At 67.3% G+C, this 56842-nt stretch carries 50 protein-coding genes (1 of these 50 cut by a window edge); 29 read left to right on the forward strand and 21 right to left on the reverse strand.

Features of this window, described 5'->3' with window-relative positions; translation table 11 throughout:
- Positions 1-24 precede the first annotated feature (24 nt).
- The 11 genes from AC07YH_RS04440 to AC07YH_RS04490 all read left to right on the forward strand — a co-directional run bounded on the left by AC07YH_RS04440 (position 25) and on the right by AC07YH_RS04490 (position 10400).
- Positions 25-1218: an MFS transporter gene (locus AC07YH_RS04440; RefSeq protein WP_494745793.1), complete on the forward strand. Its 1194-nt coding sequence runs from the start codon at positions 25-27 to the stop codon at positions 1216-1218.
- 130 nt (positions 1219-1348) lie between these two features.
- A complete protein-coding gene (gene rpmI, locus AC07YH_RS04445) occupies positions 1349-1549 on the forward strand; it encodes a 50S ribosomal protein L35 (RefSeq protein ID WP_018061454.1) in 201 nt (66 codons plus the stop codon).
- 15 nt (positions 1550-1564) lie between these two features.
- On the forward strand, positions 1565-1924 hold the full coding sequence (rplT, locus tag AC07YH_RS04450; RefSeq protein WP_494745794.1) for a 50S ribosomal protein L20: 360 nt from the start codon (positions 1565-1567) through the stop codon (positions 1922-1924).
- Positions 1925-2068: 144 nt separating this feature from the next.
- Positions 2069-3142 (forward strand): phenylalanine--tRNA ligase subunit alpha, encoded by a 1074-nt coding sequence (gene pheS / locus AC07YH_RS04455; RefSeq protein ID WP_494745795.1) that lies wholly within the window; start codon positions 2069-2071, stop codon positions 3140-3142.
- A 10-nt stretch (positions 3143-3152) separates the two neighbouring features.
- Entirely contained in the window at positions 3153-5591 is a 2439-nt protein-coding gene (gene pheT / locus AC07YH_RS04460; RefSeq protein WP_494745796.1) for a phenylalanine--tRNA ligase subunit beta, read from the forward strand.
- A gap of 270 nt (positions 5592-5861) precedes the next feature.
- Entirely contained in the window at positions 5862-6014 is a 153-nt protein-coding gene (locus AC07YH_RS04465) for a hypothetical protein (protein WP_494745842.1), read from the forward strand.
- A gap of 123 nt (positions 6015-6137) precedes the next feature.
- A complete protein-coding gene (locus AC07YH_RS04470) occupies positions 6138-6434 on the forward strand; it encodes a hypothetical protein (protein ID WP_494745797.1) in 297 nt (98 codons plus the stop codon).
- Positions 6431-6694 carry an ACT-like domain-containing protein gene (locus tag AC07YH_RS04475; protein WP_494745798.1) on the forward strand — a complete coding sequence of 88 codons (264 nt, stop codon included), beginning with the start codon at positions 6431-6433 and terminating at the stop codon, positions 6692-6694. Before AC07YH_RS04470 ends, AC07YH_RS04475 begins: the two co-directional genes overlap by 4 nt.
- Before the next feature lie 55 nt (positions 6695-6749).
- Positions 6750-7340: a peptide-methionine (S)-S-oxide reductase MsrA gene (msrA, locus tag AC07YH_RS04480; RefSeq protein WP_494745799.1), complete on the forward strand. Its 591-nt coding sequence runs from the start codon at positions 6750-6752 to the stop codon at positions 7338-7340.
- Positions 7341-7416: 76 nt separating this feature from the next.
- Positions 7417-8814: a DUF4139 domain-containing protein gene (locus AC07YH_RS04485; RefSeq protein ID WP_494745800.1), complete on the forward strand. Its 1398-nt coding sequence runs from the start codon at positions 7417-7419 to the stop codon at positions 8812-8814.
- Positions 8815-8816: 2 nt separating this feature from the next.
- Positions 8817-10400, forward strand: coding sequence for a DUF4139 domain-containing protein (locus AC07YH_RS04490; protein ID WP_494745801.1), 1584 nt, complete (start codon positions 8817-8819; stop codon positions 10398-10400).
- A 119-nt stretch (positions 10401-10519) separates the two neighbouring features.
- Here AC07YH_RS04490 and AC07YH_RS04495 read toward each other — a convergent pair whose 3' ends face one another.
- On the reverse strand, positions 10520-11248 hold the full coding sequence (locus tag AC07YH_RS04495; protein ID WP_494745802.1) for a DUF1134 domain-containing protein: 729 nt from the start codon (positions 11246-11248) through the stop codon (positions 10520-10522).
- A 162-nt stretch (positions 11249-11410) separates the two neighbouring features.
- Between AC07YH_RS04495 and lepA the strand changes: the two genes are divergently transcribed.
- Together lepA and AC07YH_RS04505 are read left to right on the forward strand one after the other, a co-directional pair.
- Positions 11411-13219: a translation elongation factor 4 gene (gene lepA / locus AC07YH_RS04500; RefSeq protein ID WP_494745803.1), complete on the forward strand. Its 1809-nt coding sequence runs from the start codon at positions 11411-11413 to the stop codon at positions 13217-13219.
- A gap of 101 nt (positions 13220-13320) precedes the next feature.
- Positions 13321-13881: a hypothetical protein gene (locus AC07YH_RS04505; RefSeq protein WP_494745804.1), complete on the forward strand. Its 561-nt coding sequence runs from the start codon at positions 13321-13323 to the stop codon at positions 13879-13881.
- A 4-nt stretch (positions 13882-13885) separates the two neighbouring features.
- On the opposite strand, the gene AC07YH_RS04510 is transcribed toward AC07YH_RS04505, so the two are convergent.
- Positions 13886-14659 (reverse strand): protein NO VEIN domain-containing protein, encoded by a 774-nt coding sequence (locus AC07YH_RS04510; protein WP_494745805.1) that lies wholly within the window; start codon positions 14657-14659, stop codon positions 13886-13888.
- A 39-nt stretch (positions 14660-14698) separates the two neighbouring features.
- Positions 14699-15268 carry a hypothetical protein gene (locus AC07YH_RS04515; RefSeq protein WP_494745806.1) on the reverse strand — a complete coding sequence of 190 codons (570 nt, stop codon included), beginning with the start codon at positions 15266-15268 and terminating at the stop codon, positions 14699-14701.
- A 63-nt stretch (positions 15269-15331) separates the two neighbouring features.
- On the opposite strand from AC07YH_RS04515, the gene AC07YH_RS04520 reads away from it, so the two are divergent.
- On the forward strand, positions 15332-15508 hold the full coding sequence (locus AC07YH_RS04520; protein ID WP_494745843.1) for a hypothetical protein: 177 nt from the start codon (positions 15332-15334) through the stop codon (positions 15506-15508).
- Entirely contained in the window at positions 15505-16125 is a 621-nt protein-coding gene (locus AC07YH_RS04525; protein WP_494745807.1) for a glutathione S-transferase family protein, read from the forward strand. Before AC07YH_RS04520 ends, AC07YH_RS04525 begins: the two co-directional genes overlap by 4 nt.
- Here AC07YH_RS04525 and AC07YH_RS04530 read toward each other — a convergent pair.
- On the reverse strand, positions 16055-17131 hold the full coding sequence (locus AC07YH_RS04530; RefSeq protein WP_494745844.1) for a M15 family metallopeptidase: 1077 nt from the start codon (positions 17129-17131) through the stop codon (positions 16055-16057). The genes AC07YH_RS04525 and AC07YH_RS04530 overlap by 71 nt on opposite strands.
- Before the next feature lie 81 nt (positions 17132-17212).
- On the opposite strand from AC07YH_RS04530, the gene AC07YH_RS04535 reads away from it, so the two are divergent.
- Positions 17213-18283, forward strand: a complete 1071-nt coding sequence (locus AC07YH_RS04535; RefSeq protein ID WP_494745808.1) for a L,D-transpeptidase family protein — start codon at positions 17213-17215, stop codon at positions 18281-18283.
- 116 nt (positions 18284-18399) lie between these two features.
- On the opposite strand, the gene AC07YH_RS04540 is transcribed toward AC07YH_RS04535, so the two are convergent.
- Complete coding sequence (locus tag AC07YH_RS04540) at positions 18400-19149, reverse strand: class I SAM-dependent methyltransferase (protein ID WP_494745809.1); 750 nt, start codon at positions 19147-19149, stop codon at positions 18400-18402.
- A gap of 166 nt (positions 19150-19315) precedes the next feature.
- Between AC07YH_RS04540 and AC07YH_RS04545 the strand changes: the two genes are divergently transcribed.
- From AC07YH_RS04545 to AC07YH_RS04560, 4 genes are all read left to right on the forward strand, one after another.
- Entirely contained in the window at positions 19316-21418 is a 2103-nt protein-coding gene (locus tag AC07YH_RS04545; protein ID WP_494745810.1) for an acylase, read from the forward strand.
- A gap of 85 nt (positions 21419-21503) precedes the next feature.
- On the forward strand, positions 21504-22172 hold the full coding sequence (locus AC07YH_RS04550) for a beta/gamma-crystallin (RefSeq protein WP_494745811.1): 669 nt from the start codon (positions 21504-21506) through the stop codon (positions 22170-22172).
- A 12-nt stretch (positions 22173-22184) separates the two neighbouring features.
- Positions 22185-22607, forward strand: a complete 423-nt coding sequence (locus AC07YH_RS04555; RefSeq protein ID WP_494745812.1) for a beta/gamma-crystallin — start codon at positions 22185-22187, stop codon at positions 22605-22607.
- A 170-nt stretch (positions 22608-22777) separates the two neighbouring features.
- On the forward strand, positions 22778-22915 hold the full coding sequence (locus AC07YH_RS04560) for an entericidin A/B family lipoprotein (protein WP_494640935.1): 138 nt from the start codon (positions 22778-22780) through the stop codon (positions 22913-22915).
- Between the two features lie 9 nt (positions 22916-22924).
- Here the strand turns inward: AC07YH_RS04560 and AC07YH_RS04565 are convergent, their stop codons facing one another.
- A complete protein-coding gene (locus AC07YH_RS04565; RefSeq protein ID WP_494745813.1) occupies positions 22925-23095 on the reverse strand; it encodes a hypothetical protein in 171 nt (56 codons plus the stop codon).
- Positions 23096-23386: 291 nt separating this feature from the next.
- Between AC07YH_RS04565 and AC07YH_RS04570 the strand changes: the two genes are divergently transcribed.
- From AC07YH_RS04570 to AC07YH_RS04585, 4 genes are all read left to right on the forward strand, one after another.
- Positions 23387-23782 (forward strand): DUF983 domain-containing protein, encoded by a 396-nt coding sequence (locus AC07YH_RS04570; protein ID WP_494745814.1) that lies wholly within the window; start codon positions 23387-23389, stop codon positions 23780-23782.
- Positions 23783-23907: 125 nt separating this feature from the next.
- Positions 23908-24063: a DUF3309 family protein gene (locus tag AC07YH_RS04575; protein WP_165185512.1), complete on the forward strand. Its 156-nt coding sequence runs from the start codon at positions 23908-23910 to the stop codon at positions 24061-24063.
- A gap of 61 nt (positions 24064-24124) precedes the next feature.
- Positions 24125-25579, forward strand: a complete 1455-nt coding sequence (locus AC07YH_RS04580; protein ID WP_494745815.1) for an MFS transporter — start codon at positions 24125-24127, stop codon at positions 25577-25579.
- Between the two features lie 41 nt (positions 25580-25620).
- Positions 25621-26379, forward strand: a complete 759-nt coding sequence (locus tag AC07YH_RS04585; protein ID WP_494745816.1) for a DUF599 domain-containing protein — start codon at positions 25621-25623, stop codon at positions 26377-26379.
- Between the two features lie 554 nt (positions 26380-26933).
- Here AC07YH_RS04585 and AC07YH_RS04590 read toward each other — a convergent pair.
- Entirely contained in the window at positions 26934-28469 is a 1536-nt protein-coding gene (locus AC07YH_RS04590) for a methyltransferase regulatory domain-containing protein (RefSeq protein WP_494745817.1), read from the reverse strand.
- 349 nt (positions 28470-28818) lie between these two features.
- Between AC07YH_RS04590 and AC07YH_RS04595 the strand changes: the two genes are divergently transcribed.
- A complete protein-coding gene (locus AC07YH_RS04595; protein WP_494745818.1) occupies positions 28819-29895 on the forward strand; it encodes a glycosyltransferase family protein in 1077 nt (358 codons plus the stop codon).
- A gap of 10 nt (positions 29896-29905) precedes the next feature.
- Here AC07YH_RS04595 and AC07YH_RS04600 read toward each other — a convergent pair whose 3' ends face one another.
- The 9 genes from AC07YH_RS04600 to AC07YH_RS04640 form a co-directional block, all read right to left on the reverse strand.
- Positions 29906-31429 (reverse strand): TolC family outer membrane protein, encoded by a 1524-nt coding sequence (locus AC07YH_RS04600; protein ID WP_494745845.1) that lies wholly within the window; start codon positions 31427-31429, stop codon positions 29906-29908.
- 116 nt (positions 31430-31545) lie between these two features.
- Positions 31546-32583: a glycosyltransferase family 4 protein gene (locus AC07YH_RS04605; protein WP_494745819.1), complete on the reverse strand. Its 1038-nt coding sequence runs from the start codon at positions 32581-32583 to the stop codon at positions 31546-31548.
- 10 nt (positions 32584-32593) lie between these two features.
- On the reverse strand, positions 32594-33631 hold the full coding sequence (locus tag AC07YH_RS04610; RefSeq protein WP_494745820.1) for a glycosyltransferase family 4 protein: 1038 nt from the start codon (positions 33629-33631) through the stop codon (positions 32594-32596).
- A gap of 3 nt (positions 33632-33634) precedes the next feature.
- Positions 33635-34750, reverse strand: a complete 1116-nt coding sequence (locus AC07YH_RS04615) for a DegT/DnrJ/EryC1/StrS family aminotransferase (RefSeq protein WP_494745821.1) — start codon at positions 34748-34750, stop codon at positions 33635-33637.
- A complete protein-coding gene (locus AC07YH_RS04620) occupies positions 34747-35379 on the reverse strand; it encodes an acetyltransferase (protein WP_494745822.1) in 633 nt (210 codons plus the stop codon). The genes AC07YH_RS04615 and AC07YH_RS04620 overlap by 4 nt, the downstream gene beginning before the upstream one ends.
- The gene (gene gmd, locus AC07YH_RS04625; RefSeq protein ID WP_494745823.1) at positions 35379-36356 is read right to left on the reverse strand and encodes a GDP-mannose 4,6-dehydratase; all 978 of its coding nucleotides are present in this window, start codon (positions 36354-36356) and stop codon (positions 35379-35381) included. The genes AC07YH_RS04620 and gmd overlap by 1 nt, the downstream gene beginning before the upstream one ends.
- 111 nt (positions 36357-36467) lie before the next feature.
- Positions 36468-37778 carry an HlyD family type I secretion periplasmic adaptor subunit gene (locus AC07YH_RS04630; RefSeq protein ID WP_494745824.1) on the reverse strand — a complete coding sequence of 437 codons (1311 nt, stop codon included), beginning with the start codon at positions 37776-37778 and terminating at the stop codon, positions 36468-36470.
- A gap of 64 nt (positions 37779-37842) precedes the next feature.
- Positions 37843-39573 carry a type I secretion system permease/ATPase gene (locus AC07YH_RS04635; RefSeq protein WP_494745846.1) on the reverse strand — a complete coding sequence of 577 codons (1731 nt, stop codon included), beginning with the start codon at positions 39571-39573 and terminating at the stop codon, positions 37843-37845.
- A 265-nt stretch (positions 39574-39838) separates the two neighbouring features.
- Positions 39839-43024, reverse strand: coding sequence for a beta strand repeat-containing protein (locus AC07YH_RS04640; protein ID WP_494745825.1), 3186 nt, complete (start codon positions 43022-43024; stop codon positions 39839-39841).
- Between the two features lie 264 nt (positions 43025-43288).
- Here AC07YH_RS04640 and AC07YH_RS04645 point away from each other — a divergent pair, with 264 nt between their 5' ends.
- The 4 genes from AC07YH_RS04645 (at position 43289) to AC07YH_RS04660 (ending at position 47800) form a co-directional block, all read left to right on the forward strand.
- Positions 43289-43597 carry a helix-turn-helix domain-containing protein gene (locus AC07YH_RS04645; RefSeq protein WP_494745826.1) on the forward strand — a complete coding sequence of 103 codons (309 nt, stop codon included), beginning with the start codon at positions 43289-43291 and terminating at the stop codon, positions 43595-43597.
- A 58-nt stretch (positions 43598-43655) separates the two neighbouring features.
- The gene (locus tag AC07YH_RS04650) at positions 43656-45155 is read left to right on the forward strand and encodes a hypothetical protein (RefSeq protein ID WP_494745827.1); all 1500 of its coding nucleotides are present in this window, start codon (positions 43656-43658) and stop codon (positions 45153-45155) included.
- Positions 45156-45280: 125 nt separating this feature from the next.
- Entirely contained in the window at positions 45281-46486 is a 1206-nt protein-coding gene (locus AC07YH_RS04655) for an FkbM family methyltransferase (RefSeq protein WP_494745828.1), read from the forward strand.
- A 12-nt stretch (positions 46487-46498) separates the two neighbouring features.
- A complete protein-coding gene (locus AC07YH_RS04660) occupies positions 46499-47800 on the forward strand; it encodes a glycosyltransferase family 4 protein (RefSeq protein ID WP_494745829.1) in 1302 nt (433 codons plus the stop codon).
- A gap of 112 nt (positions 47801-47912) precedes the next feature.
- Here the strand turns inward: AC07YH_RS04660 and AC07YH_RS04665 are convergent, their stop codons facing one another.
- The 5 genes from AC07YH_RS04665 to AC07YH_RS04685 form a co-directional block, all read right to left on the reverse strand.
- Positions 47913-49412, reverse strand: coding sequence for a tryptophan halogenase family protein (locus tag AC07YH_RS04665; protein WP_494745830.1), 1500 nt, complete (start codon positions 49410-49412; stop codon positions 47913-47915).
- 35 nt (positions 49413-49447) lie between these two features.
- Positions 49448-50572 (reverse strand): cupin-like domain-containing protein, encoded by a 1125-nt coding sequence (locus tag AC07YH_RS04670; RefSeq protein ID WP_494745847.1) that lies wholly within the window; start codon positions 50570-50572, stop codon positions 49448-49450.
- Positions 50479-51216: a SapC family protein gene (locus AC07YH_RS04675; protein ID WP_494745831.1), complete on the reverse strand. Its 738-nt coding sequence runs from the start codon at positions 51214-51216 to the stop codon at positions 50479-50481. Before AC07YH_RS04675 ends, AC07YH_RS04670 begins: the two co-directional genes overlap by 94 nt.
- Before the next feature lie 97 nt (positions 51217-51313).
- Positions 51314-54409 carry a TonB-dependent receptor gene (locus AC07YH_RS04680; protein WP_494745832.1) on the reverse strand — a complete coding sequence of 1032 codons (3096 nt, stop codon included), beginning with the start codon at positions 54407-54409 and terminating at the stop codon, positions 51314-51316.
- Between the two features lie 239 nt (positions 54410-54648).
- Positions 54649-56842: the 3' portion of a TonB-dependent receptor gene (locus AC07YH_RS04685; RefSeq protein WP_494745833.1), read on the reverse strand. 788 nt of this gene lie beyond the right edge of the window; 2194 of the gene's 2982 nt are visible here — the last part of the coding sequence; the start codon falls outside the window, past its right edge; the stop codon is at positions 54649-54651.

The following is a 56842-nucleotide window of genomic DNA, read 5'->3' on the forward strand; positions in this document are numbered from 1 at the left end:
TTCGGGCGTAAACCCCGCGTCCTGATGTCCGAACCCGCCAACAGTCCCCGCGCCCTGGCCGTCCTGCTCCTGGTTGTCTTCATCAACCTGGTGGGCTTCGGCGTGGTCATTCCGCTGCTGCCCTTCTACGCCAAGGCCATGCACGCCGCCCCGTGGCAGGTGACGACCATGTTCGCCGCCTACAGCCTGGGCCAGTTCTTCGGCGAGCCGTTCTGGGGGCGGATGTCCGACCGCATCGGCCGGCGGCCGGTGCTGATGGTCACCATCATCGCCAACGCCATCGCCTATCTGGCCCTGGCCTTCGCGCCGAACATCTGGATCGCCATGGCCATCCGCCTGGTCGGCGGCTTCGGCAGCGGCAACATCTCGACGATCCAGGGCTACATGGCCGACGTCACCCCGCCCGAGAAGCGCGCCGGGCGCATGGGCCTGCTGGGCTCGGCCTTCGGGGCCGGCTTCGTGATCGGCCCGTCGCTGGGCGGCCTGCTGGCCCATCCCAGCGCCGGCCAGTTGGGCTTCCAGATCCCGCTGTTCGTCGCCGCCGGCATGGCCGCCCTCGCCGCCGTCGGAATCTTGCTGTTCGTGGCCGAGAGCCGCGCGCGCGCCGCGCCCGGCGTCAAGCAACCCGGCCGGCGCGAGGCCCTCAGCGCGGCCTCGGCCCACCCGATCCTGTCGCGCGTGCTGCTGGTCACCCTGGTCTCGACCGGGGCCTTCGCGGGCATGGAATCGATCTTCGGCCTGTGGGCCAACGCCCGCTTCGACTGGGGCCCGCGCGAAGTGGGCCTATGCTTCGCGGTGATCGGCGTCATCGCCTCGCTGGGCCAGGGCCTGCTGACCGGCCGCCTGGCCCGCCGCTTCGGCGAAGGCCGCGTGCTGACCACCGGTCTGTCGATCATCGGCCTGAGCCTGTTCATCTCGCCGTTCGTGACTCATCCCGGCCTGGCCATCGTCGCGGTCGGCTGCACCGCCTTTGGCCAGTCGCTGGTCTTCCCCTGCGTGGCGGCCCTGATCTCTCGGGCCAGCCCGCCGGACCGCCAGGGGCAGATGCTGGGCCTGAACATGGCTGCAGGCTCCCTTGCCCGCATCGGCGGCCCGCTGCTGGCCGGTCCGCTGTTCGGCATCGCCATCGGCGGTCCCTACTGGTTCGGCGCGGCCTTGATGGTTCCGGCCATCTTCTTCGCCGTGACCATCGTTCACCGGACGAAAGCGGCGGCGTGAGGCCTAAGTGCTTGCCATCGGCGAGTCTTTCGCTTAGGAACGCCCCCTTTCCGGAACCGCCTGGCCAATTGGCATGCCATGGCGGTTCGTCTTGCTATCCCAGAGGACGGGGCGAAAGCTCCGACGCGAAATGCCTAAGTTGAAGACGAAGTCGGGCGCTAAGAAGCGCTTCAAGATCACGGCCACGGGTAAGCTGAAAGCCGGCGTCGCCGGCAAGCGCCACCGTCTGATCGGCCACAACGGCAAGTACATCCGCCAAAACCGCGGAACGAAGGTGATGAGCGAGGCTGACGCCAAGACCATCCGTTCGTACCTGCCCTACGGCCTTTAAGAGGAGCGCTGACACATGGCTCGCGTTAAACGTGGCGTCGTTGCTCACGCCAAGCACAAGAAGGTTCTTGAACAGGCGAAGGGCTTCTACGGCCGCCGCAAGAACACCATCCGCACCGCCAAGGCCGCCGTCGACAAGGCCGGTCAATACGCGTACCGCGACCGCAAGGTGCGCAAGCGCGCCTTCCGTTCGCTGTGGATCCAACGCATCAACGCCGGTGCGCGCATCGAAGGCTTCACCTACTCGCAGTTTATCCACGGCCTGGACGTGGCGGGTGTGGTGATCGACCGTAAGGTCCTCGCCGACATCGCGGGTAACGACCCGGCTGCGTTCAAGGCTATCGCTGACAAGGTCCGCGCCGCCCTGGCCGCTTAAGGTCTTTTTCGGGTCCTACGATCCGAGTTCGATCTGAAAAGCCCTCCGGTGCGAACCGGAGGGCTTTTTGCTGCGCGTTTCCTGGGCGTGGCGGGCGCTTCCCGGTTCCACCCATCATCAAAACCGCCTAGACGGATGCCCGTCATGACCGATCTCAACACCCTCGAATCCGACGTCCTGGCCCAGGTGGCCAGCGCTGCGGACCTCCAAGCGCTCGACGCCGTCCGCGTGGCCGCCGTCGGCAAGACCGGCTCCGTCTCGGGCCTGCTCAAGACCCTGGGCGCGATGAGCCCCGAGGAGCGCAAGGACCGCGGCGCGGCCATCAACGCCCTGCGCGACAAGGTCACCACCGCCATCGCCGAGAAGAAGGCCGGCCTGGAAGCCGCCGAGCTCGACGCGCGCCTGGCCAGCGAGACGCTGGACCTGTCCCTGCCCGCCCCGCACCGCCGCAAGGGCAGCGTCCACCCGACCATGCAGACCATGGACGAGATGGTCGCCATCTTCGCCGAGATGGGCTTCGCCGTGGCCGAAGGTCCGGACATCGAGGACGACTTCCACAACTTCACGGCCCTGAACTTCCCGCCGAAGCACCCGGCCCGCGAGATGCACGACACCTTCTTCTTCAACACGAAGGAGACGGGCGAACGCATGCTGCTGCGCACCCACACCAGCCCGGTCCAAGTCCGGACGATGGTGTCGCAGAAGCCGCCAATCCGCATCATCGCGCCGGGCCGCACCTATCGCGTGGACAACGACGCCACCCACACCCCGGTGTTCCACCAGGTCGAGGGCCTGGTGATCGACAAGGGCATCCACATGGGCCACCTGAAGTGGACCCTGGAGACCTTCCTGGCCCGGTTCTTCGAGACCGACGCGGTCACCACCCAGTTCCGCCCGCACCACTTCCCGTTCACCGAGCCGTCGGCCGAGATGGACGTGCAGTGCGACCGCTCGGGCGGCGAGATCAAGATCGGCCAGGGCACGTCGTGGCTCGAGATCCTGGGCTGCGGCATGGTTCACCCGAACGTCCTGCGCGCCTGTGGCATCGATCCGGACGAGTACCAGGGCTTCGCCTTCGGCATGGGCGTCGATCGCCTGGGCATGCTGAAATACGGCATGCCGGACCTGCGCGACATGTGGTCGTCGGACGTCCGCTGGCTGTCGCACTACGGCTTCAGCGCCTTCGCCGCGCCGAACGCCGCCTCGGGCCTGAGCTGAGACCAGAACGATGAAATTCACCCTCTCCTGGCTCAAGGATCACCTTGAGACCACCGCCACCGTCCCCGAGATCGTCGCGGCCATGACCATGGCCGGGCTCGAGGTCGAGCACGTCATCGATCCGGCGACCAAGCTGGCCCCGTTCACGGTCTGCAAGATCGTCGAGGCCGCCCGCCACCCCAACGCCGACCGTCTCCAGGTCTGCCAGGTCGACACCGTCGACGGCCGCAAGGAGATCGTCTGCGGCGCGCCGAACGCCCGTCCGGGCCTGACGACCATCTACGCCCCGATCGGGGCCTATGTGCCCGGCCTGGACGTGACTCTGGTCGAGAAGCCCGTGCGCGGCGTCGTTTCGAACGGCATGCTCTGCTCGGCCGCCGAGCTGGAATACGCCACCGAGAGCGACGGCATCATGGAGCTGCCCGACGCCCTGCCGGTCGGGACCTCAGCCGTCGACGCCCTGGGCCTGGAAGCCGTCATCGACTTCGAAGTGACCCCCAACCGTCCCGACTGGCTGGGCGTCGTGGGCATCGCCCGCGACCTGGCCGCCGCCGGCGTGGGCAAGCTGAAGGACGTCTCGATCGCGTCCATCCCCGGCACATTCACCTCGCCGATCACCGTCAAGGTCGATGGCGAGGCCTGCCCGGTGTTCGCCGGTCGCTACATCCGCGGCGTCAGGAACGGTCCCTCGCCCAAGTGGCTGGCCGACCGCCTGACCGCCATCGGCCTGCGCCCGATCAACGCCCTGGTCGACGTCACTAACCTGATCTCCTACGACCGCGCCCGCCCGCTGCACGTCTATGACGCGGCCAAGCTGTCGGGGACCGAGATCTCGACGCGCCTGGGCCGCCATGGCGTGAACGGCGACGAGCACCTGATCGCGCTGGACGGCAAGACCTACGAGCTGACCTCGGAGATGTCGGTCATCGCCGACGCCTCGGGCGAACGCCCGATCGGCCTGGGCGGCGTGATGGGCGGCGAGAGCACCGGCTGCTCGGACGAGACCACCGACGTCTTCGTCGAGAGCGCCTGGTTCGACCCGATCCGCACGGCCCAGACCGGCCGCGCCACCGGCATCGCCAGCGACGCCCAGTACCGCTTCGCTCGCACGGTCGACACCGGTTCGCTGGTCCCCGGCATCGAGCTGGCCACCAAGCTGATCCTGGAACTCTGCGGCGGCGAGCCGTCGGAAGTGCTGCTGGTCGGCGAGGCCCTGCCCGCCCCGGCCCCGGTGCTGTTCGACCCGGCCTATGTCGGCCAGCTGTCGGGCCTGGAGATCGCGCCCGAGCGGTCCCTGCAGATCCTGCGCGACCTGGGCTTCACGGTCGAGCCGCCCAAGGACGTCTCGGCCGCGGCCTTCGTCACCCATGCCGAGAGCCTGGTCTGCGTCACCCCGCCGACCTTCCGCCGCGACGTGGAAGGCAAGGCCGACCTGGTGGAAGAAGTCGCCCGCATCGCCGGCTATGGCGCCCTGCCCTCGACGCCGCTGCCGGAAACGGCGCGCGCGGTCGGCGGCGTGCTGACCGCCAAGCAGGCCCGTGGTCGCACCGCCCGTCGCGCCCTCGCGGCCGCCGGCTATTCGGAAGCGGTGACCTTCAGCTTCACCAGCCACAAGATCGCGACGCTGTTCGGCGGCGGTCAGCCGGAAATGCTGCTGGCCAATCCGATCGCCTCGGAGCTGGACTGCATGCGCCCGTCGCTGCTGCCCAACCTGATCGAGGCGGCCGGCCGCAATGCGCGCCAGGGCTTCCCTGACGCGGCCCTGTTCGAGATCGGCCCGACCTTCCACGGCGAGCGCCCGAACGACCAGCGCACCGTGGTCTCGGCGATCCTGGTCCCCAAGGCCCCGCGTGGTTGGGACAAGGCCGCGCAAGGCGACGTCTTCACCGTGAAGGCCGACCTGCTGGCCCTGCTGGAAGAACTGGGCGCGCCGGTGGCGTCGCTGCAGACGGCGCAAGGCTCGGCTTCGGCCTGGTGGCATCCGGGCCGCTCGGCCCGCCTGCAGCTGGGCCCCAAGGCGGTGATGGCCGAGTTCGGCGAAATCCACCCGGCGGTGCTGAAGGCCCTGGACGTGACCGGGCCGGTCTACGGCTTCGAGATCACCCTGGAGGCGATCCCCGAGCCGAAGAAGAAGGCGATCAAGACCAAGCCGGCCTTCTCGCCCTCGGCCCTGATGCCCCTGACCCGCGACTTCGCCTTCGTCGTCGAAAAGGCCAAGCCGGCCGGCGACCTGGTGAAGGCCGCCGTCGGCGCCGACAAGGCGCTGATCACCGCCGCGCGCGTGTTCGACGTCTATGAAGGCCCCGGCGTGCCGGACGGCTTCAAGTCGGTGGCCATCGAGGTGGTCGTGCAGCCGCGTGAGGCGACGCTGACCGACGCCGAAATCGCGGCGCTGTCGGCGAAGGTCGTCGCGGCGGCCGAGAAGGCCGGCGGGAAGCTGCGGAGCTGAGTTTAAAGGGGGACGGCCTGCGCTGTCCCCCCCACCGCCGTTCGGCGGTCCTCCTCCCCCAAGAGGGGGAGGAGAGAGCTCTCCGCCCCGCTTGGGGGCGGACAGACCTGCGTGAGCAGGTCAGGTGGGGGCCAGTGCTGAGTTTCCAGGCGCCCACCGCCAATTCCTGCCCTAGGCCGCGACCGATCGCCCATCTCACAGGCAAGACCTTGCGCGATGCTCACCGTCACGCTACCTGTATCAAGCGCTAACTGGATTCATCGCTTCCACATGCAATCGACCTTCGCCTTCGCCGCCTTCGTGACCACCGGCCTCGCCGCCGTGGCTGCGATGTCGTGCGCCGTGGCGATGTGGAACATGATTAACAACCAGATTAAAACCGTTCCCATTCGGACGGGGCAAAATCGGCGCAAGCAGCGGTAGGAAACCTACCAAAACCAAAGCCGAAGGATCGCAAGATCTCCAAAAGCCCCGCTCCCACGAGCGGGGTTTTTTGTTGCGCGCTCCATCGGTCCTCCAAGCCTCTCATGCACAGGACCAACGCCAATGAGCTACCTGCCCTCCCCACCAGCCTTCCATAGCGACCAGGAAGGCGTCACCGTCCACCAGCTGCTGCTGGCCGCCACCGACGCGCCCAGCGCGCTGGAAGCCGTGCGCCAAGGCCTCGCCGACAGCGGCGCCGAACTGTGCGGCCTGACGATGAAGCCGGTCGGCCAGATCGTCGAAGCCTCCTTGCGCGTCCGTCACCTGGGCGACCAGGCCGCCCGCCTGCTGGCCCGTGACCTGGCCGCCTGGCCCGGCGTCAATTCGGCTTCGGTAGAGCACCAATGGTTCCGGCCGTGAACGCGCTCAAACCGGAAGAAGAGAAACGTCGCCTCTTCCTCGTAACCGCCGAAGACACGCCGGACGCCCTCATGCGCGTCCTCGGCGTGGCTTCGGTCCAGCAGGCCCGCCTGCGCGCCCTGTCCGCCGCTCCCGAGGGTCAGCACATGACCATCAGGCTCGAGATCGACGACCAGGGCGACGACCGGGCGCAGGTGCTGGCCTCGCGCCTTGCCGCCTGTCCCAGCGTGCGCGGCGTCGGTTTCGGCTGGCGGGCGTAACCTTTCGGCGCTCTCCTACGTATCTAGGTCTGAGTCCGTTTCTGGAGAGACTTCGATGCGTCGCCTGCTCGCCCTTCTGGCCACCCTTTTCGCCCTGACCGGCGTCAGCGCGTCCGCCGCCGCGACGCTGAAAACCGAGACCGCCGTCTTCGCCGGCGGCTGCTTCTGGTGCATGGAGCACGACATGGGCGGCATCCCTGGCGTGCTGAAGGTCGAGAGCGGCTACACCGGCGGCCACGTCAAGAACCCGACCTACCGCGACGTCACCAGCGAACGCAGCGGCCACTACGAGTCGGTGCGCGTCACCTACGACCCGGCCAAGCTGGACTATGGTTTCCTGCTGTATCGCTACTGGAAGCTGGTCGATCCCACAGACGACGGCGGCCAGTTCTGCGACCGCGGCCCGTCCTATCGCCCAGCGGTCTTCGTCACCCCCGCCCAGCGTCCGATCGCCGAGAAGTCGCAGGGCGAAGCCGCCAAGCGCCTGAAGTCCGGGACCATGAAGGCCGAAATCCTGCCGCTGCAGACCTTCTACCCGGCCGAGGAATACCACCGCGACTACGCCAAGCGGCACGCGCTGGACTACAGCCTGTATCGCACGGGCTGCGGGCGGGACGCGCGCCTGAAGCAGGTGTGGGGCGGCTGAGATCGCGCTCAACCTAGCCTAGACTTCGCCGTAATCCCGTGTTGTTTTACCTTTGTAAACACACGGGAGGACGTCCATGCACCGTCGCGCTCTGCTGGCCTCGGCTGGCCTGCTGCTGGTTCCTCTCGGCGCGGCGCACGCCCAAGATCGTGGTGTGGGGGGACGGGAAGTCTCCGTCACCATCTATAATTCCGACCTGGCGCTGGTCGAGGACAGCCGCCCGCTGGACCTGAAGGCCGGTCGCCAGAAGCTGGAGTTCAAGGACGTCTCGGCCCAGATCAGGCCCGAGACGGTCAGCCTGGCGGCCCCGGGCGTCAGCATCCTGGAGCAGAACTTCGATTACGACCTGCTGACCCCCGACAAGCTGATGGAGAAGGCGGTCGGCCAGCAGGTGAAGATCGTCCGCACCAATCCCGGCGACGGCAAGGAGACCACCGAGGTCGCCACCGTCCTGGCGGCCAATGGCGGCGTGGTGCTGAAGATCGGCGACCGCATCGAGGTGCTGCGCGACGACGGCGTCCCCACCCGGGTGATCTTCGACAAGGTGCCCGAGACCCTGCGCGCCCGCCCGACCCTGTCGGTCAGCGTCGAGGCCGCCAGCGCCGGCCCGCGCCAGGCCAAGCTCAGCTACCTGACCTCGGGCCTGTCGTGGAAAGCCGACTATGTCGCCCTGTTCGACGAGGCCAAGGGCGCGCTGGACCTGCAAGGCTGGATCACCCTGTCCAACACCTCGGGCACGCCGTTCGAGAACGCCAAGACCCAACTGGTGGCCGGCGACGTCAACCAGCTGACCTCGACCAATCCCTATCGTCCGGTCCGTCGCGGAACAGCCGGCGTCATCCGCGCCGGGACCGAGAGCGGCACGGGCGAGCGGGTCGCCGACTACCACGTCTATCCCCTGCCCGAACGGACCACGATCGCCTCGAACCAGAACAAGCAGGTCGGCTTCCTGTCGGCCCAGGGCGTGGCGGCCAAGAAGGTCTATGAGGTGCGCGAAGGCTGGTTCTCCAGCCAGGCCGAGCCGGTCAAGGCCGTCGTCGCCATCCAGTTCAGCAACAGCAAGTTGACGGGCCTGGCCAGCCAGCTGCCGGCCGGGGTCATGCGCGTCTACATGCGCGACATGGCCGGCGATCCCAAGTTCGTCGGCGAGAACGCCATCGGCCACACGCCGGCCGGCTCGGAGCTGTCGATCAAGACCGGCGACGCCTTCGACGTCTCCAGCCAGCAGACCCTGGTGGCCGAGACGCGGGTCTCCAAGCGGGTCACCCGCTACGAGATGAAGTACCTGCTGCGCAACGCCAAGGACGAGGCGGTGACCGTCGAGCTGCGCCAGGGCGGCCTGTGGCGCGACGGCGTGGTCAAGGCCGAGAGCCTCAAGAGCCGCCGCATCGACGCCTCCACCCTGGGCTGGAGCGTGCCGGTGCCGGCCAATGGCGAGACGGTGCTGACCTTCACGGTCGAGACGGGGTGGTGACCATGCGCGCCTTCGTGGGCGCGCTCGCTCTCGCCGCCACGCTCCCCGCCACCGCCGCCACCCTCGCCTCATCCGCGCCCGAGAAGGTGGCGGTGACGCTCTATCGTGATGGCGACGGACCATTCCAGGCGCTCCCGCCCTGGCAGCGCGCCCAGGCGGCCGAGAAGGGCTTGATCCTGGTCACCGAAACCCGCGTGATCGACCTGCCCGCCGGCCGCCACACGATCCGCTTCGACGGCGTCGCCGAGGGCCTGATCCCGCAGAGCGCGGCGGTCGAGGGCCTGCCCGGCAAGGCGATCGAGCGCAATTACGACTACGCCCTGCTCAGCCCCGGGACCCTGGTGGAGCGCTCTCTGGGCCAGCCGATCCAGGTGGTGCGCACCAACCGCAAGACCGGTCGCCAGCAGACGATCGACGCCACCCTGCTGCAGGGTCCGTCCGGCCTGATGGTCCAGACAGCGGAAGGCGTCGAGGCCCTGGGCTGCTCCGGCGGTCCCGAGCGCCTGGTGCTGGCCTCGGTCCCCGACGGCCTGACCGACAAGCCCAGCCTCTCGACCATCGTCGACGTCCCCGCGCCGACGCGCGCCAAGCTAACCCTGTCCTACCTGGCGCTGGGCGTGAATTGGCAGGCCGACTACGTCGCGCGCATCCATCCGGACGGCAAGCGGCTGGACCTGACCGGCTGGCTGACCCTGGTCAACAGCGGCGGCAGCCAGTTCGCCAATGCCAAGACCCAGGCCGTCGCCGGCAAGCTGTCTCGCCAGTATGTCCGCGTCGACAAGGGCCGCGCCACGCCGATCCGCCGCGCCTGCTGGCCGATGGACACCACGCACTTCGTCGCCCCGACGACGGCGCCGGCGATCATTTCAGACGCGCCGCCCGTACCGACCGGCGTCCCGCCCATGCCGCTCCCGGCACTGGAAATGCGCGCCATGGCGCCCGCGCCGCCACCGCCGCCTCCCCCGCTGGCCGAGCAGTCGAACCTGGGCGACTACAAGCTCTACACCCTGCCCACGCCGGTCACCCTGAACCCGCGCCAGACCAAGCAGGTGGCCTTCCTCGACCAGAAGAACGTCACCTTCCAGCGGCTCTATGTGGTCACGGTCAATCCGTGGGAGAGCGGTCAGGCTGATGAGGGCTTCCGCGCGCCGGCCGTGACCCTGCGCCTGGAGAACAAGACCGCCAACGGCCTGGGCAAACCCCTGCCCTCCGGCGCGCTGTCGGCGATGGAGAGCATCGACGGCCAGCCCACCTTCGCCGGCGAACAGGCCGTGCGCGACGTCGCGGTCGGCGAACCGATGGACCTGGTCATCGGCCAGGCGATGGACGTCCTGGCCCGCCCGCGCCTGGTCGCCGAGCAGCGGCTGAACAAGCGTCGCGTGCGCCGGACCTACGAGGTCGACCTCTCGAACGCCAAGACCATCCCGGTGATGATCGAGCTGCGACAGAACCCGAACATGCCGACCTTCAAGGTCGTGGCCGAGGCCCAGAAACACGACATCCGCCAAGGCATGGTCGCCTGGCGGATGACGCTGGATTCCAATCAATCGCGGACGTTCAGCTACGCGATCGAATACGGCGGGTAAGAAAGCTGCTCCCCCTCTGGGGGAGCTGTCGCGGAGCGACTGAGGGGGCCAGCTGGACATATGCCGAGCTGCCCCCTCCGGCCCTCTGGGCCACCTCCCCCTCTGGGGGAGGATCTATCTTAAAGCGGCATCCACCGCCGCTTGCGGCTGTAGCCGAGATAACCGACGTTCGCCCCCAGGCGCAGGCCGACGCCCGCGCGGATCGGGGCCAGGGTGATCTCGTCGGCCTTCTGGTAGTTCACGCCCAGGCCGCCGATCAGATAGGCGCTGCCCTCCACGCCGGGGAAGCGGCGGAAGACGGCGTCGGGATATTGCAGATTATAGCAGAGGGTGAAGGCGCGGCTGGCGTTGCCGCCCCAGTCCCAGCCCACGGTCGGGCCCTGCCAGTACACCTCCAGGGTCGGACGGCCCTTCATGTAGAGCAGGCCCCGGCCGTAGCGCAGGCCGGCCACGAAGGCGCCCGAGCCCTCCTCGCCGGCGATGTAGGCGGTGGGTTGGCCCTTGTCCTTGAAGATCTTCTCGATCGCCGCGCCGGCGCTCTCGGCCGTCACGCCCAGGAAGTCGGACGTGGCGCGGATCATCTCGTCGGCCGAATAGGTCTGGGCGCGGCCGGTGTCATAGGCTGGCGTATTGCCGTTCGAGCCCGGGGTCGGCGAAGGCGGCGGCGGCTGAGACGCGTAGGCGTCCTGCGCCGGAGGCCGGTATTGCGGCGGCACGGCGTTCGGATCGGTGATCGGCTGGGCCGGCGGCAGTTGCTCGGAGGTGATGCGCTGGCGGGCCAGGGCCTCGGTCCCCACGGCGCTGAGGCCGACGGCGGCGCCCGACAGGATCAGCTTGCGACGGTCCATTTCACGCCCTCCGGATCAGTTTCATTGCAACACTGTTGCAAGCCATTGAGACCGGTTTGCGGCTCCAAACTTAACGAGCGGTTAAGCATGCGCGACGCGCGGCCGCATCCGCGATGCGCTCAGCCCCTCGCGAAGCGGCTCAAATGTGATATGCGCACGCCCATGACTTCGACGCCTCTCGACAAGATCCGCAACTTTTCCATCGTGGCCCACATCGACCACGGCAAGTCCACGCTGTCGGACCGCCTCATCCAGGAGACGGGCGGCCTGACCGCGCGCGAGATGAGCGCTCAGGTTCTCGACAACATGGACATCGAGAAGGAGCGCGGCATCACCATCAAGGCGCAGACCGTGCGCCTGAAGTACAAGGCCGATGACGGCGAGGACTACATCCTCAACCTGATGGACACCCCCGGGCACGTCGACTTCGCCTACGAAGTCTCGCGCTCGCTGGCCGCCTGCGAAGGCTCGATCCTGGTCGTCGACGCCTCGCAGGGCGTGGAAGCCCAGACCCTGGCCAACGTCTATTCGGCCATCGACAACAACCACGAGATCGTCCCGGTCCTGAACAAGATCGATCTGCCGGCCGCCGAGCCCGAGCGCGTCCGCGCCCAGATCGAGGACCTGATCGGCCTGGACGCCAGCGACGCCGTGCTGGCCAGCGCCAAGTCGGGCCTGGGCATCCATGACGTGCTGGAAGCCATCGTCACCCGCCTGCCCGCCCCCAAGGGCGATCGCGACGCGCCGCTGAAAGCCCTGCTGGTCGACGCCTGGTACGACGCCTATCTGGGCGTGGTCGTGCTGGTGCGCATCTTCGACGGCACGCTGAAGGCTGGCCAGCAGGTCCGCATGATGCAGACCGGCGCCACTCACCGCATCGACAAGGTCGGCGTGTTCACGCCCAAGGCCACCGACGTGCAGGAGCTGGGTCCCGGCGAGGTCGGCTTCTTCACCGCCTCGATCAAGGAAGTGGCCGACGCCGCCGTCGGCGACACCATCACCGACGAGAAGAAGCAGACCGCCCAGGCCCTGCCGGGCTTCAAGGACGTCCAGCCGGTCGTGTTCTGCGGCCTGTTCCCGGTCGACGCCGCCGACTTCGAAGACCTGCGCGCCGCCGTCGGCAAGCTGCGCCTGAACGACGGCAGCTTCACCTACGAGATGGAAAGCAGCGCCGCGCTGGGCTTCGGCTTCCGCTGCGGGTTCCTGGGGCTGCTGCACCTGGAGATCATCCAGGAGCGCCTGAGCCGCGAGTTCGACCTCGACCTGATCGCGACGGCCCCGTCGGTCGTCTACAAGATCCACATGCGCGACGGCTCGGAGATCGAGCTGCACAACCCGGCCGACCTGCCGGACGTCATGCAGATCGAGAACATCGCCGAGCCCTGGATCAAGGCCACGATCTTCACCCCGGACGAGTTCCTGGGCGGGGTGATCAAGCTGTGCCAGGACCGTCGCGGGCAGCAGCGCGAGCTCAGCTATGTCGGCAACCGCGCCATGGTCATCTACGACCTGCCGCTGAACGAGGTCGTGTTCGACTTCTACGACCGCCTGAAGTCGATCTCGAAGGGCTATGCCAGCTTCGACTACCAGCTCGAGGACTACCGCGTCGGCGATCTGGTGAAGATGTCGATCCTGGTCAATGCCGAGCCGGTCGACGCCCTCTCGATGCTGGTCCACCGCGACCGCGCCGAGAGCCGCGGCCGCGGCATGTGCGAGAAGATGAAGGAGCTCATCCCGCAGCACATGTTCGTCATCCCCATCCAGGCGGCGATCGGCGGCCGGATCATCGCCCGCGAAACCGTCCGCGCCCTGCGCAAGGACGTGACCGCCAAGTGTTACGGCGGCGACGCCTCGCGTAAGCGCAAGCTGCTGGACAAGCAGAAGGCCGGCAAGAAGCGCATGCGCCAGTTCGGCAAGGTCGAAATCCCGCAGGAAGCCTTCATCGCGGCGCTGAAGATGGACGAGGATTGATCGTCCACGAGGTTGCTTCGAAAAGCCCCGCCGGTTCCGCCGGCGGGGCTTTTTCTTGGCTGCGTTCAAGAAAGCCGGCGGCGAGCGGGTGTTGATGGCGCATGACCATCGCCATCATCGACCATGACGAGATCATCGAGCGCGAGTTGGCGCCGCTGCGCGAGACAATCGGCGCGGACTTCGACGGCTATCGCAACCACATCTACCGGGTGCTGACCTATGTCATGCACTTCCTGGGCGGCGAGGCCAGGTGGCGCGAGACGGTCGCCTTCGCCCTGGCCTATCACGACGTCGGCCTGTGGACCGACAAGGCGCTGGCCTATCTCGAGCCGTCGGAGACCCAGGCCGAACAGGCCCGACAGGACCACGCGCCGCACCTGGACGCCTGCCTGGTCTGCAACCTGATCCACTGGCACCACAAGGTCACCGCCTTCCAGGGCCCGGACGCCCAGGTCGTCAACGCCGTGCGCAAGGCCGACTGGATCGACGCCAGCGGCGGCCGGGTGACGAAGGGCCTGTCGCGCAAACAGATCGTCACCGTCATGACCGCGATCCCGCCGCTGGGTTTCTACGAGATGCTGATGCGGCTGCCGGGCGAGCTGAACGGCGGCCGGACCTTGGGCGGGCTGGGCGTGATGCTGGCGCACGTCTTCAAGCCCTGACGCCTCACCAGGGCGGCTTCAGCCTGTAGAACCTCGCCTCACCCAGCAGGTCGTAGACGCGGCGGATGCGGAAGGCTTCGGGGCGGGCTTGCGAGAGGGCGAACTCGGTTTCGGTGAGGGCGAACGGGGAGACCTCGCCCGAGAGGGTGGTCTTGACCACGATCAGGCGGGGGCTCTCGTCCAGGCCGAAGCCGATGACGTCGCAGCCGGCCGGGTCGTCGCCACGAGCCTGGCGCACCTTGGTCGCGAGGTCGGGGCGGCCGCGTTCGGACAGGCGTCGGGCCTCGTGAGCGACGATGCTGGCGACGCCCAGGCCCTTGAGGAAGCGGTCGTCGGCCTCGCGCTTGCCCATGTCGAAGCGATGGATCACCCGGACCAGGCGCTCGTCCATCGGCATCGGCCGGGGCGGCGCGGCCTCGATCAGCGGCACGGCGGCCGGGGCGGTGAACAACGAGGCGGGGCGGACGGCGGCGCTGAGCAGGGCGGGCTTGGCGGCCAGCTGATCCTCGACGGCCTCCACCAGCGCGTCGTCATAGGACCAGCGCGGCGGCTGGTCGCGCAGGATGGGCAGGCCGATCAGCGACAGCACGGCCGAGATCTCGCCCTGCTTCCAGGTGATCGGCATGTCGGACTTGCCCGTGACGAAGCGCACCGTGCGGTCGTGGGTGGCGCGATCGACCGGCTTGCCGGCGAGCGTCTTCTCCAGCTGGGAGACGTAATCCCCCACCACCACGGCCAGCTCGGCCCCTGTCCAATCGCGCCCCGATTCCCCCGTCATCGGACGATGATGCGTCAGCCGGGGCGCGGACGCCACAAGCTAGGGTGTGGCGGACGGCTTCACCGCGCCCGCGACCGCCATGGGCGCGTCCTGCACCGGCATCTGGTCGGCCTGCAGTTGGGCGGCCTCCATGGCGCGGCGGACCGTGGTCACCGGGTCCTTGGCGTCGACCTTGAAGGTCAGGGTCGCCGTATGGGCCGGATTCTCGCCGAGATTGGCGAAGCCGCCGGCCCGCTCGGCGTTGAAGGTCACGCCATAGGTCTTGTTGGCCAGCACCCGGCACAGCAGCACGAAGGTCTTCTGGTCGTTGAGCAGACGAGGCGTCTTCACGCAGTCCATCGGCTCGACGCCGGGCGCGGGGGCGTAGTTCCAGGCGGCGGGCGACATCTGCTGGTCGAAGGCCGCCTTGAGGATCAGCACGCCCGGCGCCACCGTCTGGTCCTGAGCCGGATAGGTCGAGACCAGGTTGGGCGGCAAGGTCGGCGGCAGGATCAGCACCGGCGAGACGGTGTTGGGCCCCTCCTGAGGCGGCCTTGTCTGGCCATGCGCGCCCGAGGCGGCCAGCACGACGATGGCGACAAGAAGGGGAACCGAACGGCGCGACGACATCTTTCCAGAGTGACCTTCAAGCGCGGCCTTCTCAAGGCGCCATTCGAGGCCTACATCGCCTTCATGACCGACAAAATCGATACCCCGCCGGCGGATGAGACGCCGATGCAACGCGCCCTGCGCCTGAAGAAGGCCGCCCAGGGTAAGCATGGCCACGGGGCCAAGGCCTCGACCGGCAAGGTCGATCGCGCCAACGCCGCGGCCCCGACCGGCAAGTCGAAACCCTGGATGACCCGTTGACGATCCCCAAGGTCCTTGGCCGCACCTCGTCCATCAATGTCCGCAAGGTCCTGTGGACCCTGGACGAGCTGGGCCTGGCTTATGAGCGCGAGGACTGGGGTCAGGGCTTCGCCCCCACCAGCGACCCGAAATTCGTCAAGCTGAACCCCAACGCCCTGGTGCCCGTGCTGATCGACGAGCACGGCCCGGTCTGGGAGAGCAACGCCATCTGCCGTTATGTGGCGGCCGGCACGCCGCTGTTTCCGGACGACCGCCGCCAGCGCGCCCTCGTCGACCAGTGGATGGACTGGCAGTGCACCGAGCTGAACACCGCCTGGCGCTTCGCCTTCGCCGGCCTGGTGCGCAAGACGCGCGGCTTTGGCGACAAGCGGCGGATCCAGGCCAGCGTCGAGGCCTGGAACGTGGCCATGGGCCTGCTGGACGCGCGCCTCGTGGACACCGGCGCCTATGTGATCGGCGAGCGGTTCACCCTGGCCGACATCGTGCTGGGCCTGTCCGTCCATCGCTGGTTGGCGAGCCCGATCGAGCGGGTCGAATGGCCCGCGCTCACAGCTTACTACGCGCGCCTGAACCAGCGGCCGGCTTTCCGGAAGTGGGCCGATCCCCAAGTCCCTTAGGGTCTTCCGTAAGAGGCTCCGAGCCGTCCTTGGGCAGACTGGAGATCGGCACGCCGGGCCGTAGTGTCTCGCCCGTCCATTCCCAGTGCCAGGGCTCGTAGACATAGTTCACGAAGCCGAACCGAGCGGCGTTGACCACCATCCAGCGATAGGCCGGTGAGCGCGACATGACGAGCCGGTTGGCGTCGGCCGAGCTGTCGGGCCCGTAGCCCGGCGCGGTGTCGATGACCACGTCCATGGCCAGGCCCGTGCGGTGAGCCGAGCAGATGGTGCGGGTCAGGCCCTGGCAGTTGTTGTCCCGCGCGCAACGCTGGGCGTCGGCGTCCGGATCGCGGAAGCCGGAGAAGATGCTCAGGGTCTCGGGACGGGTCAGGACGCCCGCTTCCTTCGCCGCCGCGACCATCCGGTGATAGCTGTCCAGCGCGCCGGGCCGCAGCAGGATCGTCTTGCCGCCATAGCTCTCGCGCGCCTCGGCCTGGGCCAGGTCGGCCGGCGGCGGCGCGCCGGGGCACATGCCGTCGCGGTTCATCCGCACGAAGGGCCGCGCCAGATGCCAGCCCGTCAGCATGGTCTGGAAGGTCGCCTGCGAAAGCACGCCGCTCTGCTGCACGCCATGCGTCCCCTGCCAACGCGCCAGGGCCGAGGCGAAGCCGTCGGTGTCGGGCGCGCAGGTGGTGCCGATCTCGGCGGCGACGCGGGGGGCGTAGGTCTCCCAGCCGATCTCGAGCTTGCCGAACGGCGACCAGGGCAGGGTCGCCAGCGTGAAGGCGTTGGCGGCGGCGGCGCCCAGCGGCGCGCCGGTCGCGTCGCAGGCCTCGGGCGGACCGCCGACCAGCGGGGCCGATGGCGGATCGACCGAAGGCACGTGCTGCGGCGGCGCGGCGGCCAGGGTCCCGGGCGAGACCGGCGCCTTGGGCTCTCCGCCGACGGGCCAGGTCACCCACAGCCAGAAGACTCCGACCGCCAGCAGCAGCACGCCGAACACCCAGAGCAGACCTCGCAGCACCCTCAAGACAGTCCTCGCAGCCGGTGGAACTTCGCCATGGCTCAAGGCTTGAGACCGGAGAGTCGTTCCGCTGGAGTAAGCATGACCGTTCGTTTCGCCTTCCTGGCCGTCCTGGCCCTGGCCGCCTGTGACGACCAGCCTCCGGCCAAGCCCGCCCCCGCGAAGACGGTCCAGAAATCCGCCCCTGCCCCGCCGCCCGTGGTCGCCGCGCCGCCGACGGAGTCGCCGCTGGTCCAGGCGATCAACACGGCGACCTTCGATGCGACCGCCACCGATCCGGATGCTCGCCGCAACCTGCTGATCCGCGTCCAGGTCCTGTTGGACCGCGCCCACTTCTCGCCCGGCGTCATCGACGGCCGCGATGGGACGAACCTGACCTTGGCCGCCCAGGCCTATCAGGGCGTCAACGGCCTGGGGGCCAAGGGCGAGATCACCCAGGAACTGGTCGAGAGCCTGATCGCCCATGACACCGGCCAGGTGCTGGTCGACTACGTGATCACACCGCAGGACGAGGCCGGCCCGTTCTCACCGCCGATCCCCAAGGACGACTACGAGGCGATGGCCAAGCTGCCGGCCCTGAACTACGTGACGCCGCTGGAGATGCTGGCCGAGCGCTTCCACATGGACGAGGCGCTGTTGCAGGCCCTGAACCCCAGTGTCGATTTCGGCGTGGCGGGCACGAGGATCGTGGTGACGGCGGCCGGCGCCGACACCCTGGACCGCAAGGTCGACAGCATCGAGATCGACAAGGCCCTGGGCCAGGTCATCGCCCGGGACGACGGCGGCGTGATCCTGGCGGTCTACCCCGCCACGGTCGGCAGCACCGAGCGCCCCGCGCCCACCGGCGAGTGGGCCGTGCGCACCCTGGCGCCCCGGCCCACCTACACCTACGACCCGTCACGCCTGACCTTCGGCAAGCCCAAGGCCAAGCTGACCATCAAGGCCGGGCCGAACAATCCGGTCGGCTCGACCTGGATCGACCTGACCAAGGACACCTACGGCATCCACGGCACCCCCGATCCCAAGCTGGTTAACAAGCGCGCCTCGCATGGCTGCGTGCGCCTGACCAACTGGGACGCGGCCGAACTGGGTTCGGCCGTGAACAAGGGGGCCAAGGTGGTGTTCGTGGGCGCGGAGGCGCGGGCGTCGTAGGCCCGAAAACCCCGCCCTTCGACAAGCTCAGGGTGAGGTTTTCTACTGAACGGCCTCAACAATAAGTCCTCACCCTGAGCCTGTCGAAGGGCGAGGACGGGCCCTCGGAGTCGGCCTTACTTCGGCTTCCTGAACTTCAGGATGAACTGATCAGTCTTCCCGCGAATGCTGGGATCGAACACGCTCACCGTATGCGTATCGGCCTTGTCGGCCAGCAGCGGGCTCTCGGCTTCCAGCTTGAAGCCGGCGGCCTCGACCTCGGTCTTCACCTGGCCGATGTCGATGCGGTGCAAGGCGTCCGGGGCCGTCGTCGCGCCGGCCAGGGCCGCGTGGTCGATAACCAGGAAGACGCCGCCCGGCTTCAGCGACTTGAAGATCTCGGCATTGGCCTTGGCCGCCGTGTCGACCGGGAACGGCTTCAGGTGCTGGTCGTGGTAGTTCTGGACGGTGATCACCACGTCCGCGCCGTCCGGCAGGTCGAGGCCGACCATCGGGCCGTTCAGCGGCTTGACGTTCGACAGGGCCGCCGCGACCGTCTTCTGGTCCTCGCCGTACTTGGCCATGAACTTGATGAACTCGGCCGGCTGGTAGGCATAGACCACGCCCTTCGGCCCAACGGCGGCCGACAGGATGCGGGTGAAATAGCCGCCGCCCATCACGTAGTCGATGACCGTGTCGCCCGGCTTCACGCCGGCCAGGGCCAGGACCTCGCCCGGATGGCGGGCGGCGTCGCGGGCCGTGTCGGCGGCGGGGCGCGACGGATCGGCCAGGGCCTTGGTGATGTTGGCCGGGACCTCCGCGAACGCGGCCCCGCCGATGCTCAGGGCCAGAACCGCCAGTGCCGAAACCAGATACTTGCGAGCCATGGGCGCGCCTCCCTCTTTGCTTAGGTCGAACCTAGCAGCGCAGTTAGGGATGGCGAACGACGTTATCGCGACGTTTCAGCCAGCTTTCGTCGAAACCGGCTCTAGGCACGACCAAGCCGGCCAGACATGATCGGCGGTAATGAATAATGGGGTCGGGGAGGCTCGGATGAAGTGGATCCTGCGTGGGGTCGGCGCGCTGCTGGCGCTGGTGGTGCTGGCGGCCGTGACGCTGATCGCCATCGACCAGGCCAGCCTGCCCAAGGCCCCTTCTCGCGAAGTCTTGCTGGCCAAGACCAAGACCTATGACGTCCGCATCCGCCGCGACGATTGGGGCGTGCCGCACGTGCTGGGCAAGACCGACGCCGACGCCGCCTTCGGCCTGGGCTTCGCCCAGAGCGAGGACGACTTCGGCACCTTGCAGGACGTGGTGCTGGCCACGCGCGGCGTGCTGGCCCGCGACAAGGGCAAGAGCGCCGCGCCGACCGACTATGTCGCCGCCCTGCTCGACGTCTGGCCGACGACCAACGCCCACTACAACGAGCTGCCGGCCGACCTGCGCAAGGTGATGGAGGCCTATGCCGACGGGGTCAGCGTCTATGCCGCCAAGCATCCGGAAAAGGTCAAGCCGGGCCTGCTGCCCCTGACCGGACACGACATCGAGGCCGGTTTCGTCTTCAAGCAGCCGTTCTTCTACGGCCTGGACGGGGAGCTGAAGCACCTGACCTCACCCGGCGCCCCGCCGCCGCCGGCCAAGGGCTCCAACGGCCTGGCCACCGCGCCCGCCCGTAGCGCCGATGGCGCCACGCGCCTGCTCGTCAATTCGCACCAGCCCTATACCGGCCCGGTCGCCTGGTACGAGGCCGTGGTCGAGAGTGGGCAAGGCTGGCACGTGGCCGGCGGCTTCTTCCCCGGCGCGCCGTTCATGCTGCACGGCCACAACGCCGACCTGGGTTGGGCCAACACCGTGTCCAAGCCCGACCTGGTGGACATCTACCGCCTGACCATCAACCCGGCGAACAAGAACCAGTACAGGCTGGACGGCCAGTGGAAGGACTTCGACAAGCGCTATGTCACCCTGCGCGTGAAGCTGCTGGGCCCCATCGTGCTGCCGGTGAAGAAGGCCGTGCTGCGCTCGGTCCATGGGCCGGTGCTGGAGACCGATCACGGCGTCTTCGCCATCCGCTACGCCGGCATGGGCGAGTGGCGCCAGCCGTTGCAGTACTGGCGACTGAACAAGGCCCGGACCGTCGAGGAATGGCGCGCCGCCATCGCCACCCACGCCATCCCCAGCCTGAACTACATCTATGCCGACAAAGCCGGGAACATCGGCTTCGTGCACAACGGCCAGTATCCGAACCGCACCGTCGACGCCGACTGGAAGGGCATACTGCCCGGCGACCGCTCGGACCTGATCTGGCAGGGCTACCGGCCCGTCGATCAGATCCCGAAGCTGTGGAATCCGAAGTCGGGCCTGGTGTTCAACTCGAACAACACCCCGTTCCGAGCCAGCGAGGATGCCGACAACCTCAAGCCCGAGGATTTCCCTGCCTCGATGGGCCTGCAGACCAACATGACCAACCGCGCCTGGCGGGCGCTGGAGACCTTCGGGACCGACCATGCGATCACCGACGCGAGCTTCCGGGCCCACAAGTTCGACATCGCCTTCAGCGACCGCTCGTCGGTGATGGAGATGGTCCGCGAGGTGACCGCCATCGATCCGAAGGGCGACGCCGATCTGGCCAAGGCGCAAGCCATCCTGCGCGCCTGGGACAAGAAGGCCGATGTCCACAATCGCGGCGCGGCCCTGGCGGCGCTGATGACCCAGCCGATCCTGTTCGCCCGCAGCAACGGCGATCCGGCCCCGACGCCGATCGACAGCCTGCAGGCGACCATCAAGCTGCTGAAGACCCACTTCGGCCGCCTGGACCCCGAGTGGGGCGAGGTCAATCGCATCCGGCGCGGGACGGTCAACCTGGCCATTGACGGTGCGGCCGACACCTATCGCTCGGTCTGGGGCAAGCTCGAGAAGGACGGCACGACCACGGCCGACGGCGGCGACACCTTCATCATGTTCGTGACCTGGGACAAAGCCGGCCAGCTCCATTCGGAGAGCATCCACCAGTTCGGCTCGGCCACCCTGGACGCCCAGTCGCCCCACTATGCCGACCAGACGCCGCTGTTCGTGGCCATGAAGACCAAGCCCGTCTGGTTCACCGAGGCGCAGCTGAAACCACACGTCAAGGTCGACTACCGCCCGATTGATCGTTAATTTTCCGAGCTAGGCTGTTCAGGCGCCGTTCAGTTGCGGAGCGGCTATCTGGCTTCACAACGAAGCTTCTCGGTGGGGAAACGACATGCACAAGACCTTCGCTCTGGCGGCTCTGTCCGCACTGACCCTGGCCGGCGCGGCCTCGGCCCAGGCGCCGAACTGGAACGGCGCCTATCAGGAGCCGCCGCGCGGTTCCTATTTCCAGTCGTGCCGCGAGATCACCGCCTTCAACGGCGAGGTCCACGCGCGCTGCAAGACCAGCCGCGGCGGCTGGGCCTGGGTCAGCGCCTATGTCCGTGACTGCAACAGCCAGGGCATGGCCAATGGCGACGGCAAGCTGATCTGCCAGAGCCTGGCGGGCAACGGCAACGGCGGCTGGAACAACGGCAACTGGAACGGCGGTGGCGGCGGCGGTTGGAATAACGGCGGCGGCAACAATGGCGGCGGCTGGAACAATGGCGGCAACAACAACGGCGGCGGCGGTCGTCCGGGCGGCGGCCGTGACGGCGTCGTGTTGTTCGAGGACCCGCAGTACCAGGGCCGCGCGTTCGAAGTGAACGGCGACATGCCCGACCTGGGCGCCGTGAAGTTCAACGACCGGGCCTCGTCGATCCAGATCGGCCGCACCGGCGGTCGCTGGGAGATCTGCGAGCACGCCAACTATCAGGGCCGCTGCAGCCGCCTGGACGCCGACCAGGCCGTCCTGCCCCGTGAATGGAACGACGCGATCAGCTCGATCCGTCGCGTCCGCTAGGAGAACGCCGCCATGCGCAAGATCGCTTTCCTGATCGTCTGCGGGGCCATCGCCCTCGTGACCACCTCGGCGGTCGCCCAGGACCGCTACCAAGGTCGCGACGACCGCTATGATCACCGGGATGACCGACGTGATGATCGGCGCGACGATCGCCGTGACGACCGGCGCGATGGCCGCTGGGGTCCCGGCGGCGAGGTCGTGCTGTTCGAGCACGACGGCTTCCGCGGCGAAGCCCGCCCGCTGCGCGGCGACACGCCGGACCTGACGCGCCTCGGCTTCAACGACCGCGTCTCGTCGATGCGCATTTCGCGCGGGGCCTGGGAGTTCTGCGAGCACGCCTACTATCAGGGCAAGTGCTGGCGCTACGACTACGATACGCCCAGCCTGCCCAAGAAGCAGAACGACCGCTTCAGCTCGGTCCGCCGGGTTCGGTAGCCCAAGCCGCGCCGGGCTCTTGAAGCCCGGCGCCCCCCCCGCGCCATGGCTAAGGTCCCGCCGCCTTAGAGCCTGTCCAAAGACAGGCTCTCATTCCTTGCCTACGCGTGATGGCCGCCGAAACCGGCGACCACTTTCGGCTATCACGCTCTCTAACGGAGCCTTCCTTCATGCGTAAGATCGTCGTCCTGGCCGCCGCGGCCGCCGCCCTGCTGGTCTCGGCCTGCAACACCATCGAAGGCGCTGGCCGTGACGTCTCGTCGGCCGGCAAGGCTGTCGCCGGCGCCGCCCGCGACGCCAAGCACTAAGCCCTAGCCTTACGCGTCTTCCTCGCGCGAGGTCTCAGCGCCGATCGCCCGCTTCTCATGCGGGGCGACGGCGCTGTCCGGCGCGTGACGGACGGCGTGCTCGGCCTTGGAGGCGCCCTCGCCCTTGCGCGGCGGCGTTTCCTGGCCGGGGCCAGGCTCGGTGGAGCGTTCAGTCGTCATGGCGCGCCTCGTCTGCAATCCAGACGATCAACGTCGCCCCGTGACAACTGTTCCAGAAACCTCCGATCAAGGACTCAAGGTCCCAGAACACGGTTTTCGAAATAACGATCGTTCACCAAGATCAGTCTTGCGCTGGCTTCGGATATCGTTTGCACCGTTTGATCGAGATCAAATTCAGAACGATCTGCGTTCTACTCACCGCAAAAATCTACAAGACCTTTCGACAAGCTTGGACATAACGTCGCCGTGCGTCAGCTGGTCGCCCTTTTCCAGTCCCACCCGAAAGCGCATATGAGCGGCATGTCAGAGTTCCAGCCCTCCGCCTCGCCCATGCTCACCGGTCTCGCCCGTGGTCTGAAGCACCGCTGCCCCAACTGCGGCGAATGTCGGCTGTACCGCAGCTACCTGAAGGTGGAGCCGGTGTGCGAAGCGTGCGGCCACGAGCTGGCCAGCTATCCGGCTGACGACGGCCCGGCCTATTTCACGATCCTGCTGGTCGGCCACTTCATCGTCGCGCCGCTGCTGTTCTTCCCGTGGATCTGGGAAGCCTCGCCCTGGATCGTCGCGCCCCTGACCCTGGTCTCGATCGCTGCCCTGACCCTGGCGCTGCTGCCGCGCGTCAAGGGCGCGGTGATCGGCGCGCTGTGGGCCATCCGCCAGCGCAAGGCCGAGGACACCCTCGCCTAGGGCGCGGATTCCGTACGATTTTTGGGAACCAAACCGCGCGGAACCGACAAGCGAGGCCGCGAATTTCGAAGTCCTGACCTAGCGTCGCCACGGTGGCTGACGCGGATTGGAGGGAACTTCGGACCATGCTCGGCACGATCCTCATCATCATCCTGATCCTGGCCCTCATCGGCGCGCTGCCGACCTGGGGCCACAGCCGCTCGTGGGGCTATTTCCCCAGCGGCGGCCTTGGCCTCATCCTGGTCATCCTGATCATCCTGGTCCTGCTCGGCCGAATTTAGGGCGCTTGTCCTAGATCGGCGTTCGCCTAATCTCCCCTTCCGAACGGGAGGGGAGATCAGCATGACGGCGACCGCCGAACCGGCCACCGTTGCGGGTGAAGGGGCGCGCCTGTCGCCCATGGCCCGCGCCAAGGCCATCCTGGGCGGCTCGGCCGGCAATCTGGTCGAATGGTACGACTGGTTCGCCTACGCCGCCTTCACCCTCTATTTCGCCCCGGCCTTCTTTCCCAAGGGCGACCAGACCGTGCAGCTGCTGCAGGCGGCGGCGGTGTTCTTCCTGGGTTTCGTGGCCCGGCCGATCGGCGCCTGGCTGATGGGGATGTACGCCGACCATGCTGGCCGCCGCGCCGCCTTGTCGGCCTCGGTGGCCCTGATGTGCGGCGGCGCGCTGATCATCGCCGTCACCCCCGACTTCAAGACCATCGGCCTTCTGGCCCCCGCCACCCTGTTGCTGGCCCGCGTGCTGCAAGGCCTGTCGGTCGGCGGCGAGTACGGCGCCAGCGCCACCTATATGAGCGAGATGGCCGGCAAGGCCCGGCGCGGCTTCTGGTCCAGCTTCCACTATGTGACCCTGATCGCCGGCCAGCTGATCGCGCTGGGCGTGCTGATCGTGCTGCAACGGACCCTGGGCGAGGACCAGCTGAAGGCCTGGGGCTGGCGCATCCCGTTCGTCATCGGCGCGGTGCTGGCCGTGGTGGTGTTCTGGATCCGCCGGGGACTGGAAGAAAGCATCGCCTTCAAGAAGCCCGCCCAGCGCGAGACCCTGTCGCGCGGCCAGGCAGCCAGCGCCGCCGTCTTCCTGGTGCTGACGCTGATCGCCGGCGTGATGGGCGTCACCACCGGACCGCTGGCCAAGCCGGGCCAGTACCTGGGCGCGCTGTTCCTGGCGCTGTTCTTCGTGTCGCTGATCGTGCCGCTGGTCCGCCGCCATCCGCGCGAGAGCCTGCTGATCATGGGCCTGACGGCCGGCGGCTCGCTGACCTTCTATGTCTACACGACCTACATGCAGAAGTTCCTGGTCAACACGGCGGGCTTCAACAAGGGCCAGGCCTCGGAAATCAGCGCCCTCTCCATGATCGGCTTCATGCTGGCCCAGCCCCTGGCCGGCTGGCTGTCGGACAAGTTCGGCCGCAAGCCGATGCTGATCCTGGCCTTCGGCGGCGGGGCCCTGACGATCTGGCCGATCATGACCGGCATCAGCCACGCGACCTCGGTGTCGAGCGCCCTGCTGCTGATCCTGGCCGGCATGGCCTTCCAGTCCTGCTACACCTCGATCAGCGCCGTGGTGAAGGCCGAGATGTTCCCGGCCGAGGTCCGCGCTTTGGGCGTGGCCCTCCCCTACGCCCTGGCCAATGTGCTGTTCGGCGGCACCGCCGAGGTGGTCGCCCTGGCCTTCAAGCACGAGAAGATGGAGAGCACCTTCTACCTCTACGTCGCCGCGGTGATGACGGTCGGCCTCATCTGCTCGATCGTCCTGAAGGACACCAGCAAGCACAGCCTGATCCACGAAGACTGAACCTGGTTTTCCGACTCTCCGCGCCCGTCTAGAGTTCGCCCATGTCGCCTGCCCAGCTCTTCGACCTCTTCGCCGTCACGGTCTTCGCGTTCTGCTGGCTGCTGTACGAGCCCATGCTCAAGAGCCTGGGCGAAGGCGGCGGCGTGCTCAACACCGACATGACCGTCATCCGCCGCCGGTGGATGCAGGAGATGGCGGTGCGCGAGATCGCTCTGCTGGACGGCCAGCTGCTGGGCCATGCGATCAACTCGGCCAGCTTCTTCGCCTCGTCGAACCTGATCCTGATCGCCGCGGCGGCCGGGGTGCTGTTCGGCGGCGACAACGCCTGGAAGAGCGTCGAGGGCCTGGCCGTGCTGGCCAAGACCACGCCGGTGATGTTCCAGATCAAGCTCGGTTTGGTGCTGGTGGCCCTGGCGCGCGGCCTGCTCGACTTCATCTGGTCGATCCGTCAAATGAACTACTGCCTGGCCGCGATCGGGGCCGCGCCAATGTGGGCGCCGCCCGCCGTGCTGGCCGAATACGCCGAGGCCGCCGGCGGCATCCTCAATCCCGCCCTGTCGGCGTTCAACGCCGGCGTCCGCGCCTACTATTTCGCGCTGGCGGCGGCGGTCTGGCTGCTGGGCCCCGCGCCCTTCCTGACCGCCACCCTGGGGGCCATGACCCTGCTGCTCTGGCGTCAGCGCCGCAGCCGCGCCTCGATGGCCGTGCGCAAGGTCCGCCAGATCCTGGAGCGCCAGCCGGTCGTCCACGGCCCGCACCTGTACCGCCCGACCGGCGCGCCGCCGGAAGATCGCATCTAGTCAGCTTGACTGGAGGAACGCCCGCCCCGGCGCGGCGTTTTTCGCCACGACGCCCAAAACAGACCCCGAATGCATAAGACCCGCCGGAGACTCGGTCTCCGACGGGTCTAATGGGAAGTCTTGTGGGTAGACATGATCTTTATATCTTAACCGCCGGGGCTTCGCAACCCGCCTGCTACGAGAATCCGACATTTCGTCGTGATTTCGGGTTGCAACTTCCGATATTGTGGAGCTTCGCCCAGATTCTCGCGGCGGATCACACAATATCGAAGGCAAGGCATAGCGCTGAAACAAAGGCGCGACACAGCCTTCAATTCAGAGAGTTCTCCGAAGAAGGATTACCCGCCCCTGCTCTAATCCAGCGGAGAGCCTTAAACATTACCTTTTCGATCGCACCTTAAGAGGCGGATAAAACTGCACTTACCAAATGCCTGATTACGCAAAAATGGGCGTGTAGATTTGACGATCACTCTCCAGTTGGGCGAAGCGCCACACGACATCGGGCGATAGAGCTGGCGCGGATCGCGCCAACTCTATCGTCAAACGTGTCCAGATTAGAGGCCCAGCGCCGTCCAGATCGGCAGGGTCTTGGCGCCCCACTCCTCCGCCTGGGATTTCAGCTCCGCCAGGTTGTCTTCGCCTTGCAGGGCGCTGCCGTCCTTGAGGATGCTCTGGTTCTGGCTCTGAAGCACCGACCAGGCGAAGCCGGCCCAATCCGCCGCCGTCTTGCCGCCATTCTGTTTGCTGAGCCAGAAGAGCTGGGCGAAGCGCGGCGCCGAGACACCCGCCCCCGTGACGGGAGAAGCGAAGTAGCCGATGTCGCCCGTGGACAGAGAGCGACGCGCGATAGCCTTGTTCAGCGCCAGGCAACGCGGCTTGGCCTTGCTGACGTCCTGCGCCGGCGCCGCCGGCTGGATGACACCCAAGCCGAACAGGATGGTCAAGGCGGAGTTCAACTGGGGAAAACCAATGCCCTTGCCGGCGAGGTGGGTTTCCAGCTCGAGGATCGTGTGCGGCTTGTGGTCCAGCAGCAGTTCGTAGATCGGCTGATAGATATTATCCAGCATTCCGGCCTCGCCCAAGGCGCCGCGCGCCTTCGTGGGCAGGTCGACCTTGGCCGTCACGAGAACGACGCGCTCTTCGCGCAACGCCGCCAGCTGTTCATGACCGACCAGGGCGCGGGAGCCACGGATCCAGTAGTCGCGCCGGAACTGCTGGTTCATGCAGTAGTCCCGCACCGTCTCGCGCAACGAGGCGTCCGGAACGCTGCGCATGAACTCCATCTGTGCGGGCGTCATGTTCAGCTCGAGGAGATTGTCGAGCGTATGGGCGGAACTGGCGAAGCTGACCTTGGCGTCGGTGAGCCAGTTTTCGATTTCGGAGAAGTACATCGGGTGCCAATCCCGGTTCATGTACTCATGCGCGAGATACTGCCGGTCCTGCCCCTTGATGAGCTTCATTCGCTCGACAAGGCCAGGGTTGACCTTGGCATAGGCAGGCTCCAGCGCCAGGAACTGGTCGATGAAGCCCAGGGCCGCGTCGACCTGACTGATGACCCCTTGCCCCGGAGCGCCCATCACCTCGGCATGCCGTTTCATCAGGTGACGCAGCGGCGCTGCGGCCGACCAGCCCGGAAGCGTGTTGTACGAAATGTACAGCACGCCACCCGGACGCAATTTGCGACGGATGAAGTCGACGAGGACGCCGCGATTGCTGTGCGAGATCCAGGTCCAGATGCCGTGCAGGCAGATGAAGTCGAAATCCGGCAGGTCCGAGCGACTGCAGAACTCGGAGAAGGCCTCGTCGTACAGTTTCGCTTCGGCGCCCGAAAGACGGACCATTTCCGAAGCGAACGCCGCCTGGGAAGGATTGAAATCCGTGCCGTACCAATTGATCCCCGGCTGAGCGGCGGCGTGGATCGACACCGAGAGTCCTTGGCCGAAGCCCAGCTCACAGGCGTTTTCGATCTTCGGCGCATGGCGACCGCCCATCAGCAACGGAAGACGGCAACGCAGCGGATTCAACTCGCCGTAGTAGCCGAAGGTGTAGTTCACGTCCGTGACGTAGCCCGCATTCCACTCAGTCGACACAAGTCCCCCACACCGCTGTTGGATGGTTCGGTTGATGCTGTTTTAGCGTCCTGGCTGCCAGGCGCAGCCTTTCGTCGTGGTCCGCGGACACCAGAAGTCGCTATAGGTTCCTACCTCTGCATCGGACGTTGCAACACCCTTGTCGATGAAATCCAGTCTTCTTTCCCTCTGGCGACGCCTGCCGGCGCCCATGCGCCGCGCGGCGCACCTGACAGCGAGCGCCCCACAGGGGCTATATCTGTCGGCGAAAGAAACCCTCGACGCCGCCGCTCAAGCTCGAGCAGAGCGCAGCGCGCAAGCGCGCGCGCGACGACGGGCTCGGCGGCGCAACCTGCCACCTGCCCTGCCGGTGACCCTCGTGGGCTTCCATGGGGCGGTGCATGGCCTTGGCGAGGGCGCACGGATGCTGGCCAGGGGCCTGGCCGACGCCGGCTTGCCTGTCCGCGCTATCGATCTGTCGCCCGATGTCGGCTTTCCAGTCGAACTGTCCGCCGTGTTCCCGCCGCCCGCCGAGACCGAGCGCGGCGTGGTGATCTCGCACATCAACCCGCCGGAACTGCTGCGCTGGGCCCGCGACACCGGCGGCTATCCGCTCGCAGGCCGCCGCCATATCGGCTACTGGGCCTGGGAGTTGGAGGACGCGCCCGCCGACTGGGCCCCAGCCTTCGACCTGGTCGATGAGGTGTGGACGCCCTCGGCCTTCGCCGCCGACGCCATCCGCAAGATCGCCCCGGCCCGGGTGAAGGTCTCCTCGGCTCCGTACCCGCTCTACCTAAATCCGCGCCCTGCGCCCGACCGCGCTCGCTTCGGCCTGCCAGGCGACAAGGTCGTGGTGCTGATGGCCTTCGACCTGCGCTCGACGGCCCAGCGCAAGAACCCCTACGCCGCCCTGCGGGCGTTCCAGAAGGCGGGAACCGGCGAGGCCCTGCTGCTCTGCAAGATCGTAGGCGCGGACCTTTATCCCGAGACCTTCCAGGCGCTGCAGGACGACGTCGCCGCCGATCCGACGATCCGGCTGATGACCGAGAACCTGTCGGCCGAGGATATGGCGCGCCTGACCGCCAGCAGCGACATCGTACTGTCGCTGCACCGCTCGGAAGGCTACGGCCTGTTGCTGGCCGAGGCCATCTGGCTGGGCAAGCCCACCCTGGCGACCGGCTGGTCGTCGAACGTCGAGTTCATGGACCCTGCCTCGAGCCGGCTGGTCGACTACACCATGATCCCGGTCGAGGGCGACGGCGTGATCTACCGCGCCGGGCGCTGGGCCGACGCCGATGTCGACGACGCCGCCGCCAAGCTGGCGCGGATGATCACCGACCAGGCCTGGCGCGCCGAACTGGCGGCGGCCACGGCGCACAATGGGCACGTCTCGTTCGACCGTGACGCCTGGCTGGCGATGACCCGGGGGCTGCTGCCGCTTCCCTAGCTTTGCAAGCTTAGCTCTTCGGCGCGGTCTTGACCGGCGCGTCCTCGTTGAGCGACGGCAGGTCGTTGATCGACTTCGGCGGCTCGACCTTGTCGGCGGCGACCGGCGCGGCCGGCAGATCGCTGGACGGCGGCCGGATCGGCGTGGTGTCGCCGGCCTTCGGCTTCTTCGGCTCCATCGGCAGGGCGATCCTGTCGAAGGTCTGGACGATCAGGTCCGTCGGCAACATGCCCTTGTAGCGGACCTTCTTGAAGTTACGCTCGGGATCGTAAGGCTGGATGCCCGGCGCCAGATTGCCGACCTCCAGCGTGCCGACTTGGGCCAGCAGTTGCACGCGGCCGACATATTCGTTGGCGCGACCGCGGACAAAGCCGATCTGGGCGTTCTGCAGTTCGGCCTGAGCGTTCAGCACCTCGATGGTGCTGCGCAGGGCGAAGCGCTCTTCCTCGCGCACGCCGTAGAAGGCGATCGTGTCGGCCTTCATTTCTTCTTCCTGCGTCACCAGCGACTTGCGGGCGGCGACCAGGCTGTCCCAGTACTGCGAGACGGCGAAGACCGTGTTGCGGCGCGCATCGTCGATCAGCAGCTTGTCGCGGTTGTTTTCCTCGATCGACTGACGGACCGAGGAATTCAGCTGGCCGGAGGAGAACAACGGCTGGCTCAACGTAACGCCGGCGCTGAGCGTGTCTTCACGCGCGGCTGACGCGCCGCTGTAAGGCACGCCTGACGCGTTGCGGTAGTCGGCTCGCGCGCTGACCGTGAAGAGGCGCTGTGCGCGAGCTTCGGCGACGCCCTCGCGCGAGGCCTTCTCGGCGTATGCGGCCGCCAGCAGGGTTGGGCTGGACTGCTCGGCCTGATTGAACGCCTCATCCAGATTGGCGGGCAGGCCGTCGATATCGGGCTCGGGCTCCAGGGTCTCGGGCATGTGACCGATAAGCGAGGCGTAGGACGCAGCCGTGACATTGAGCTGGGCCTGGGCGTTGGCGACCTGGGTGGAAGCTCCGGCCAGACGGGCCTTGGCCTGCTGCACGTCGGTCAGCGTGACCTGACGGACGCTATACTTGTCTTCGGTGTCCTGCAGCTGCTTGCGTAGCCAGGCTTCGCCGCCCAGGGCAATGCGCAGGACCTCGCGATCGCGGCGCACGGAGACGTACGCATTGGTCACACGGACCAGCAGGTCCATCTCGATGCGGCGCAGGTTCTCGCGAGCGCCCTTGATCTGGGCCTCGACCCCGGCCAGGCGGGCGGCGTAGCGGCCGTTGGTGTACAGCGCCTGGCTCAGGCTCAGCTGGCTGGATGGAGTGGTGGCCTGGAAGCCGCTATCCCGCTGCACGTTCTTGAACCAGTAGTAGGTCTCCGACACCGACGCGCTGGCCTGCAGGCCATAGGCCGCCCGAGCCTGGGTGTAGTTCTCGTCGAGGGCGCGCATGGCGGCGCGTTGGGCTTGGATGTTCGGATTGCTGGCGTAGGCGGAGGTGATCGCGTCGGCCAGGGTCTCGGCGTGGGCGAGTTCGGCGCGGCCGCTCACGGCCATGGCGATAGCCAGGGCAATGACGGACGAACGAACGGACAGGACTTTCGACAGCACTCGCGTTTCCTAGACTTGGGCGGAACTCACCGTAACCCGGCCTTCAACCCAAAATTTGTGGCTTAATCAAGAAGACGGCGAACCGTCTCCTCCCATGTGACATTCTTATCGCGCCAGAGATCGCGCGCGGCGCTCCCTAGAGACTTAGCCCGAACCTTGTCCGACGTCATGCGATCCAGCGCCTGGGCCAGGGCCTGAGGCGTCGGCTCGGCGACAGCGCCGGTGGCCTCGCTGACAATCTCCAGAAGACCGCCGGAGTCCGTGACGGTCAGCACGGCCTTGCCCGAGGCGAAGGCTTCCATGGTCACGTAGCCGACGCTGTCTTCGTCGAAGGGCAGGTAGGCGCAGGCCAGGGCGTCGTTGGCCCAGCGCGCGATGTCCGCGCGCGGGTGGAAACCGAAGCGCAAGGACACGCGGTCCTTCAGGTCCAGGTCCTCGACCAGCTTGGTCAGGCGGTCGGCATAGGCCTGGTTCTCGGGCGGACCGGCGATGACCAGGCGAGGACCGTTCGGCAGCAGGGCCAGGGCCTCGATCAGCAGGTGCTGACGCTTGCCCGCCGCCACCCGGCCGCCGGCGAAGATGTAGTCGCCATAGTCGCCGCCGGTGAACAGCTCGCCATCGTTGAGCGGCGGATACAGCACCTCGCTGGGCACGCCGTTGAACTTGGCCAGCCGGTTCTGGGTGACCGGCGAGTTGCAGAAGATCTTGCGGCACTGGGCGAAGCAGGCGTTGTCGGCCTCGCGGATCGCCGCCTTCACCGCCCTGCCCGTGTCGTCGAAATCGAGATGGCTCTGGCCGGCTTCCGACAGGTCGTAGGCCTGGCGGAACTGATGCAGCAGCCACAGGACCTTGTCCTGGTGCGGGATCAGGTAGGCCGGGAACTTCAGGCCGATCACGCGATCGACATTGTACAGCCGCATGCCCTTGGAGATCAGCATCTCCTCGATCAGCCGCTCGGCGGGCTCCCAGGTGAACGGAACGCGGACCAGCTCGGACTGGACGCCGGGCGTGGCGTTCAGGCGGCGGACCAGGTGGTCGGCCAGCTCTTCCGCGCCCCCGCGCTGGAACGGGGCGGCGTTGTTGACGACCAACACTTTCATGGGAGCACCTTCATGCGGTGAGCCTCTCCACCACGGTGCTCCAGTCGATCTTCATCTCGGCCAGGCGGTTCAGCGAGGCGGTTCCCATCTTGGCCACGGCCTGCTTATCGGCATGCAGGCGGTCGAACTGCTGGGCCAGGGCGCGGGGGTCGGGCTCGCTGATCAGGCCGTTGCGGCCGTGCTCGACCAGCTCCAGCACGCCGCCGCTGTCGGTGGTGGTGATGATCGGCTTTCTGGCATGGGCGCCTTCCAGCGAGGGATAGCCGTAGCTGTCCTCGTCCTTGGGCAGGTAGGCGATCGCCAGCGCCTCTTTCAGCATTTCCGCCTTCTCGTCCTCGGTGATCCAGCGATCCTCGAGGATGACGCGATCTTGTAGGCCCAGCTCGTTGACGCGCTGGAGCAGTTGGCGGCCGTACTCCGGACTGGACGCGGTGCCGGCCAAGCGCAGCTTCACGCCGGTCTTCACATGCTGCATGGCCTCGATCATCAGCGCCTGGCGCTTGTGCGGCTCCAGGCGCGAGATGGCGACGATCTCGTCGCCATAGCCGGTGTGGCTGAAGCGCTCGGGCTGGTAGATCGGCGGATACAGCGGGGTGGAGTCCAGGCCGTTGAACGTCTTGAGGCGGTCGGCGACCACCTGGGAGTTGGTGAACACCGCCCGTGCTTCGCTGATCGCCTGGGTGTCCAAGGCCCGCAGGTTGTCGCGGATCGCCAGGTGATGGGCGTCGTCGGGCATGCCGCGGTAGGGCGTGTCCCACAGGTCGTAGAAGGTGCGGATATGGTGGATGAACCACAGCACCTTGTTCGGATGATCCACCACATAGGCTGGCGGCCTGAAGCAGATGACCCGGTCGCACCATTGGGTCAGGTCCATCAGCCGCCAGGCGGCGATCTGGTGCAGGATCTCGTTCGGGTCGTCCGTGAACGGCAGGTAGAACCGCTCGACCTCATGGCCGGCCTCGACGAGCTTCTCCTCCAGCCACTCGACGATGAAGCGCGCCCCGCCGTTGATGAACGGCACGATCGAGGACAGCAGGACGATGCGCATCGGCTAGACCAGCACCTGGTCCAGGGCGGCCACGACCCGGTCGATGTCCGCCTCGGTCAGGCCGGCATGGGTCGGCAGGTTCAGGCCGTCGGCCCCGCAGGCCTCGGCCTGGGCCAGGTCGCCGGTCGCCAGGTGCTCATAGGGCGGCATGATGTGCATCGGGTGGAACACGGGACGGCTCTCGACGCCCAGGGCGTCCAGCTTCTGAATCACCTCGTCGCGCGAGATGGCGAGGCCCTCGCCCAGGCGCACGGTGTACATCCAGAACACGTGACGGCCGGTGTCGGCGACGTACGGCTTGATCACCCGGTTGCCCAGGCGCGCCAGCTTCTCCTCGTACCAGGCCACGACCCGCTCGCGGGCGGCCAGGTGGTGCTCGACCCGCTCCAGCTGGGCCAGGCCGATGGCGGCCTGGATGTTGGTCATGCGGTAGTTGAAGCCGACGACCGGGAACCAGTAGCGGCGGTTCGGGTCCATGCCCTGGCTGCGGTACAGCCGCATGGTCTTGGCCAGTTCGTCGTCGTTGGTGGTGATCATCCCGCCTTCGCCGGTGGTGATGATCTTGTTGCCGAAGAAGCTGAAGGTCGCGCAGTCGCCCAGCGAGCCCGACATCTTGCCCTTGTAGGTCGCGCCCACGGCCTCGGCCGCGTCCTCGATGACCAGCAGATTGTGCTTCCTGGCGATTTCCAGGATCGGGTCCATGTCGGCGATCTGGCCGTACAGGTGGACCGGCATGATCGCCTTGGTCCTCGGCGTGATCTTGGCCTCGATCGCGGCCGGATCGACGTTGAAGGTCCGCGGATCGTTGTCGACCAGCACCACCGTGCCGCCGCAATAGGTCACCGCGTTACACGAGGCGATATAGGTCAGGCTGGGGATGATCACCTCATCGCCCGGGCCGATGCCCATGGCGACCAAAGCCAGGTGCAGCGCCGTCGTGCCGTTGTTGCAGGTGATCGCGTGCTTGACGCCGCAATAGTCGGCGAAGGCCTTCTCGAAATCCGTGATGAAGCGGCCGGCCGACGAGATCCACGTCGAGTCCATGCACTCCATGACGTAGGCGCGCTCATTGCCGTCGAGGCTGGGTTGGGCGACGGAAATCCGCGGCAGGGTGGTCACGAACGCTCTCCTTTGATCTGGGCCGGCACGCCGATCGCCACGACCGCGTCCGGCAGATCACGCACCACGACGCCGCCGGCGCCGAGGATCGTGTCGGCCCCGATGCGCACGCCCGGGATCGCCCGCGCGCCGACGCCGAGGAAGGCCCGTTCGCCGACGGTCACGCCGCCGGCCAGGGCCGAGGCGGGCCCTACGTGGCAGGCCACGCCCAGGTCGCAGTCGTGATCGACGACCGCGCCCGTATTGACGATCGCCAGGTCACCGATCCGGCTGTCGGCGTTGATCGCCACGCCGGCCATCACCGCCACGCCCTGCCCGATCTTCGCCGACGGCGAGATCACGGCCGAGGGATGGATGGCGTTGATCAGGGTGAAGCCCAGCGCGCTAGCCTTGTCGCCCAGCTTCTGGCGCAGACGGTTGGAACCCAGCGCCACGAACAGTTCGCTGAACCCCTGCCCTTTCAGGTCGGCCAGCGCCGCGTCGTCGCCGATCACGGGAACGCCCAGCACCTCGCGCGGCGTCGGATCGGCGTCGACGATCACCGCCACGGTCTTGCCAGAAGCGCGCAGGCTTTCGATGACCACCTTGGCGTGGCCGCCGCCGCCGATGATGACGACGCCGGCTGCCATCAGTTCTTGGACCGGCGGACGATGTCGGCTTCCACCATCTCGGCGATCAGGTCCTGCATGGAGATCTTGGGCTCCCAGCCCAGCTTCTCCTTGGCCTTGGTCGGGTCACCCAGCAGCAGGTCGACCTCGGCGGGGCGCAGGAACTTCGGATTGATGGTGATGTGGTCCTGGTAGTTCAGGCCGACGGTCGAGAAGGCCACGTCGCACATCTCGCGGACGGTCCAGGTCTTGCCGGTGGCGACCACGTAGTCGTCCGGGACTTCCTGCTGCAGCATCAGCCACATGGCCTCGACATAGTCCTGGGCGTGGCCCCAGTCGCGCTTGGCGTCCAGGTTGCCCAGGTCGACGGTCTTCTGCTGGCCCAGCTTGATGGCCGCCACGGCGTCGGTGACCTTGCGGGTCACGAACTCGATGCCGCGCAGCGGGCTCTCGTGGTTGAACAGGATACCCGCCGAGGCATGCAGGCCGAAGCTCTCGCGGTAGTTCACCGTCATCCAGTGGGCGTACATCTTGGCCACGGCGTAGGGCGAGCGCGGATAGAACGGGGTCTTTTCCGACTGCACCGGGTGCTGCACCAGGCCGTACATCTCCGACGACGAAGCCTGGTAGAAACGGGCCTGCGGGCACTCCAGGCGCACGGCTTCCAGCATGTTGGTGGTCCCGATGCCGGTGACCTGACCCGTCAGGTTCGGCTGGTCCCACGAGGCGCCCACGAAGCTCTGGGCGGCCAGGTTATAGACCTCGTCGGGCTGCAGGCGACGCATCAGGCGCGACAGGCCACCGGAATCCAGCAGGTCGCCCAGTTCCAGCTGCACGTCGTCATAGACGCCGATCCAGCGCAGGCGGTCGCCGATCACGTCGGCCGAGGCCGAGCGACGCAACATGCCGTGGACTGTGTAGCCCTTCTCCAGGAGAAGTTTGGCGAGATACGCCCCGTCCTGGCCGGTGATGCCGGTGATCAAAGCCGTCTTCGCCACTATCGACTCCAGTAAGAATGAAGGTGTCTGACTACACTATTGGAGGCGATTGGAAAGCGACCTTACGCCGCTTTCCAAAAGTGTGGGAAATCAGGCTGTTGAAATCCCGCCCTACTCCTCGCGCATGGTGGTGCGCAGCGTGTCGCGCAGCGGCGAGAACAGATACTGCAGCACCGTCCGCTCGCCGGTCGGCACGACCACCTGAGCCGGCATGCCGGCGCTGACCTTGTTGCGGAATTCCTTCGGCAGCTGCTTGATATCGACCCGCACGATGCCGAGGAAGTACACCGTCTTGCCCTCGGGATCGCTCAGACGGTCGCGCGAGATCGACTCGATCTTGCCGTTCAGGATCGGGATTTTCCGCGAGTGGAACGCCGGCAGGCGAACCTCGGTGACCATGCCCGCATGGACATTGTCGACGTCGGTCGGGGCGAAGTGCGCCTGGATCACGAAGGCTTCGTCATCGGGCGCGATATCGACCATGGGCTCGGCCGGACGCACCACGGCGCCTTCGGTGAAGAAGCGCAGGTTCTGGGCGGTGCCGTTGACCGGCGAGACGACGTTGATCCGACGCTGGGCGTCCGAGGCCACGACTTCACGCTCGGTCACTTCCGCCAGCTTCACCCGCGTTTCGCTGATGCTCTGGCTGACTTCCTGGAAGAACTGCTGCTTGATCTGACGGATCTTCAGCTGGGTTTCGCCCATGCCCTGCGTGGCCTTGGCGCGGTCGGCGGTCAGACGGCCGATCGAGCCCGACAGCGAAGCCTGTTCGCGCTCCAGCGCCAGTAGGCGCGGCCGGGGCACCAGGCCCTTGTCATAGATCTTGCGCAGATCGCCCAGCTCGTCCTCGATGAAGCCCAGCTGCTCCTTGAGGCCTTGGGTCTGGCGATCGATGCCGCTGATCTCGCTCTGATACTGATCGCGCTGGGCGTTCATCAGGTCGACCTGACCCGAGACCGTCTGGCGGCGCTCGATGAATTGAGCTTCTTCGTCGGCGATGGCGCGGGCGACCATCGGGTCAGCGCGCTGGCTGAGCAGATCGGCCGGGAAGCTGATCGACGCGCGCTGGTCGCGCTCGGCGATCAGGCGGGCCTCCATGGCCTTCATGGCCACGAACTGGTTCTTGGTGATGCCGGCCGCGGCGTTGGCCTGGGTGGGGTCCAGCTCGAACAGGATCTGGCCGGCCTTCACCTTCTCGCCTTCGTGCACGAGAATCTTGCGGAGCATGCCGCCTTCCAGGTGCTGGATGGTCTTGCGGTTGCCTTCGGCCGAGATCACGCCGGTCGCGACCACGGCGCTGTCCAGCGGCGCGATCGCCGCCCAGCCCAACAGGCCGACGAAGGTGAAGGCGATGACCGCGTAGCCGATACGGGCCACGGTTTTGAAATTGTCCGTCGGACGTTGGATCTTGGGGGGCTTCATCTGGTTTTCAGCCTATGGGCGCGCCTTGAGGAGCGGCCTCTGGATAAGGGTACGTACGGACGGATTAGTTGGCGCGGATCGGCGCCGGGGTCGGGGCCTGCGGCGGGCTCGGCGGCGCGGCGCCGGTCAGCTTGGCCAGCATGACGTCGCGTTCGCCGAAGTCGGCGATGACGCCCTGGTTGATGACCATGATGTAGTCGGCCTGGCCCAGGATATTCAGCTTGTGCGTGGCGAAGATCACCGTGCGCTTGGCGGCCTTCAGGCGTTGCATGGCTTCCATCAGGGCGACTTCGCCGTGTTGGTCGAGGCTGGCGTTCGGCTCGTCCAGCACCAGCAGGGCCGGCATCCGGAAGACCGAGCGGGCCAGCGCCAGGCGCTGACGCTGACCGCCCGAGAGCGAGGCGCCGCCCTCGCCGATCGGGGTGTCGTAACCCCCCGGCAGGCTCTGGATCATGTCGTGCACGCCAGCCAGGACGGCCGCGTCGATGACTTCCTGGGACTCGTATTGCGTGAAGCGGGCGATGTTCTGGGCCACGGTTCCGGAGAACAGCTCGATGTCCTGCGGCAGGTAACCGATGTGGCGCCCGAGCTTTTCGGGGTCCCACTGCTTGAGGTCGTAGCCGTCCAGACGGATCACGCCCGCCGTGCACGGCCAGACGCCGACGATCCCGCGCAGCAGCGACGACTTGCCGGCCGCGCTCGGGCCGACGATGGCCACGGACGTGCCCGCTTCGACGCGGAAGCTGGCCTGACGCATGGTCGGCTGCTGAGCGCCCGGGGGGACGATCGTGGCGGCTTCCGCCGACAGCACGCCGCGCGGATCGGGCAGCGCCATGTGGTCTTCGGTGTTCTTCTCTTCACGGAGCATGGTCTGCAGGCGGTCCCACGAACTGCGGGCGCCCAGCAGGCTCTTCCACTGGCCAACGGCGCCTTCGATCGGCGCCAGGGCGCGGCCGACCAGGATCGAGCCGGCGATCATCGAACCGGCCGAAATCTTGCCCTGGATGGCCAGATAGGCGCCGCCGCCGAGGATCAAGGTCTGGACCACCTGGCGGAACACCTTGATGCCCGACATCACCGCGCCGCCGGCGTCGCTGGCGGCGGCCTGCCAGGCCACCTGCTCGTCGCGACGACCACGCCAGCGCTGTTGCAAGCCGCCCCACATGCCCATCGCCTTCATGACCTCCGCGTTCCGCAGGGTCGAGTTGGCGTCGTTCTGGGCCGCGATCGAGGCCAGGGTGGCCATCTGGACGGGGTTCTTGGTGCTGCGGTCGTTCATCACGGCCAGGCCGAAGATGATGAAGCAGCTGATGACGGCCAGCACGCCGAAATACCAGTGCAGCATGAACGAGACGATGATGAAGACCGGCGTCCAGGGCGCGTCGCAGAACGCGATCAGGCCACCGGTCATGAACTCGCGGACCTGGTCCATGTCACGGAACGCCTGGCCGCCCGGGCCCCGGCGGGTCAGGGTCGAGTCCAGCACCGCCTTGAAGATCGGGTCGCGCGCCTCGTTGTCGAACTTCAGGCCGCCGCGGACCAGCACCTGGGTGCGGAGAGCCTCGAGCAGGCCGTAGACGACGAACAGGAAGATGCAGAGCAGCGTCAGCACCACCAGCGTCGCCACGTTGCGGCTGGACAGCACGCGGTCATAGACCTGCAGCATGTACAGCGGGCTGACCAGAGCCAGGACGTTGATGAAGAAGCTGAAGACCATGGCGGTGATCACCGCCGGCCTCATGACCTCGACAGCGCGATCGAGAACGGTGGGCTTCGCGCTGGAGCGGGTGAAGATCATATCGAGCCTTCGAGACGCCGCGCCAGGAAAGCGGGCCATATACAGTAACAACTAAGGTCGCGTCTCGACCACGAAATTGTGGCGGAAAATAAGCGCCTCGTCCCCTCCCCGGGCTAGAGCATAGGGGAATGACGCCCGCAAGAGGGGAACGCGCGGGAGGTTCGCGCCGGAAATAGAAAACGCCGCCCCGGCGAACCGAGGCGGCGTTCCTATAGTCGGCACAACCGCCGACCGCCCGAAAGCGGTCGGCGACGCGGGCTTATTAAGCCAGCGTGATGATGTGCGTGCCAGCGCCAGCAGCGCCCGACAGATCGTTCGAGGCGAGGCCGGTCAGCTTCACCACGATGTCGGCGCCAGCTTGGAAGGTCGCACCGGCGCTGTTGTCTTCCACCAGGTAGGTGGCGCCACCGTACACGAACCACTTGATCGCGCCGTTGGTCGAACCGTCAGCGGTCGAAGCCAGGTCCAGAGCCTGAGCCAGGGTCGTGGCAGCAGTCACGTCCACAGCGGTGGTCTGGAAGGTTTCGGTGCCGTGGTTGGCGAAGGTGATCGAGTCACCGGCGCCGAAGCCAGCGATCGTCGTCGCCGTGCTACCGGCGCCCAGACCGACGGCAGCGCCGACGGTCACGCTGTCGGTGCCGGTACCGGCGTTGATCGTCGAACCGACGCCGCCAGCCAGAACCGTGACCTTGTCGTTACCCGCGCCGACGTTCAGCGTCGACAGGGTGCCGAGCGAGACAACGTCAGCAGCCGAACCGGTCGTGATCGTCAGGCCGCCCGAAGCGTTGCCGACGTTCGTGGTGTCGAGGGTGACGACGCCCGTCGCAGCCGAAGCGTCGATCGTGCTGACGCCGTTGGCGCCGGCCGTACCGAACGCACCCGTGAACCCGACGCTGATCGCTTGCGAACCGGTGATGGTCAGCGTGCGAGCGTCGGCGTCGGTCAGGAGGATGGCGTTCTTGCTGAAGCCCGAAGCCGAACCCGAAGCGATGTTCACGTTCTCGATGTTGGCGATCGAGAGCGTACCAGCGTCGTAGGTCGCAGCAGCGGCCGAGGTGGCGCCGCCAACACCAGCGAAGCTGATGCTGTAAGCGTCAGCCGTACCACCAGCGCCCGTGAAGGTCAGGGCGGTGGTGCCAGCGCCGACGTTCGTGGCGACGGTCAGGGCTTGAGCAGCCGTCACGCCGGTGTAGGTGCCGCCAGCAGCCAGCAGTTCCAGGCCGGTGATGGTCGAACCCGTCAGCAGCGAGGCGTCCAGGGTGCTGTTGGCCAGGCCCAGGATTTCGAAGTTCTTGAAGACCGAGCCGTTACCGGCGTTGATCACAGTCGACGAAATCGTGTCGATGCCAGCGCCGCCGTCAACGACCGTGGTCGTCGAGCTAGCAACGGCGGTACCGGCCAGACGGTCGTTACCGGCGCCCAGGTCGATCTTGCCGCCCGAAGCCAGAGCACCCGCCAGGGTGATCAGGTCGTTACCAGCGCCGCCCGTGAAGGCGACCTTGGTGGCGTCGATGGTCAGGGTCGAGGTGCCGGTGGTGCCAGCGGTGCTGACCGTGGTCAGGGTGCCGAGGGCCGACAGGTTGGCCTTCAGGCCAGCCGAACCGGTGACGGCGACCGAGGTGACGGCGGTGAGGCCGGCAGCCGAGGTCAGCGTCAGGACGTCCGTACCGGCAACGTTCAGCGCAGTGGCGGCCGACGCGGCGATGTTGGCGACCGTGTTGGCGCCCGACACCGTAGCGTTGATCGTCTTGTACTGGTTGGCGGTGATCGCGCCGGTGCCGCCCTTGCCCAGGCCCAGGGCCAGGGTGGTGGCCGCGACGCCGCCGGTGATGGCGGTGGCGTTGGCGGTGACGCCAACGGTGCCGACGGTGCCCGACAGGTTCAGGGTGGCCAGCGAGTTGTCAGCGATCGTGACGTTGCCCGAGTTGGCGATCGACACCGTGGTGATGGTGCCAGCCTTCGTGCCCGAAGCGCTGTTGACGTCCGTGATGCCCACGTTACCGGCGGTGACGCCGGCGGTGGTGGCGTCAGCGGTCGCCGGAGCGGCTTGCGTCACCGACACGTTGGCGGTGGTGGCGGTGCCGGTCACGGTCACGGTGCTGAGGACGGCCGTGGTGTTGACGTCGTTGCTCGCGGCTTGCGTGACCGAGACGATCGTGCCGCCCTTCACGTTGATCGCGCCTTGGGTCGCGCCGGCGGTTTCCGTGGCCTTAACCGACACAGTGCCGGTCGAAGCCGTGGTTTGGCCGACGTTGATGACGCCGGTGCCAGCCGAGCTGGTGGTGACCGAGATGTTCGAACCACCGTCAACGGTGATCGCGCCGGCGGCTTGCTTGGTGTCGACCACGGTGACCGAGGTCGTGCCAGCGGCCGTGGCGGTCACGCCACCAGCGGTCGAGGTGCTCAGCGCGGTGACGCCAGCCCACGACGAGGTGTCGACGGTGGCCGAGGTGACCGAAGCCAGCTTGACGTTCTCGACGTTCGAGACCTTGACGTTGGCGGTGGTGAAGTTCGAACCACCGACGGTGTCGTTCAGGACCAGGGTGTCGGTGCCAGCGCCGCCATCGATGGTGTCGAGGGCCGAGAAGGTCGACGTCGCGGTGCCGTTGCCATCAGCCGGCGAGATCGTCGCGGTGATGGTGTCGTTGTTGCCGGTGCCGACCAGGTTGTCGACGCCGGTGGTCAGGACCAGGGCGTTGCCCGGGACGCCCGAACCGCCGTAAGCGGCGAACAGGTCGATGCCAGCGGCGTTGTCCGAAGCCAGGACGCCGTCGTCAGCCAGGTCCTTCAGCATCGTCGTGGTGGCGGCGGCGTACGAGCCGATGCCAGCGCCGTTGTTGTAGTTCGTGGCTTGGAACAGGATTTCGCCGACGATCGCGGCGCGGACGGCCAGGTCCAGGTCAGCAGCGCTGAGGCCCGGGACGTTCGCCTTCACGAAAGCGGTGTAGTAGGCGATCGACGTCGCGCTGGTCAGGAAGGCGACCGAGTTGTCGACGTTGATGTTGGCGGCGGCGGCGGCGGCGCTGCCGATGATCACGTTGTAGGCGGCCTTGGTCGCGTCAACGATCGAGCCCGTGCCGTAGTTGGTGGCGAAGGTCGCCTTAGCGGTCGGGTTTTGCAGCGCCAGCGAGATCGACTGGGCGATGAAGCGGTTTTCACCGTTCATGTTGGCTTGAGCGCCCGTGCCAACGTAAGCGGCGTTCAGGGCGGCCAGGCCGGCCTTGCTCGGCGCGAAGCCGAGGAAGAATTCGTAGGTGCCGACGCTCACCGCGGTGGTGCTGTCGGAAGCCAGGTCAACCGTAGCTTGGAAAGCTTGCGGCTCCGAGAGGCTGCCCGTGGCGCTCGAGTTCGCAATGCCTTGCAGGGTTTGCGTCTGAGCGGTCGTCGGGTCGGTACCAGCGTTGGCGTTCTTGAAGAACCCCTGCAGCTGAGAAAGCGTATAAGCCATGTGGCTCGTCTCCCAAAAAAAATCCCACACCCCCTGCGACCGAATAGCGCGCATGGGAGCAGCGATGGCTATAGAGCAAACGTCATACGTGGACAATAGCCGAAATTCAGCTGTACAGCATTTTTCTAACCGGTACAGCAAATTCCTATATAGCGTTCCTTGTACCCCCCTCTGAAAGGGGGTATATGGAAGCGTGATTTAATCGTCGGCAGGGCGAGCCGCGCACTCGCGCCGCCCAGGCCGAACGACCCGTGAGGCTTTATAATGTATGGCAATCCGCAACGTCGTAGCGCGACAGACGTCCAGGACCTCCGCCGCGAGGGCGGTCGCTGGCTGAAGGAGCAGCGCGAGGCCGCGGGCCTCTCTCAGCGCCAGCTCGCCGCCAAGGTGGGGGCCGACTACTACACCTTCATCTCCCAGCTTGAGACAGGTCGTGGGCGTATTCCGCCGGACCGTTACAGGGATTGGGCGTTGGCGCTGGAGGTTCCGCAGAAGACTTTCGTCCGCGAACTGCTCCGCTTCTACGATCCGATCACCTACGAAATCCTGTTCAGCGAAGAACCGATCGGTTAACATGTCGCCGTCGGCGGGGAGCCGACGGTCCGTCTAGACGTAGGGAAACGTCCACCGTATGGCCGCACAGGTCCTTTCGTTCTTTCAGCGCGCGCCTCGCCATGCGCCCGCGCCGGTCGATTGGAGCCAGCAGGAGCTGGCCGAATTCTATCGTGTCGAAAGCGCCCTGATCCGCGCGGGCGTCCGCGTCGGCACCGATCGCGGCCTCAGCGACGAGAACGAGCCCTGGTTCGTCTTCTACCGTTCGGACGACGGCGAGGTTGTCATCCACTTCGCCCGGATCGACGGCGAGTACATGATCGCCGGGCCGGCCTATGAAGAGATTGCCCGCGGTTTCGACTTCACGGCCCTGGTCCGCAACCTGGTGGCCCGTCACCCGCTGATCCGCAAGACCGACAACGGCGGCAACCTGTCGATCCACCCCGCCGCCCTGCTGGTGGCCGTGGTCGGCACCGCCTTCTTCAAGACGGGCGAGGCCCGCGCCGCCGAGTCGGGCGCGACGAACGCCCAGAGCGGCCATCACCGGCCGGTGCTGTTGTCGTCCAGCTCGAACGCGGGCCTGACGAACGGCGTCGCGCCGATCGCGTTTCAGCAGCCGGCCTACGATTCCGTCCAGATCCCCGCCAATCAGGCGGTCCTGATCCTGGCGGCCGCCCTTCTGGCTTCCGACTACAACGCGGCCGACGCCACCATCCCTTCCGTCGTAAGCGCGGGCGTCACCGCCGCCGCCGCGGCGCTGGATTTCGGCGGCGTGAACGCCCTGGCTCCTCAGGCAGACGGCTTAACGCCGGTCAGCAGCCACGCGAACCTGATGACGGTCGACAACAGCCCGGCCCAGACCGTTCCTTCGGTGTTGTCGCTGGTGGCCTTGCTGTCCACCCTGCCCGACAGCGCCTCGAACGAACTCGCTCCGGCCCGGGGCGACGACGTGGTGAAGATCGGCGCGATCGATCGCTTCGAAACGCCCCAACTGGCTTCGTCCAGCGAAGACACAGCCAACTGGGCGCTGAACGTGCGCATCAACTGGGGCGCTGGCCAAACGGTGGAAGCCGTGCAGCTGGTGCGTGGCGTGGTCGGAGAGGCCTCGTACCAGAAGATCAGCGTCATCGAGGTCACCAAGCTTCCCGACGTCCTGGCCGATATCATCGCGAAGGGCGACCACTACCTCACGCCCGCGCCCGGGCAGCATTCGCCGGACTCCGACCTCGTCGATCCGGCCCCGCAACCGTCTGGCGGAGAGACCACGCCGGATAGCGGCGTGCTGAACCCGCCCTCGACCAACAACCCGTCGCCGCCCAACGAGCCCAAGCCGCCGCCCTATCACGGCTTCGCGCCCACTGAGCTGGTTCGCGAGTTCATCGACTACTTCCTCGCCCATACCACGGATGTCGGCATCATGACGGTGGGCATGCAGGTGGTGATGTTCGACTCGCGCACGGTCCACGATCCGGGTGCGATCCACGATCCGATGAGCATGACCTTCACCTTCTTCGATGGCAGCTCGGTCAGCCTCGTGGGCGATCATTCGTCCTTCCTGCACGACGGGATTCTGGTCTAGACGAAACAGGGGGAGCGCCCGGCGCTCCCATGGTTTCGCGAGATCAAAGATCGACGACCGTCAGGTCGCGTTCGGGAAGGACTGCCTTGAGGCCCGCACGCCTGGACCTGGCGATTAGTTCCGCCATGCGCGCTCCCGCCGCCGATACGCCGGAGGCTTCGCCCTCCCCGCCCGCCGGCCCGCCGCCGCGCCGTCGCTTCGGTTTCGCGCGCCGCCTGATCGGCCCGGTGCTGTCGCCGGTCGCCAACTATGCGCGTCGCTATCTGCAGGCCAGCGTCGAGCACGAGCTGCGTCAGACGCAGGCGCACCTGAACGTCCTGTCCGCCGACCTGCAGGCCACGCAGGCGCGGCTGGATCATTCCCAGACCCTGCTGCACCTGGTGCTGCAACAGCAGCAGGTCGCCACGGCCGCCCTGCAGACCATGTCGGCCCAGCTGTCCCACGTCCAGAATCGCGGCGACCAGGCCTATGGCGAGTTGGCTCGCCTGCCCGGCCTGTTCGGCCCGCGCTTCGACGAGCTGGAGATCAAGGCCCGGCCACTGATCCACTACGACGCCGAGTCGACCGCCATCCGCATGCGCGACGGTTACGTCATGGCGCCCAGCAACCTGCCGACCTTCGTGACCAGCCTGGCCAACGCCACCAGCCGCGGCCTGGAGCCCGGCACCGGCGACGTGCTGCGCCGCCTGGTCCAGCCTGGCATGGTCGTCGCCGACGTCGGCGCCAATATCGGCATGATCACCCTGATCATGGCCTGGGCTGTCGGACCGAACGGCCGAGTGATCTCGTTCGAGCCCGAGGCGGTCCCGCGCTCGAACCTCGAGAAGATGCGCCACCTCAACGGCCTGTCCTGGGTCGAGGTGCGCGACCAAGCGGTCGGCGAGAAGCCGGGTAAGCTGACCTTCCACGTCAGCGACATCATCGGCCACAGCTCGTTGTACGCCTTGCCCGAAAACGAGGGTTCCCGCGAAATCCAGGTCGAGGTCGTGCGCCTGGACGACGTCGCCCCGGCCAAGCGCATGGACGTGGTCAAGATCGACGTCGAGGGCGCCGAGCTGGACGTGCTGGCCGGCATGTCGGGCCTGATCGCCAAGAACAAGGACCTGGCCATCGTCGCCGAGTTCGGCCCCGAGCACCTCAAGCGCGTCGGCCAGACCCCGGCCCAGTGGTTCAAGGCCTTCGCCGACGCCGGCTTCAAGGCCTACATCATCGACGAGGCCAGCGGGGCGGCCGAGCCGACCAACGCCAAGGCCGCCGCCAAGGTGGTCTCGGCCAACATCGCCTTTGTGCGCGCCGGCGGCGACGCCGAGAAGCGCCTGCTGCAGCGCTAGGGACGGCTCCCCATGAAGATCTGCTGGGTGACGCCCTTCGTCCTGCGCTCGTCGATCGGCCGCGTCAGCGCCGAGGTCGCCAAGCACCTGGCCCTGCGCGGCCACCAGGTCGACATCCTGCGCTGCGAGGATGAGGTCGGCGACGAGCCGCTGCACCCGACCGCCCTGCCGGTTCATCACTGGCGCCGCTACGACCTGTCGCGCCTGCGGACCGAGTTCGACGTCGTCATCGTCAATATCGGCGACAACTACCCCTTCCACGCCGGCGTGTTCGCGATCCTGGACGCCGCGCCGTGCCTGGGGATCTTCCACGACTTCTACATCTACAACCTGTTCTCGGGCTGGCTGCACTACAACGGGCTGGACTACCGCCGGCACGACGCCGAGATCGTCGCGACCTATGGCGAGGCCGCCCTGCCGCACGCCGTGGCCGTCCGCTCCGGCCAGATGCTGGACATGGGCGAGATCGCCAAGCATCTGCCGATGACCGAGTGGCTGGCCCGCCGCTGCGAGGCCGCCCTGGCCCACGCCAACTTCTACGCGCCCAAGCTGGAGGCGGTCGTCCAGGGCCCCGTGGCCGTGACGCCGCTGTGCTGCCCCGACCGCGCGACGCCGCCCGGACCGCCGAAGGCCAAGACCCAGCTGACCCTCACCACGGTCGGCGTGATGAACCCCAACAAGCGCGTGGCCGAAGTGATCCACGCCATCGGCGGCTCCGACGCTCTCAAGGCCTGCGTCTATCGCCTGGTCGGCCCGATCTCGGACGAGGAGCGCGCCAAGCTGGAGGCCGTCGCCGACGAGGTCGGCTTCGAGCACCTGGTCATCGACGGCGCGGTCGATGACGACACGCTGGATCGCCGGCTGGACGAGGCCGATATCATGGTCGCCTTGCGCAAGCCGGTGCTGGAAGGCGCCTCGGGCTCGGCCTGCGAGGGCATGCTCAGCGGCCGTCCGACCGTGGTGGCCCGGGCCGGCTTCTATGGCGAGCTGCCCGATGACCTGGTCTTCAAGATCGACGGCGAGATCGTGGTCGAGGAGCTGCGCCAGACCCTGGAGCGCCTGGTCGCCGACGAGGCCCTGCGCCGCGAGACCGGCAAGGCCGCCCGCGCCTGGGCCTTGGCCAACCTCAACGCCGCCCGCTACGCCGAGGCGATCGAGGACTTGGCGAAGGCGGAGGTCACCAGCCGTCCGCTGCTGGCCGTCGGCCGCCGCATCGGCGGCGAACTGAACGCCATGGGCCTGGGCGAAGGCGATCCGACGGCGGCGCGGATCGGCGCGACCTTGCAGAAGCTGTTCGCGCCGCTCGGGGCGTAGACGCAGCGGGTCCGTCCTCGTCCTTCGACAGGCTCAGGATGAGGACTATTTCCACGCCGGACGAGTAGAAGACCTCATCCTGAGCTCGTCGAAGGACGAGGTTTTCGCCCCCTCAAGCGCTCTTGCCCATCGGCGGCGCGCAGTAGCTGTCGAGGAAGGCCTGGTGCTGCGGCAGGCGGACCAACATGCCGTCGACGTTGCGCTTCAGGTCGTCCAGCGCCGCCTTCAGCTGCTGCGGCGGCATCAGCCGGCCCATGTGGTGGAAGGTCTGCGGCTGTATCCGCTGGCCTAGCAGGACCTGGAGCCAGGAGTCGGTCTGGAAGAGCTCGCCCGCCGCCTGGTAGACCTGAGCGCTCTGCCGGAACAGGTCGATACGCTGGGCCAAGCTGTCGGGGATCTCCATCTCGCGCACGCGATCCCAGAACGGACTGTCGGTCCGCTCGGTCGCCTTGTAGTGCAGGATGATGAAATCGCGGATCTTCTCCAGCTCATCGTCGGCCTGACGGTTGTAGTGGTCGATCGCCGCCTGGCTGATCCCGCCGAACGGGAACAGCTTCATCAGCCGCGTGACGCCGATCATGATCAGGTGGATCGAGGTGCTCTCCAGCGGCTCGACGAAGCCGCTGGCCAGCCCCAGGGCCACCACGTTCTTGTCCCAGGTCTTGCGCCGGCGGCCGGTGCGATAGCGTATCAGGCGCGGCTCGATCAGGGTCTCGCCCTCGATCTCGCCGACCAGCTGCGCCCGCGCCTCGTCGTCGGACATGTATTCATTGCAGTAGACCAGGCCATTGCCGACGCGGTGCTGCAGCGGGATCTTCCAGCGCCAGCCGGCCTTGTGGGCGATGGCGCGGGTGTAGGGCACGGCCGGCTCGGTCGAGCGGGTCTGGACGGCCAGGGCGCTGTTGGTTGGCAGCCAATGACCCCAATCCTCGAATCCCGCCTTCAGGGTCTGTTCGATCAGCAGACCTCGGAAACCGGTGCAATCGACGAACAGGTCGCCCTCGACCACGTCGCCGCTCTCCATGACCACGGCCTCGACATAGCCATCCTCGCCGCGCTGGCGGACGCTGGCGATCTTGCCCTCGACGCGGCGCACGCCATCGGCCTCGGCCATGCCGCGCAGGAACCGGCCGTAGAGACCGGCGTCCAGATGGTAGGCGTAGTTCAGCGGGCCGTTCTCGCCGGTGACGAACCGGTTCTGCTCGGCCGCCTTCAGCTCCAGGCAGTAGTCGCCGAGGTCGCCGCCGAAGCCCTGCTCGCGGGCCTGCAGCCAGAAGTGATGGAAACCGCCCATCCAGGTGGATTTGCCGACCTGGCCGAACGAGTGGATGTAGCGGTCGCCGATCTCGCCCCAGTGCTCGAACGAGATGCCCAGCTTGAACGTCGCCTGGGTGGCGGCCATGAACTCGGCCTCGTCGATGCCGAGCAGGGCGTTGAAGGTGCGGGCGGTGGGGATGGTCGACTCCCCGACCCCGACCGTGCCGATGTCCTCGGACTCGACCAGGGTGATGTCGAGCAGCGGGCCCAACTGCCGGGCCAGGGCCGCGGCGGCCATCCAGCCGGCGGTGCCCCCGCCCGCGATCACCACCTTGCGGATCGTCTGCTGGGTCATGCGCCCCTCCCCTTCGTTCTTGTTATCGGTTCATTCTATCGATTGAAGCGGTCGAGCAGGTGCGCCCGCAGCCGTCTGGCTTTCATCTCGTCCAGCGGACCCAGCGGTCCGCGCGCGGCCTCGGGCAGGTGCGCCCCGGCGCGCTCGGCGGGGCCGAACAGGTAGTAGTCGAACAGGGCCTTCCAGCCCTGCTTCTCGAACTCGGGCCGGTCGCGCAGGCTCAGCAGGCCGTGCAGCAGGGTGGTCATCGGCGTATCGACGAAGCCCGGCGCGGCGTTCCACCAGTAGTTCACCAGCACATTGAACGGCTCCAGGGCCTCGACCTGATGCCACCACAGGGCCGGGTAGACGAGGACGTCGCCAGGCTTGAGCTCGGCCACCTGAGCGCTGTCGATCGCCTCGCGGAAGCCGGGATACTGCTCGAAGTCGGGGCTCTCGAAGTCGACCAGGCTGACCACCTGGCCGCCGGGCGTCGGCTCCAGCGGGCCGGGATAGAGATTGGCCACCTGGTCCGGCGGGAACAGGGTAAAGCGCCGCCGGCCCACGGCGCAGACGGCGATGTTGTTGGACATGTCGTAGTGGGCGGCGGCCGTCGTGCGGTTGCCAATCCAGATGCCGGCCATCGGCGGCTGCGGGCCGAACACCTCAGGGCCCAGGCCCAGGTCGTTGGCCGCCTTCAAACTCGGAAAATAGGCGTCGAGATCGGCCGAACCGACATAGATCGACGGCGCGTCGTTGAGACCCTCGACCGCTTCGATCCGTTCCAGGAAGGTCTCCAGCGGCGCGCGCCCGGCCTTGAAGTTCATGGCCGTGCGGGTGTCGTCGTAGAAGAACCGGCCCTTGATCGTCGGATCGCCCGTATAGCCCACCACCCCGCCGCCCCGGTCGTGGGCGCGGATGTAGTCGCGGGCCGCCTGAGCGGACTGGAGGCCCGCCTGGACCAGCGGCCAGTCGCGCGCCAGGCCTTTGAAGACCATCGGCGTCTGGCCGGCCAGCACGGCGTCGAACGGGATTTCGGCCGGCGTCGCGACCGTGGTCTCCAGCGTCCGGCGGGCCGTCAGCGCGGTCACGACAGGCCAGATTTCAAAAGGTGGGCGCGCTTGCGGTTCTTGCGGGCGATCAGGTCCTCGATATTGCCCATCGAGGCGATCAGCGCCCAGGCCGCGCGCAGCAGGCCCGACTGGTGCAGCCGCTCCAGGTCCGCACCGGTGAGGGCGGCCAGGCGATCGGGGGCCAGGGTGAAGACCTCGGGCAGGTCGTAGCTGGTCTGGTCGTCCAGCTTGATCTCGATGTCGATCGGCTCGATCAGGCCCAGCTCGTCGAAGGCGGCGAACATCGGCCCGTTCACCTCCAGGCCCTCGTGGATCAAGCCCAGGGTGCGGTTGACGCCTTGCAGGTAGGGCGCGGCCCCGCCGGCCGGCAGGAACAGGCGCTCGCCCGCGTCGCGGCTGACGCGCGGATGGTCGAGATCGACATGGATCATCGGCCGGGGCTCGGCCCCGCGCGTGTCGTGTTGCAGGGCGATCGAAAACGGGCCGCGCCGCTGGACGGCGGGGATGTAGCGGGCGTTCCAGCCGGTCTCGTCCAGGAACAGGTTCTCGTCGCGGTCCAGGCCCAGCAGCGCCACCGCCTGGTAGGCGCCGGCGGCGTCCTTGCGGATCAGGATCGGGTATTCGCGCTGCACGGCCTCGAACTCGGTCGGCAGCACCAGCGTCTGGTTCAGGCCATCGCCATAGGCGACGCCGTGGTCGGCGATCACCCGTAGATCGGCGTGATCGACATTGTTGAGAAGCACTCGGTTCATTGGGACCCACTCAATCCAGGCCACGCACTTCAAAGGAAGTAAGGGGCCGCCGCAAGCGCGACGGCCCCCTGCCCCCAGCCTCTAGAGACTTCCGATCCTAGAAGCGGTAGCGAGCGCCGAGCAGGAAGCGGCGATCCAGTTCCTGCGCGAACCACAGCTCGTTCTCATCGCGAGCATAGGTGCGCAGGTGTTCCTTGGTCAGGTTGATGCCTTCGAAGGACAGCGACAGCTTCGAGGTGACGTCGTAGCTGATGTTGATGTCCAGCTGACCGAACGGCGCGACGTTGACGGGGTTACGCGAGCCGCCGCGGTTGGTGGCTTGCAGGAACTTGTCCCGCCAGTTGTAGGCCACGCGGGCCGACAGACCGTGCTTTTCGTAGATCAGCGTGGCGTTGGCCGTATCCGACAGGCCCAGCAGAGCGAACTGGTCCTGGCCCGGGTCGGCGGCGTCGTTGAAGCCGACGTCGCCGCGCACCAGCGTATAGGCCGCCGCGACGCCGAGGCCGGTGTCGCCGAAGAAGTGCTGGCCGGCGATTTCGAAGCCGTGGATGTTGCCGGTCTTGTTGATCGGCTGCGAGACCTGGAAGTTGAACAGCGGATCGGTGCCGCTGGCCGTGATGTCCACGGCCGCCAGGATCTGGTCCACGAACGCTTGGTTCAGGTCGCCGTTGGCGAGACGGTTGGCCTGGAACTGGGACGTCGCCGCCGCCACTGAACCGGTCGTCTGGATCAGGGCCGCCATCGTGAACAGGTTCACGTCGCCGACCCCTGCGCCGATGGCCGCCAGGGCGGTCTTGGCGTTGCCCGACAGGGTGCCCGGCGCGCCGGAGCTGGGGTCACGCAGGCCGAACATGCTCGACATCTTCGTGCCGGTGCCGACGAAGTTGCTCACCCGCTTGTCGAAGAAGCCGAACGAGATGTAGCTGCTGGGCTTGTAGTACCACTCCAGCGAGACATCGAAGTTGTCCGAGATCAGCGGATCCAGATCGGTGTTGCCGATGGCGCCCAGCGGGATGGCCCCGTTGGCGACCGGACGGTTGGGCGTGCCGACGCTCTGGGCGGCGAACAGGTTGTTGTAGTCCGGCCGCGCGACGGTGCGGCTGAACGAGAACCGGCCCGTCAGATCGTCCCGCAGGTCGATCTTGAAGTCCATCGAGGGCAGCAGGTTGTTGTACTTACCCTTGCCCGTCAGCGGCTGGTAGACGCCGTTGGTCTTCAGGGTGAAGTCGTTGTCCGCCGTCCAGACGATGGCGCTGGGCACCAGGACCAGCGAGACGGCGTCGGTGTCGGTGGTCTCGTAGCGGACGCCAGCGACCAGTTCGGTCGGGCGATCCAGCAGTTCCGACTTCCAGACCATCTGGCCGTAGACCGAGGCGATCTTCTCGCGGATGCGGTTGTTTTCCTGGCCGGTGACACCCACCGCATTGCCCTTGGCCGCATAGACCGGCGACAGGGCGTTGTAGAGGTCGATGGCGTTGGCGCGGAACGACACCAGGCCAGCGCCGGTCTGCTTCAGGTCGAAGTCGTTGAACTGGCAGGCCAGGCAGAAGGCCTTCACCAGGCTGCCGGCGTATTGCGAGACGTCCTTGGGGCTCGACATGCCCCAGCTGCCCAGGTCCTGCTGGGTCGACTTGCTGGTCTGCAGCATGTTCGAGTCGCGATAGTCGCCACCGAACTCGATGCGGCTGCCCTTGTCATCCAGGTCCCAGCGGAAGTCGGCCCGGATTTCCTTGACCTTCTGCTGCTGGCGCTGCGCCCAGGTGCGGGCGACCTGGCTGGCCAGATCGCCGACGTCCAGCTGGCCGTTGCCGTTGCCGCGCAGGGCGTCGTTGATCGAGACGTTCTGGATCGGGACGTCGCCCTGATAGTTGCCGTTCTGGGCGGTCAGGATCGGCGCGGCGATCGAGACCGCCGTGGAGCTGGCGCCGTTCGGCGTGTTCGGCTTGGAATCAGCCTTCGAGATGTGGCCATCCACGGTGACGTGGAAGCGGTCCGAGACATCCCAGGTTCCGTTCAGGCCGAACGACTTCAGCGAGTCCTCGTTGCCGCGGTACTGTTGCTCGAAGCCGGTGTCCTTGGTGCCGCTGAGGTTTTCCGACAGCAGGACGGCGGTGGCCACCGTCTTGTTGTCGTCGAAGGTCACCTTGTCGAACGGACGGTTGAACCAATTGGTGCTGTCGTTGCGGCGCTCGAACGTCTTGTCGTTGGCGTAGAGAGCATCGGCCGTGATCGTCATGGTCTCGACCGGACGGAACTGGACCGTCAGCTGACCATTGACGCGCTCGCGCTCGCCTTGGGCGAAGTGGTAGCGGCTGTCGTTGGGGATCGCGACCCAGGTGCTCGGGCTCGACGGGGCGTTGGTGATCTGGGTCGCGCCGCCGGGACGGACGAAGCCGTTGTCCGGGTTGATGAAGTCGGCGTAGGACTTGATGTTCCAGTCGTTCACCGTGGCCGCGCGCGAGGTGTAGTCGCGCTTCTGGTAGCTGCCGAACAGGGTGACGCCGAACTTCTCGCTGTCGTCGACCCAGTTGATCAGGCCCGAGGCTTCCGGCGTGTACTTGTGGCCGAAGTCATCGACCTTCTTGTCCATGCTGGTGTCGTAGACGCCCTTGACCCCGATGCTGCCCGACAGACCCGGCTTGCTGTCCAGCGGACGGCGGGTCTTGACGTTGATCGTGGCGCCGATGCCGCCGGTCGGAATGGCCGCGCGACCGGTCTTGTAGACCTCCAGCGTGGACACGCCTTCCGAGGCGAGGTTCGAGAAATCGAACGAACGGCTGGTGCCCGACGCGCCGTCCGCGTTCTGGTCGCCGCCGACCGTGGCGACCCGCGCGGTGGGCATGGTGCGGCCGTTCAGGGTCACCAGGTTGAAGCTGGGACCAAAGCCGCGAACCGTGACCTGCGAGCCTTCGCCGTTGGTGCGGTCGATGGACACGCCGGTGATGCGCTGCAGGGATTCCGCCAGGTTGGTGTCTGGGAACTTGCCCATGTCTTCGGCGGAGATGGCGTCGACGACGCCGCTGTTGTTGCGCTTGATCGCGATCGACCGTTCGAGAGAAGCGCGAATGCCGGTGACGACGATCTCGTCGACGGCGGTGGTGTCTTGAGCCTGCGCGAACGCCGAACCGGCGAACATGGCCGCCGTGATGGCGACGCAAGAGGCAGACGCGTGCAAGCGACGAAGCCGCTTCATAGCCGTTCCCCCTAATTAGCCCCTGTGGGGCGATGTTTTTGTTACGCCGGGATTATTCCCGGCTCTCTTCCCGCCCCTCGCCCCCTGGAAAACCACCAAGAGACGAGCGACCAGTTAGCGGTAACATCGGTCATTGACCGTCGCAATGACAAAATGACAGCGCTGACAAAGTTTTTTACAGCGCTGTCTTGAATGCGTCCAGTTGGAAATGTCCTACGGACAAATTGGTGACGGCGACGCTAGAGCCGGACGCGCACGCCCAGGCCGAACGAGCGACCCGACCGGCCGATCTGCAACGGGCGGGTGCGCAGGTTCTCGTAGGCGGCCTCGACCGTGTCGGTCAGGTTGCTGGCCTCGACGTACAACGAGACGCGCGGGCTGAGGTCGTAGGAGCCGGCCGCGTCCAGATAGCCGGCGCTGGCGACGACGAAGCTGGACACCCCGCCTCCCTGCATGTCGGCCTCGGACCCGAACGGCGAGCGCCAGGTCCAGGACAGGTGCGCGTGCAGCGGACCGCGCTCGAGGAAGGGGCTGATCGAATAGGACAGGCGCGAGACGCCATTCAGCCGGCCGCGCCGGCCCTGCTCGTCGCGACTGGCGGCGTCGACCCAGGTGGCGCTGGTCCAGACCCCGAGGCCATGGGCGAAGCGCCGGCTGAACGCGGCCTCCAGCCCGGTGACATGCGCCTGCCCGGCGTTGCGCGGCCGCGACATCATCACCACGGCGGTCACCGGCGTCCCGGCGCGGGTGGCGAAGGCCAGACGTTCGGGCCGGGCCGAGGCGACGATGAAGTCGTCGATGCTCTTGTGGAACACCGCCAGGCTGACGCCGCCAAAGCCCGCGAACTCGCGCTCCAGCGAGGCGTCGTAGTTGGTGGCCAGGTAGGGCTTCAGCTCCGGATTGCCGCCGACGCCGGAGAACAGGGTCCCGGGTGAGGGATGATCGATCTCGGCCTGGCCGCGCTCGTAGAGGATCGAGACCAGGCTGCTGGCCGGCACGGTGGCCGAGCGCAGGTCCGCCAGCGACGGTCGGGTGATGCTGCGCGACGCCGCCAACCGCAATCGCCAACGCGGATCCAGGGCGATGGCGAGGTTGGCGCTGGGCAGGGCCACGGCGTGGACCCCGGTGTAGCGGACCGGGCGGACGTCCATGTAGCCGCTGGCCGCGACGCCCAGCAGTGAACCGACCACGGCGGTGCGGGTGCGCGCCACACGGACGCCGAGGTTGCCGGTCGCCGGCAGGCCCAGGACGCTGGTGGCGAAGTCCAGCCGGCCGTAGCCCGCCAGGATCCGCTCGCTGACCCTGTAGGAGCCTTGCAGGTCCGCGCCCGTGGGGACCAGGTCCTTGGCGTCGACGACCACCCCGTCGGCTTCGCCCGCCAGCACGAAGGCCCGGCGGAAGGCGTCGAAATCGGCGGCGGTCCAGGCCGGCGGCCGATCGGCGATCAGACGGTCGAAGGCGGCCCTCGGCGCTTCGATGTCGAAGAAGCCTGGATCGACGGCCGCGCCTGGCCGCAACGTCGCCTCGCGGTCGCGGCGCTGGTAGTCGCGCCCCCGGTCGGTGGCCTGCCCGCCCAGGCGCAGGCGCTCGATCCGCACCGGTCCCAGGCTCCAGTCGATCGGTCGTTCGGCGGCGATCAGGCCGGTGACGTCGTGGTCCTCCACCTGGGTGGCGCGCACGCCGTAGCGCGAGAAGGTCAGCTTGGCCGGATCGGTCAGGTCGAACGACGTCGATAGCCTGGGCGCCTTGCGGGTCTCGACGAGGTCGTCGCCCAGGTCGAAGGCGTAGGACACGCCCAGCGGGCTGACCGCCCCGATCCGCTGCAACGGGGTGTCGAGGTTCGAACGGGCGCTGGACAGGCTGAGGCGCGGCTCCAGGTTCCAGCCGCCGGCCTGCGCCTTCATGGCCAGGCTCAGCGAGACGTTCTCGTGGACCTGGTCGGAGACCTCCAGGTTGTTGCTGATCTGGCCGGCGGCGATGCGGCCGCCCAGCAGGGTGCGCCCGTCCAGCCGCGCATCGCCCGCCGCCACGGCCTGGGCCGCGTAGTCGCCGATGCCGTAGACGATGCGGTCTTCCCGGATGCCGTTGTCGAAGCGCGAGGCCAGGGCGTCGAGATAGAGGGTCGCGGTCGGCGCGACCCGCCACTCGGCTCCGGCGAAGGCCGTGGTCCGGGCCCGCTGCTCCTGCTCGACCGTGGTGCGGACGTCCTCGGGAACGGTGAACGGCGCGCCCCCGATGACGACGTCGCGGTAGCGCGAGACCTGGAAGCGATCGTACTGGACCTCGCGCCGCTCGGTGGAGACGCCGGCCACCACGCCCAGCCGATCGTCGCCCCGGCGCCAGCGGCCGGAGATCGCGAGGTCCGGCGACACCGCGCCCGACCGGGCCTCGAGATGGGCGTCGGCGCGCAGCGACAGGTAGGACGGCCCCTCC

The organism is Caulobacter sp. GW456-12-1-14-TSB4 (assembly GCF_059424195.1).

What these genes read in the sequence shown, in the direction of transcription:
- AC07YH_RS04630 (WP_494745824.1), bottom strand. Translation starts at nt 37,778, where the DNA reads ATGAAGCCCCCCAAGATCCAACGTCCGACGGACAATTTCAAAACCGTG.
- AC07YH_RS04600 (WP_494745845.1), bottom strand. Translation starts at nt 31,429, where the DNA reads ATGGCCGTGAGCGGCCGCGCCGAACTCGCCCACGCCGAGACCCTGGCC.
- AC07YH_RS04470 (WP_494745797.1), top strand. Translation starts at nt 6,138, where the DNA reads ATGAGCTACCTGCCCTCCCCACCAGCCTTCCATAGCGACCAGGAAGGC.
- AC07YH_RS04550 (WP_494745811.1), top strand. Translation starts at nt 21,504, where the DNA reads ATGCACAAGACCTTCGCTCTGGCGGCTCTGTCCGCACTGACCCTGGCC.
- AC07YH_RS04675 (WP_494745831.1), bottom strand. Translation starts at nt 51,216, where the DNA reads ATGAACCGAGTGCTTCTCAACAATGTCGATCACGCCGATCTACGGGTG.
- AC07YH_RS04620 (WP_494745822.1), bottom strand. Translation starts at nt 35,379, where the DNA reads ATGGCAGCCGGCGTCGTCATCATCGGCGGCGGCGGCCACGCCAAGGTG.
- pheS (WP_494745795.1), top strand. Translation starts at nt 2,069, where the DNA reads ATGACCGATCTCAACACCCTCGAATCCGACGTCCTGGCCCAGGTGGCC.
- lepA (WP_494745803.1), top strand. Translation starts at nt 11,411, where the DNA reads ATGACTTCGACGCCTCTCGACAAGATCCGCAACTTTTCCATCGTGGCC.
- AC07YH_RS04605 (WP_494745819.1), bottom strand. Translation starts at nt 32,583, where the DNA reads ATGAAAGTGTTGGTCGTCAACAACGCCGCCCCGTTCCAGCGCGGGGGC.
- AC07YH_RS04570 (WP_494745814.1), top strand. Translation starts at nt 23,387, where the DNA reads ATGAGCGGCATGTCAGAGTTCCAGCCCTCCGCCTCGCCCATGCTCACC.
- rplT (WP_494745794.1), top strand. Translation starts at nt 1,565, where the DNA reads ATGGCTCGCGTTAAACGTGGCGTCGTTGCTCACGCCAAGCACAAGAAG.
- AC07YH_RS04545 (WP_494745810.1), top strand. Translation starts at nt 19,316, where the DNA reads ATGAAGTGGATCCTGCGTGGGGTCGGCGCGCTGCTGGCGCTGGTGGTG.
- AC07YH_RS04505 (WP_494745804.1), top strand. Translation starts at nt 13,321, where the DNA reads ATGACCATCGCCATCATCGACCATGACGAGATCATCGAGCGCGAGTTG.
- AC07YH_RS04515 (WP_494745806.1), bottom strand. Translation starts at nt 15,268, where the DNA reads ATGTCGTCGCGCCGTTCGGTTCCCCTTCTTGTCGCCATCGTCGTGCTG.
- AC07YH_RS04680 (WP_494745832.1), bottom strand. Translation starts at nt 54,409, where the DNA reads ATGAAGCGGCTTCGTCGCTTGCACGCGTCTGCCTCTTGCGTCGCCATC.
- AC07YH_RS04495 (WP_494745802.1), bottom strand. Translation starts at nt 11,248, where the DNA reads ATGGACCGTCGCAAGCTGATCCTGTCGGGCGCCGCCGTCGGCCTCAGC.
- AC07YH_RS04440 (WP_494745793.1), top strand. Translation starts at nt 25, where the DNA reads ATGTCCGAACCCGCCAACAGTCCCCGCGCCCTGGCCGTCCTGCTCCTG.
- AC07YH_RS04610 (WP_494745820.1), bottom strand. Translation starts at nt 33,631, where the DNA reads ATGCGCATCGTCCTGCTGTCCTCGATCGTGCCGTTCATCAACGGCGGG.
- AC07YH_RS04650 (WP_494745827.1), top strand. Translation starts at nt 43,656, where the DNA reads ATGGCCGCACAGGTCCTTTCGTTCTTTCAGCGCGCGCCTCGCCATGCG.
- AC07YH_RS04580 (WP_494745815.1), top strand. Translation starts at nt 24,125, where the DNA reads ATGACGGCGACCGCCGAACCGGCCACCGTTGCGGGTGAAGGGGCGCGC.
- AC07YH_RS04490 (WP_494745801.1), top strand. Translation starts at nt 8,817, where the DNA reads ATGCGCGCCTTCGTGGGCGCGCTCGCTCTCGCCGCCACGCTCCCCGCC.
- rpmI (WP_018061454.1), top strand. Translation starts at nt 1,349, where the DNA reads ATGCCTAAGTTGAAGACGAAGTCGGGCGCTAAGAAGCGCTTCAAGATC.
- AC07YH_RS04535 (WP_494745808.1), top strand. Translation starts at nt 17,213, where the DNA reads ATGACCGTTCGTTTCGCCTTCCTGGCCGTCCTGGCCCTGGCCGCCTGT.
- AC07YH_RS04485 (WP_494745800.1), top strand. Translation starts at nt 7,417, where the DNA reads ATGCACCGTCGCGCTCTGCTGGCCTCGGCTGGCCTGCTGCTGGTTCCT.
- AC07YH_RS04520 (WP_494745843.1), top strand. Translation starts at nt 15,332, where the DNA reads ATGACCGACAAAATCGATACCCCGCCGGCGGATGAGACGCCGATGCAA.
- AC07YH_RS04645 (WP_494745826.1), top strand. Translation starts at nt 43,289, where the DNA reads ATGTATGGCAATCCGCAACGTCGTAGCGCGACAGACGTCCAGGACCTC.
- AC07YH_RS04555 (WP_494745812.1), top strand. Translation starts at nt 22,185, where the DNA reads ATGCGCAAGATCGCTTTCCTGATCGTCTGCGGGGCCATCGCCCTCGTG.
- AC07YH_RS04640 (WP_494745825.1), bottom strand. Translation starts at nt 43,024, where the DNA reads ATGGCTTATACGCTTTCTCAGCTGCAGGGGTTCTTCAAGAACGCCAAC.
- AC07YH_RS04575 (WP_165185512.1), top strand. Translation starts at nt 23,908, where the DNA reads ATGCTCGGCACGATCCTCATCATCATCCTGATCCTGGCCCTCATCGGC.
- AC07YH_RS04655 (WP_494745828.1), top strand. Translation starts at nt 45,281, where the DNA reads ATGCGCGCTCCCGCCGCCGATACGCCGGAGGCTTCGCCCTCCCCGCCC.
- AC07YH_RS04465 (WP_494745842.1), top strand. Translation starts at nt 5,862, where the DNA reads ATGCAATCGACCTTCGCCTTCGCCGCCTTCGTGACCACCGGCCTCGCC.
- msrA (WP_494745799.1), top strand. Translation starts at nt 6,750, where the DNA reads ATGCGTCGCCTGCTCGCCCTTCTGGCCACCCTTTTCGCCCTGACCGGC.
- AC07YH_RS04665 (WP_494745830.1), bottom strand. Translation starts at nt 49,412, where the DNA reads ATGACCCAGCAGACGATCCGCAAGGTGGTGATCGCGGGCGGGGGCACC.
- AC07YH_RS04585 (WP_494745816.1), top strand. Translation starts at nt 25,621, where the DNA reads ATGTCGCCTGCCCAGCTCTTCGACCTCTTCGCCGTCACGGTCTTCGCG.
- AC07YH_RS04540 (WP_494745809.1), bottom strand. Translation starts at nt 19,149, where the DNA reads ATGGCTCGCAAGTATCTGGTTTCGGCACTGGCGGTTCTGGCCCTGAGC.
- pheT (WP_494745796.1), top strand. Translation starts at nt 3,153, where the DNA reads ATGAAATTCACCCTCTCCTGGCTCAAGGATCACCTTGAGACCACCGCC.
- AC07YH_RS04560 (WP_494640935.1), top strand. Translation starts at nt 22,778, where the DNA reads ATGCGTAAGATCGTCGTCCTGGCCGCCGCGGCCGCCGCCCTGCTGGTC.
- AC07YH_RS04660 (WP_494745829.1), top strand. Translation starts at nt 46,499, where the DNA reads ATGAAGATCTGCTGGGTGACGCCCTTCGTCCTGCGCTCGTCGATCGGC.
- AC07YH_RS04565 (WP_494745813.1), bottom strand. Translation starts at nt 23,095, where the DNA reads ATGACGACTGAACGCTCCACCGAGCCTGGCCCCGGCCAGGAAACGCCG.
- AC07YH_RS04510 (WP_494745805.1), bottom strand. Translation starts at nt 14,659, where the DNA reads ATGACGGGGGAATCGGGGCGCGATTGGACAGGGGCCGAGCTGGCCGTG.